We start from the raw sequence: 56,003 nt of genomic DNA on the forward strand, positions 1-56,003 counted from the left end.
TGCTGTTCCACTGCGATCTCTCCACCGCTCCCGGTCGATTATGGACGCCTGCCGAGTGGGCGACCTTTCTACGGGGCTATGCCGGGCATGTCGCTTTCAACAACGCGGAGCTGACGGCGTGGCCGTCGATCCTGGAACTGGCATGGCTCGATCAAGGCGTCTGGATTTTAGGAAACTGGCCGGAAGGCTGGGCGGATGCGAAGGATCGCGCATACCTATTGGACGTAGCTGCCTTTGATCCGGCGGTGTTCCCGCTAACGCCCCCGGATCAAACCCTAAGGGGGTAGCGGCTTTCCCGATATACGATCCCTTGTGACACAGGGAGGGCGCGGTGATCGGCATTTTTCAACAGCCACGACCGTTACAGGATGCCTGTCTCGATTACCGGACCCTTTAGGACAGCGCCTAAATCGCCGTTCTCAATCGGAAGGGTCGCGCATGCCACTATCACCAATCGGTCTATGAAAACGGCCGTGCTATATTGATTACTTTGCCCTCTGACAGGCATATTCAGAAATCACATCACTGATCGAGCCGTCAGTCAGCATACCCATATCGCCCGGGTTTGGGCTGTCAGCCTTAGCTTGTTCGAGGGTGTCGCCTTCGCCGAGATAGCGGAAAGTCATCGCTGCACAGTCGATTTCTCGGCGTGCATAGCTGACACCTGATTTCCCTACCCTTCGCGAAATGGCAATCAGGTTGCCGTTTTTGCCGGGGCTTACATCGAGAAGCCGGTAGCCGACACCGGGGTCGCTGGGCACATCGATGGCGTCGCCGGGTTCGGATGCCGGAGCAGGCTGTGAGGTGGCTTGCTCTAACATGTTAGCCGTTGCGTCAGCCTCCACCTCGTTTTCGGGTGCCTGCGCACAGCCCCCAACAGCGAGTGCAAGGCTAATAAGTAATAGACGCATATGATGTCCCACCGTATTTATTGAGTCGTAGGCTGTCATCGATCTATCGGCCAATCAAGACGACGAAGTCCAATGGCCTTCGGGATTGCGGGGGTGCCCACCGAAAACTTTCATTCCCAAAACTCGATTCTCAATCGGGAAGTGCGACGCTGGTTGGCCGATACGCAACGTGGAGTTCATGCCGCCAGCGCCAGTCCTGCTCCATCCTCATCGTCGTTCGCAGGTGAAACGCAACTGCGGCGCCGATTGCGGCGAACCCGTCTAGCCTTACCCTTTGTAAGTGCAGCAGAGCGAAAAGGAAGGATCGCAAGTACCGCTGAGACGCTCACTCGGCGTATTGCCCCCCATGCTACTGCTAAACCAGTAGTCGCCTCAATGACGGTGCTGATTTCGAAGGTTGTAAGCCAAATGGCTAATTCAGGGACGGCCAGGCCCGCCATGCGGATTCGATCACCGTCTTCGGCAGTTACGTGCAAGACGATCAATAACAGAACGGCGATCGCAATCGCGACGTTGCCCCGTGTAAGGCGGTTTGCCGCAACGGCGGGTAGCTGCACCATCACACTGTGCAGCGACCGTCCGATCTGTGTGTCCCCGGCCACGATCAAGGCTGCCCAGCACATCAAGAACAGAACTATCGGCGTCATATAACCGCACTCCGTTTTGCGCCTTCAAGAATATGAACATCCGACGGGTTCAGATCACTAGGATGCACAGTCCACCCCCGCCAGGTCAGCCCGGTTCTCACTCCGACAAACATTGCAGAGCCAACCAGCGATGCAAATAGTCCGACCCACAGTGCATCGAAGAGCATGAGCATCCACACGATCGGTAGTGGTTGTCCCAAAGCCAGCTTGTGGTTGGCCATGTGGAGCGCCTGCGATGGGGCGAATGCCACAGCGACCAGCACGCTGAGCATGATCGCGGCAGGCAGCAGCGACGTCATAGCGCGCTTTGGCGTCACGGACCCGTCCTCCACTAACGCGCCAATGACGTAGATCAGAAAGCCCCCCTGAATCACGGCAGAAACGATCTGGAGAGGTATATTGATCACGGGTGACAAGCCTTGCTTGCCCAGCCAGGCGAACGGCCACGCAATAGCGAACCCTATGATCAATCCCGCCGCGACGCGCAGCAGAGTTGCTGGCGGGACCAGTAGTGTTTGAGGGATCGACCTCACTGACCAGAACCGCGCGACAGCGAGCATGGCGATCATGAACCCTGCCACCTTTACGTAGCCAAAACCCCAGCGAAGTGGATCGTTAGCAAGCGCGCGGAAACGCCCGGCGGAGTCGAACATACCCAGATGGATCTCTGCGACATGCTGCATGAATTCCGGCAGCACAGCGATCCCCAGGATCAGCGGCGCGGTCACGATCGTCCGCCCGCCATGCTGATAGGTTTCGAGCACGGCGCGCCCTACACCACGTAGCGCGCTGCCGATCCCCCTTCGCGTTCCGGCTTTCTCCGCAAGTTCGATCAATCCGTTTCCCCCATTTGCGTGAAACTCAGGATGTCACCCGGCTGACAGTCGAGCACCTCGCAGATTGCCTCCAGGGTCGAGAAGCGGATCGCCTTCGCTTTGCCAGTCTTCAGGATCGATACGTTCGCCATCGTGATATCGACCGCCTGCGATAGCTCGGTCAACGTCATCCGCCGAGCCGCCAGCATGTCGTCGAATGTGACGACAACGGGCATCAGACGGTCATTGCCAGATCGTCACGCATCGCCGCACCGACGCGGAACACACGGGCAAGCACGAAGAGCATCACCACGCCGATCCAGCCGGTAAAGCCGGGAACCCATGTTGCGTGATCGATACCAAGACGATCAAGCGCGAACACGATCGCACCGAATGCGAGATCAAGCACCTGGATCGCGAACAAAGCCCAGCCAATCCGCTGAAGCCGATCTGCGTTGGCGACGATGAACGGGTCGCCCGCGCGTACCGTGTCCATAATCGACAACAGGCGGCTGAAGAGCTGGTAGACCGCGACGCAGACGACAATGCTGAGCATGCCTGTGGCCCGCAGCAAGGCGATCGTCTCAGTTACATGGCGGCCGTGATATTTTGCAGAAATCTGCGCGGACAAAGCGTCGCCGAACACGAACGAAAGGATGATTGCGATCACAAAACCGAATGCCACCACCCAGTTCAGCCAGTGCGCAAACCGTACCAATCCGTTTGCGACGACAAGAATACGATCTTGCACACAGCCCTCCGTTTATCGAAAAACGATATATATTGTTTTTCGATAAACCGTCAACTATCTTGGGAGGCAGGACAATGCCCGATCGGGCATTATCGGTTTGGGCGAGCGCTGAACCCAGAGAGCGTCTGCATTCCGCATCGGGCTACAAGAATTACTGTGGTTCAGGCTCAAAACAGCAGCAATTCCGAGACTCCGGCCAAGCCGTGATGCGGACATTTACCACTGACAGACCGGGCCAATTAGCCCTGATATCTGCGCGTTTCGGGAAGCCCAACGCCTTCTCAGAATTCGATCCTTTTTCAGAATCTGAACAATCCAGCTTGGGTTCGATCAAGCTGAGCCCCCCTGGTGCCGCGAACAATGCCTGCTGAGGTGCCGTTTGAACGGGTGCCGTTTGGTCCTTCTTGGTTCAGGCTTAAGCCGGACCAACTGGGCAAATTGACCAGATTCTTATGCGCAAATTCTTGACACAAAACGGACCAGATTAGAGAAGTACGCTGCGGGTATACCTAAAAAAGATCGGCTCTAAATCGATCGTTGTCCCAATCTGTAGCGGAGCGGGCAGGGCGGGGCTGCCGAACGTGGATGCCCCGACGTGGACCTGTCGCAGCCACTTAGGCTTTCCCGAAACTCCATCTCCGCGAAGCTATTTCGGGAAAATGATTTCGGGAACAGATTTCGGGAAAAGCGCCTTAGATGAGGGCGGGGCCGACTGAGCGACGCCAGCTATCCCACTGGCCCTTCCTTTTCGAGAAAGCTCCGGCCGCCTCAAGCACCGTTCGATATTAGAAATTTGACAGCGGAAGGAGGTAGTCGCGGAGGACCCACACGATCCAGCATACGTAACTTGACACGTAACCTGTTACCGAACACCCTTTGACGATGGTCGACTTCATCGAGTCACATGGAAGCGCATTCCTAGCGCATCGGCTGCGTCGCTCGTCGGACCGTATCGTCGATCAGATAAGTGGCGTTCTTCTCCAGCTAGGCCTCGACGTTCCACCGCGCGGCGCTTCGATGTTGTTGCTGATCGTTGAGCACCAACAGATCGGGGTGGTAGAAATCTCGCGACGCCTGCGATTGTCTCACCCTCTTATCGTTCGCATGGCACGGGAATTTCAAGAGCGCGGCTTGGTCGAGGTCAACGCTGATCCGTCCGATGGCCGACGACGGGTCTTAAGCCCGACAGACAAGGCGCGTCACGAGGCTGCCGCGCTCAGCGCTTTCAACACGGACCTCAACGCCCTGTTTGATGACCTGTTTGCGGACATCGACGCTTCTCTGATCTCAGTTCTCGATCGCTTCGACGCCCAGCTTGATGCGTCATCGATCCCAATGCGCCTCGCCGCTCTCAAATCGACCATGGAGTAATCGATGTCCCGCCGTCACCATGCCCTCATGATGCTCCTCCCTTTTTTAGCTTTATCCGTGCCACCGTCTGCCGGTGCTCAAACGGCTACGGCCACGGCTACGCCTGCACTGGCTTCGAACCTCGACGCAGCCGCACGTCGTGAGATTGTGGCGCACTTGTCGACCGAGTTGCGCAGAAAATACATATATCCGGTTGTCGGTGAGAAGGGGGCCGCCGCGATCACCGGCGCCGCAACCTCAGGCGCCTACGATCGGATTGTGGACCTGCCCGCGTTCACCACACGACTGACCGACGACCTACGCGGCGTCATGACCGACAAGCATCTGATGGTGTTCGACACAACCAGCCGACCAGAGCTGAGCGTCGCGTTGCTGCCAGACGGCGAGGCCGGGATCGTCCGCGCTGATCGGCTGCCCGGCGGGATCGGCTACCTCCAAATCGACGGGTTCGCCAATCCCTGGGCGTTCAAACCCGCGCTCGACCGCGCCATGGCGGGGTTGAAGGGCAGTCGCGCCTTGATCCTCGACGTGCGCAGCAACGGTGGCGGCGATCCGGCGTCGGTAAGCTACCTGGTCAGCTATCTCGTGCCAGCGGGCAAGCGGATCGGGATCAGCAGCATCATCTGGCGTAAGGCGGGTACGACCAACCTCACGCGCAAGCCCTTCTTCAGCGAGCCGACCCCTGTCAGCTTCGCCGGTGTGCCCGCCTATGTCCTTACGAGCGGCAACACCTTTTCGGGCGGCGAGGAGCTCGCCTACGACATGCAGACGCTAAAGCTCGGCACCGTGGTCGGCGAGGTGACCGGTGGCGGCGCGAACCCTGGGGAGCGTGTTTCGATCGGGCGCGGTGTCACGGCGTTTATCCCTGCTGGTCGTGCCGAAAGCCCCGTTACCGGATCGAATTGGGAAGGACGTGGCGTGCAGCCCGATCTCAAGGTCCCCGCCGCCGATGCGCTCGCGACTACGCTGCGCCGCCTCGGTCAAGCGCCCGCTGCCGCTACGATCGAAGCGGCATCACCCGTCTCAGTCTTCACGCCCCGGACCGTGCCGCTCAAGGGCGGGGAGGCGATGCTGCGCCGTCTTCTGGCCGGCCGTGCCGCGCCCGAGCCTGATTACACGTTGCTGCCACCGGACATCTTGGATGCAGGCCGCGCAGCGTTTGTGGACGCACATCGCCGCCTACAGCCGCTCGGCGTTCCACAGGCCATCCGCTTTCGACGGCCTGATGGGTTTGGGTACGACGAGTTCAGCCTCGTCTACCCCGATCACACCTTGCTCGTCGCGATCGGGCTCGACCCGGCCGGTAAGTTTAAGGACCTCATTGGCCCTGATCCTAGCAAGTAAGGATCACGCTGCGCCTCTAGCGAAACTGGAACGGGATGGAGGCGCGGCGACTGCGAACGGAGACAAACCAATGCTTTTCCGCAAGCCAGCCATGTTATTGCCCCGAATGATGCCGAAGATGGATGCGACATGGCCGCCCTCAATCAACCCGGAAGTTGACGCCATGTTGGGAGGTGAGGCCGTGCTAGTATGGAATGCTTCATGGTAATTGACGTGATCGCTGCGGTCGTGACTGCCTCTTTTGCAGCATCAAGTGGTCAGACTGTCATTACACCGAAGATGACTGATTTCGATCTTGAAAAAGTTCACCATAAAGACGCAACATGCGTGGAACGCAGCTCGTCAGAGGAAGTAATCGTTTGCGCTCCTAAGAACATGAACATCTGGATATCTCAAGCCGATAAGGCCAGATACGCACCAAAGCCGCTTCGCGGAGAGTTCGCTGGACCGCTCAATGCGGAAACAAAGGTCCATGTTATTCAAGGCTCAAGCCCAATAGCCGTGGCACCTGCCGCAGCAGTAACTTTCAAGTGGCGGTTCTGATTAAATAATTCAGGCGACTTAGGTAATAATAAAATTCACTGGATTAGAACGAGCAAATTCAAAGTCTAATGTAAACAGGTGTTCTTGAAAGTTACTTAGCACATGGTTCTCTGGATACTTGTTGCTCTGCAAACAGCGCCGGCTCTATCCGATGCTCAAAATTTCGACCTTGCAAATATACCGCGCCGTCGCAGCGCCGCGATGTCGGCCCTCACTGTCGAACGATGCAACGATGACGTGTCGGGTGACGAAATTGTCGTCTGTGGAAGAAAAAAAGGAAATTATAGATCGCCGCTTCCAGAGGAACGGGTAAGCGACCGAGGTCGATCCGTTGGTGAAGCAATGACAGGTTCAGATGCTTTAAGACCTGCTGGCCGATGTGGCATCTTCGAAGGCGAAAGGCGCTGCAACAGGCAGGAGGCGGCTCAGTACGGATATGGTAACGGTCGTGATCCAATTACGGTACTAAGCCGCATCGCCGGAAAGATATTTAATCCAGACGCTAACTAGGCCTTGATCCACGGATACCATGGCGCTTCTTTGCAAGCTCTCCTATTAAAACTACCCGCTTTTCGGCAACGCAGATAGAAAGATCGTGCTTGACGCTTTCCTTCATCGAAAGGCGGACTTCTTTTGAAAGAGTCTTTTCGTCGGTCGCGGCAATTCGATATGCCAACTGATCGGCACAGGCATCAAACGCTCCGCAACCAAGAGCGTCTATTTCCCGATCGCCGCTTGAGGTCTTGGTAATGCAGCGTAGCTTGCTTCCCCGGATTGCATACTTACCTGTCCAATGGGACAACCGCTGCCCGACGACCACGATTTCCTTTTGCTCGGATTCGACAGTGACTTGTTGAGCCACGAGCAAAGCAGTCATTAGAATCAGCATGTACTCTCCGGCTTACCCGCCTGTTGGCTACAAGCGACGATGCAGCGAACGATATCAGGTGCGGCATTGAACGCCAGCTTTCTCGAAATTTGCTCCCTTGTGAGACGGCCTGAGCTGTCCCGTTCGCCGTTCGTTTGTAGGAAAGCCGGCTCGGTCGCTATCGTCCATTAGCAGATGTGACGATCGTGGCCGGGGCCGACCCTAATTGCGTCAAAGGAGCGTGGGCACTGTCGTGTATCGGACGATGCGGCTAGCGCCTTCGCCCCTTCACGGCAGCTAACGCTACCGTCGCCTCGAACGCCGGGCTGTGGCTCCGTCGCGGTCGCTTGCTTATCTTGCCTCCTGCTCGCGGCCAGCATGGCCGCTGTCAGATCAGCAATCCACCTATCCCTGCTGTTCAGATTCCCTGAGTCACCTCTCTCCGGCGCGACCTCACGGAGTCCTGCTCTTAGCTTCGTGCATAGTGTAGTCCTGTCGATACTTCTCCTGCTCCGCCAATGGCGGGACACGAAGCGCCTTGCGCATGGCATCGGATATAAGGTTGCGGTCGTAAGGCTCTTGAGTTGCCGGGCTGCCCTTGGGTGCCGTGAATTGGGTACCCAGCACTTGCGGTCTGCCAATGGCCCGAAGATATCTGTCGAGCGTCGCTGCAGATATCCAGATCGCTCCCGCATTCCCTCTAGCTGCAGCTACCATTGATAATAGGTGGGCCTTTAAATAATCATCAGCTTTGCTGCCATGCTGAAATATAAAGGCCGCGTGGTAAAAGTCTTCGCCACTTTGAAGCGCCCCGGAGTCTAGCAGTTCTTGCGTGCGTCGCCTGCGTTTTTCGTCCGCTGGCCCGACAACGGACCGATTGATATGCTCAGCTTGGCGATCGGCTTGATCAGCATCAAATATGTGAGTCATTTCTACGTTTGTCTTGCGTAAGATCTCCCGCGTGTAGGCTGTCTTGGCGTCCCATGGTCCTAGTTGCGCTTCGTTACTCGACGTTTTTTCAAAGTCAAAAGGATCGAAGTCCGGCCCCATAAAGGTAACGGAAATATGTCCTACCTGCGCGCAACGAACGCGGAGTATGTCAGGCGTTGAATTGGGCTCAGGATCCTCAAAGCTGAGGATAAGGTCACCATCATTGACGTGCGCTTCGCTAGCCACACGTCGAACCACGTGGCCATCTATGTTTGAGAAGGTGTCGCCATCAAACTCAAAATGATCGGGCCGGGTCCATATTGCTGTTGTGCCAGTCGAGTTGTTTTCAATTTCCAGTTTGAAAATCGTCTGTCCGCTAGCCTTTGTGGTCCATGCTCCTGTCGCACAGGGCGGTGTAGACACTGAAGCGGCAGCTAGTAGGATAGGAAGCATCATAAGTATTCGTTTATCCCTCAAGAGCTAAAGATGCGATCGGGCGCGACGCTGAGCTTCGCAAGTGCGTCCTGCTGGGCGGTTAAGTCCTGCTTGTCAGTGGAGCAGCAGGCATATCCGATCAGCGTGTGGGTCATGTTCGATTGTGTAACGTAAAAGGGCCCCTCAACGCAAAGATAGTATCATCTATGTCAGGTTCGGCTTTTGGCGGCTTCCCGCGCTGTAAACGCGTACGGTACGTGGCGGCCTTCTGATCGCGCTAATAGTCATCGTTACCAGCCCCGCCATTTTTACTTTGGATCGATTACGATAACACCGACGCCTTCTCCACCGCCCTTCATTTTTGAAAGCCGATCTTGCCGTCCACCTGGTGCCCTGCCACGCTAAGGACATCGGCGTTTTGGGCTCTGGTCAAGCAGCGGCAGCGACGGCGAAGTCCCGAATGTCGCAGGAGGATCGACGTGAGATTAGAAAAGGTGCTTGGCGGCGTTCTCATGACGCTGCTGCTTGGCATGGCGCCAGCGCGCCGCGCGCTCACGATCGACGACGTTCTCGATACCGTTGCGCTCGACCGAGTGACACCATCCCCGGATGGGGAGTGGGTGGCCGCCGTAGTCCCACGGCCTGCACGTGCGGGGGAGACGGCGGGGCGCAATGCCTACGAAACCGATCCCTCGCGGTCCGACGTCTGGCTGGTTTCACGTCGAACTGGCGAGCGGCGCAATCTGTCCAACGGCGCGGCAAACGCTGCGGGCTTTTGGTGCGCAACCTGGTCGCCTGATGGACGGATGCTTGCGATGCTTTCGACCAGTCCAGAGGGCGTCGAGCCTCGCGGTGGCGACAACGTCAGGCTCTACGTGTGGGACCGCGCTGGCGGACATCTCCGCCGATTGTCTTCAGCTGCTGTCATGACTCAGGGCCGCTACGGGTCGGGCCTTTACCCGCTCGACGTGCGTGGCGGCGCTGACGGCGGGTCTATCGCGCACACGTGCCGCTCGGACGACGAAAATGCCGGTTTCGCTTGGCTTGACGATCATCGATTGGTCGCACTGATGTTGCCGTCAGGTCAGGTTTCCGCACTGTTGGACCAGTATGGCCGCCCGTTCGATGAGGTGGTGCGGACGCGTGCGGCCCTACGAGACGGGCGTACGCCGACCGTCACGGCGGTTGGCAGCGGGGAGGCGCGTGTCCCCCGCGATGAGGCGCAGTGGCGCGCGACACTAACGATCGTAGATGCGCGGAGCGGTATTACGGCTCCAGTAGCTGACGTGCCGATCTATCCCTTCTCGGGCGAACTGACGGTATCGATTGCACCAGATCTGCGGCGAATTTCAATTTTAGCGCCGGTACGAAAGCTGCCCTTCACGAACGGCGTCGCCCCACCATTCAATAATGGCGATTGGCATGTCGAAAAGCGGCTAGGCGTGGTCGATCTCACATCGAACGCGCCAGTACGGTGGGTTGCCCTGCCTTCTGCGGCGAGGTTGCCGCTGGAAATGCTCGATTGGTCGCCTGATAGTCGACATGCCGCATTCCGCGCGCGCAGTGCGGTTTCGGACCGAACTAGTACGGCGTTCGTGCTGGACGCCGCTTCGGTAGCCGTCGACGGGATCGGCAAAGGCCTCGTGACAACGACCTCGTCGCTCGGTCAGAAAGCCGGGCGGCCGATCGCGCTTTGGAGCGACGCAAAACACCTACTTCTTCGCGCACGCCAAAAAGATGGGAAACGGGATGATTGGTGGCTTGCGACCCGTGAACGCGCCCCGGTAAATGTTACTGCGGCGCTGACGGCAAGCCCTGCCACTTTCCGTCGGCGTACTGATGGCGTGTTAACGGCTGCGGCCGATGGTCGCCTTGCCAAACTAGACCCTAAATCTGCCTCGCTTATCCCGATCGGCAATGCATTGCGAAAGGACGCCGCGATCCTGTTCCCTGAAGATCCGGCGCAGCGGACGTCTACGGTCTTGCTCACCACGAACGGAATCTTCGACGAAATCGATGCGACAAATGGGCGTCTCGTTGCCACGGCGCGCCTTGCGCCGAGTGAAATTCATGGGTTCAACAATCGCGGTTTGATTTGGAGCGAACAGACGGCAGCGGGTCTATTCCTACGGGACACTCGTCTGGAAAGTGGTGCCCAGCGGGACCTGTTGACGCTCGACCGTCATCTCGATGCGGTAGCGTGGGGCGAACGACGGATTATCGACTATAGCTCTACGGTTGGAACCCCGCTTAAAGCAGCGGTGATACTTCCCCCTGATTACAGGCCCGGCCGGCGCTATCCTGTGCTTACCTGGGTCTATGGCGGGTATCAGGTGAGCGGATTGGATGATTTCTGGCTAAACCGCTATGCCCCCGGGATCTACAATCTCCAGCTCTACGCAGCGCACGGTTATGTCGTACTGGTTCCATCGATTCCAACTGCGCGCGACGGTAAGGAGGATGTGTACGCCTCGTTTCCCAGCGGTGTAATGCCTGCGATCGACAAACTTGTTGCCCTTGGCATCGCAGATCCAGATCGGGTTGCTGTGATGGGGCAGAGTTTTGGCGGCTACACCGTTTATGCGCTCGTCTCACAAAGCGACCGTTTTCGCGCCGCAATCGCGGTAGCGGGGATTACTGACCCGGCCCAAGCATGGGGTCAGTTTGACCCCGCCGCACGCGGCTATCCCGGTTTCGAAGACGAAAAGTCGGCGAACTGGTCAATCTACGAAAACGCTTACGGGGATATGCCGCCTTATGCTGCGTCCGAACGATGGGCGCGCGGGTCTGCTCTGGCCCATGTTGATCGCGTTAATACTCCGCTGCTTATGATCCACGGCGAACTCGACCTGCGCGATCCGCTCGCGCAGGTGGAACCATTCTTTTTCGCCTTGAGCCGTCAGGGAAAAACCGCCCGATTGCTACGCTACTGGGGCGAAAACCATAGTTTGGCCGCCTCGCCTGCCAACGTTCGTGACGTGTATGGCGAGACGCTAGCGTGGCTGGACCGCTACACCGCGCCGAATCCGGCGCCGCATTAACGGGCTCTAGAGCGGTTGGTTTCAATCTGGAGATTAAAGGGTCGCCGCTCGTTGTGTTTGAATTACAGATCGTCGGATTGTTCAAATGTTACTCGTCTGCTTTTCCAAACCAGACATTCCCAAAATTCCATCCCAATTGAGATGGCGGGTGCCGATTAGACAAAGTCATTCATGTGACGCGCCGGGGATGGCCATTATCGCCTTAAGCCGCCGTTTGATGATGAATGATTTCCGTCTCCGGCTTGTAATCAACTTAAGGTTGTAAGCTTGCTGCCGATCCCTCACCGGTGTTCTATGAATCTAACCCTACATTTAACGAGGTGGAGTCTTTTCCTAAAGAGTGACAGGGCGTCAGGCGTTTCCAATCGTTGATCAAATTCCCAATTCGCATAGTAAGCGGCTTGATCGGCGGGATAAATCTTCCATCATAGAGTTGTTGAACGACAGATCGCGGGATGAGAGTTGGATCATGAAGCACGCTTGGACTGTATTTGCAGCAGGAGCAGCGGTCTGTACCGTTCCTTCCTTCTTTTGTGGTGCGCACGCGCAAGCGACGTTAGCTGAATTTGCCAAGCTTGAGCTAAAGACCGGGGCAGCCTCCGATCCAGTACCCCAGATGGCCGAATTCAGAGAGCCTGAAGGATGGAGCGTCGAGCGGCGCGAGCAGGCAACCATCCTCCGCCCTGCCGAGCGGGCCAACTTCATCGCCATTGTTGAGGTCGGCGCGCAGCCAAACGCCGCTACTGCGGCCGCGTCGGCATGGCAGGTGCTTGGTCCTAGCCGACCTTGGCCCGTTCGTCTTGTTTCAAATCGCGCTGGGCGAGATGGATGGGATGCAAGTGCCATTGTCGACTATCAGGTCCCGCCATCGCTGCACACGGTGGTTGTGGCTGCCCCACACTTGAGCAAGGGCCGGTGGACTGTGCTGATCCAAAGCTCTGCGGAGGACGTCGCCGAGCGACGCGGTGCAGCATTCGGCTTAGTATGGGACACGCTGCAGCCCGCTGGCTACGTCAGGGAGAGCTTCGCAGGCAGGCATGCCCATAAGCTGGACGCTGAGCGCGTGCAAAGCATTGAGGCGTTCGTGACCGACGCCATGAAGCGGCTTGAAATCCCGGGTGCTGCCCTGGCTCTGATCCAAGATCGCCAGATCGTTTATGAAGGTGGTCTCGGCATCCGTGAGGTGAGGCGACCAGAGCAGATCGATATGCATACCCGGTTCCTAGTGGCATCAAACACGAAGGGGATGACGACATTGCTCCTCGCCAAGCTGGTTGATGAGAGGCGTCTGTCGTGGGATCAGCCGGTTGTCAGGGCATATCCGGCCTTCAAGCTGGGTGACCGCGACCTCACATCCCGGGTGCTCGTCAGACACCTGATCTGCGCATGCACTGGCCTTCCTCGGCGAGATTTTGAATGGACCTTCGGGAGATCACGCGAAACGCCAGCCTCGATCGTATTCAGCGAACTGGCGACGACTAACCCCACCAGCGGCTTCGGCTCGACTTTTCAATACAGCAATACACTGGCAGCGGCAGCAGGCTACGTCGCAGGGCATGTGCTGTATCCCGACGAGGAGATCGGGGCTGCCTACGATCGTGCGATGCGGGACAAGGTGTTCAGGCCGTTGGGCATGGCAGATACCACATTCTCGACTGATATCGCTTTGTCCGGTGATCATGCATCGCCACACGGGGAAGACCTTGATGGTGCAAACGTACCGGCCAACCCGGCATTTGAGTATCTGATTGCTCCCTACCGGCCGGCCGGCGGTGCCTGGTCGTCTGTGCATGACATGGCCTTGTATGTCAGGAACGAGCTTCTCTCTGGCACCTCCCCCGAGGGGCGCCAGCTCTTTTCGCGGGCAAACGTGGACGAACGACGAAAGCCGGGCGTGTCGATCGGCAAGAATAGCCGTTACGGACTAGGGCTGGTCGAAGATACCACATGGGGGGTGCCTGTATTCCACCATGGCGGTGGCATGCCGGGCTACCAGTCAGATGTGATCTTCATTCCTCAAGCTGGAATCGGGGCCGTGCTTCTTACCAACGCAGACAGCGGCAGCCAGTTGCTGGCACCGTTCATGCGAAGGTTGCTGGAGGTTCTGTATGACGGCGTTCCCCAGGCGCAAAGTGATGTGGAGAGTGCTGCCGCCATGCGGCTTGGCAAGTTGCGGCAACGCAGGGCCGAGTTGACTACGCCGCCAGACGCACTTCATCTGAAGCGGGAATATAGGAGCCCCGAGCTAGGTCGGTTGATCGTGCGGGCCGCGGGGGGGCGGCGCATTTTTCATTTTACTGGATGGGAGAGTGAGGTCGCATCCAAGCGCAACTCAGATGGCACCACGTCCTACGTTACGGTCGCACCTGCAAGCGGTGGTTATGAATTCGCGACAGACTCCGGGCCGGGGAACCAGTCGCTAGTGATCCAGGATGGCCAGCACGAGTACCCTTATGAAGCGGTGAATGATTGAGCCGGTTTGGATCATCATCTTCATCTCGTGAGATTGGGGCATATCCAGCTTTGGTTGATGTTTGAGTGAGGGACATTGCCACGCATAACTAACCGACCGGCAGATCATACGCGGGAAGCGGTCATCTTGGTGAGGCTCAGCGAAGGGCCGCTTTGTCCCATATCACGCCATTTGGAACGGCTGAGGCCGTCCCGTTATTTGATCCTTTTTGAGAATCTGAACAATTCAGCTTGGGTTCGATCAAGCTGAGACCCCCCTGGTGCCGCGAACAATGCCTCCTGAGGTGCCGTTTGAACGGGTGCCGTTTGGTCCTTTTTGGTTCAGGCTTAAGCCGGACCAACTGGGCAAATTGACCAGATTCTTATGCGTAAATTTTTGCCGCAAAACAGACCAGATTAGAGAAGTACGCTGCGGGTATACCTAAGATGCACTGGTATCGCGTCAATCAACAACGCCATCTGCTGATGGTAGGGCAGGGGGCTAACTGCTGCTGGGCCGGCGAGAGTTATCTGTGCGAACGATTGCCCGCCCGACGCGGTGCGAGGTTGCATGCTGGTGTCCGTCATAGCCCCGGCTCTTTTTCGCGGTAGGCATCCGACTTGATCGTGCTTGCCGTGCCCCCAAAGATCTCCAGAGGGCTGGCGTGTCCTGTCGAGCGGCTCTCACCATCCCCGGAGTATGGGGGGCAAGAGAACCGCCTCTCAAAAAGTCCCCGGACGTTCCGAATCTTCCGCCTCCGTTTCGAACAACTGCTTAAGCTTCGCGGTTGGGAACTCCACGCTTACGCCGCGGAATTTCATTTCGTCGAACATCAGGTTGGCGACCACGAACATCTTGGGTGCGCGTTCCTCGAGGATGCCGATCGTCCGTTCCCATAAACTGGCGGTTATGGCGGTCAGCGCTCTGTTAAGTTCGGCCGCATCCTGCCCAATGGGAGGACAATCCATGAGAAGCAGAACCCGTAGGAGTTCCTCTCCCTTCTTCCGGTCGGACCGAGACGAGTCCGATCGTTCATACGCCACGGAGGCATATCGAGCCCAGGCCGCGACGTCGTTGATCTTCAACGTAATAGGGTCGAACGTCATCTGCTCCGCAAGGGTACCCGCCATCAGAATGCAGACACGATCCCCGAGGTACGAGCGGATGTCCGCAGTATGTGCGAGCGGACGCACGATGTTCATCGCACAGTGCCCGAGAAAGTTTTCCCGATCGGTGAAGCGGATCGTGATGCCCTGCACGTCGGCACCGAACTGCTGGGCTAGCAGGAAGTGGCCAAGCTCATGAAGGCAGAGCTTGAAGACGTCCGTACGATCGTTGGGATGCATCGGAATCTCGAAGTCGTCTTCGTTCGGCAAGGGTACTCTCCAGCGGGTCGCAGCAGAACGATCACCATCTCTTGGCGACCGAATGAAGCCTCGGACTGTGCGGCTCTCAGCCGCCCGTCAAGGCGGTCCAATCCTTGAAGGCCAGCTCGCCGTCCGCACATCAAGAGCTCTCCTGCTCGCCGAGACAGTGTTGGGCAGAAGAAACAGCACGCTAACGACGCGACGGCGCCATCCAAAAGCTGCGTTCTCCGACGTGTATGCGAACGCCACGTTCTGGCAACGGGCTTCTTGGTACGAGGCGAAAGCAGGTCGGTTCTGCGGTGGCTTCCAGCCACAGGAATCGATGCGGACACGGGCAAATACCCCTACATGGCCCAATGCGGCATCGCCCGATCGCGGCGGTGCAACCTACCCTCGTAGGTCTTCGCGCGCGGGGCGAGATCGCAGCCAAGCGCGACGACCTTACCCGGCCCTCGTTCGACAACGCTGGATGAATTCGTCTGGGAAGGAGATGCGCGGCTTTCTTCCACTGTCGTCGATGCTGTAGGTGAAGATAGCGATCCCCGCATCGCCGACCGCCGCAGTCATGATCGGCTTCAACGGTCGTTCATCGGGAATGAGCAGCACCTGCTGCGGAGCCCCGGCTATGTTTACCAGGCGAGGATAGAGTCTGAGCTGCCCGACGGCTTCGTAGATACACTGCGCCGATGTGCCGGTCTTAATCTCAATGAGGAGATTGGCCGGTTCGATCATCGCGTCAACGCAGTAGCCGTTGGCCTTGGGCTTCTTGAGCTCGGGGCCGACTAGCTTCTTAAGAGCATGGTACACGTAGCCCTGAAGCGCTCGGACCTCGGTCGTGCCCCCGGGCTGCGTCCGCGTCGTCAGGCGTCCCTTCTCGTCTGCACCGTACGTCGGCCTGTTCTCGTTTGCCGCCTCCGCATCCGCATCCGCAACCATCCGGCCTCCGCCCGCCATGCTGCGAGCCAGCGCACAGGCGTTGGTGAAGGCGGATGCCTGAGCCATGATCCTCTCGGGGGCAGCATCGAGATCCGCTACGACGTACCAGCGTCTTTCAGATCTCTCGTCACCCAGGAACAGGGGAACGTCGGGTAGGCCGCTGAGCTCGGCGAACCGCTCGATCACGAAGCCAGAGATCTTGTTCGCAGTGAGCCTGCCCTCCCGGAGGAGATGTCGTCGTCCTTCTTCGTCCGTGGCGAGTACCGTCGCAGGACCCTTGTCTCGCTTGGACGCATTGGGAACGACGATCTTCACCGTCGAGGAGTCCGTCTCCGGATCGTACCCCAGCATCACCTCCCTGGTTATCTCTCCAGGTCTGCCATGTCCGTAGTTGGTGAACACGACGCCGCTGCCCTCGATGATCCAGCCGTAATCCGCGAGCCTGGCGTTCCCGATCAGCGTGTCCGCCCAGAAACGGAAGGCGGCCGTACATTCCGACTGGTTGCTGACGATCTGCATGGGTCGGTTCTCGATAGCTGCTGACGGGAGGGTGCGAAAGCCCGATGGACCAGCGTGTCATCCTACAGATCGAGGTACAAGTACCTCGGACCGATTGCGAGCCGGGTGACGCGACCGGATCGATGACGCGTGGAAGCGGGATGGACGATTAGGACACGCGGGGATACCCGCGACCTCGAACCGTCACGCCTCCATCGATATGGTCGCCGCTTATGTCGCCGATCATGAGCACTTTCGGGAACATGCAGGGGAAGAGTTTCTATGACGGCCGACTATAATGCACCGACGGTCGATCGGGGCGACAGCGCTCCGATCGACATCTATGATGTACCGTCCGAGCTTGTCAGTATCTGCGCTGAGTGCGCGAAGCATCCCGAACTTAACGCGCTTGTCACGGGTGATCTGACCGTTGGTGCATGCGGGGCCTGCGGCTCGACGACCAAGCAGGTGTTCAACCCGAAGCGGTTTCGCGAGGCACGCGACCTCATTCGCGCACTGATCCGGCTGCACATTGATGAGGAATTCTATAATCCGCATTGGGGTGGCTCAGATGTGGATACAGTTCTTCTAGGGGAAGAGAACCCGATCCTGAATCATGGTGGGCCCGACACGCTGAATGACGAATTGATCCATCGGATCGTCTGGGATAACGATGACGGCACCGAAGGCCCGGGCATCTCGCTCCACGCGGGGCACGACGATCATTATGGGCGCGGGTTGCTGTTTGCGATCCGCAACACGGCCGACGCCCAGCTCGACGAGATTATCCGGCGCCTAAAAACAGAAAACTTCCATGCTCTGGAGGGAGCGATGGGCGATCTCATCGACGCCGTGTCGGGCGAGATCGAAGATGTCGTAGAGCCAGACCGATCATGGTTCAGATCGAGGATCGGCGTTGCAGAGGAGGCGGTCCATATCGGCGATCACCGGGTCCACCGTATCGCCGTGCCATACAAGGGTGAAGCCCTCGGAGCGTTGGCCCCGGCGAAAGCCAATGCCAACCGCATGAACCGTCAAGGCGTATCGGTGCTGTACGTCGCCTCCGAAATCGACACCGCACTGGCCGAGATCCGGCCCCATCCAGCTCAACTGCTCTCGATCGGCGGTTTCAAACCTTCGCACCAGCTGCGCGTCGCCAATTTCGATGTGCCGATCGCGGGCTTTGCCGCCAACGATGAGCGTTTGGCGACGTTTGCGGCCATCTACCATATCGACACTCTGCTAAGCACGCCGATCGTGCCGGAGGAACGTCATCGCTACGCCGTTACCCAGTTGCTTACCGACATTCTGATCCGGCGCGGCTTCGAGGGTGTGACGTATCGCAGCTCAGTCGGGCAGGGAAAAAACCTGTGCGCCTTCAACCCTGCGGACTTTGTCTATGACGACAGCACCGCAGCCGTTCGCCAAGTGACCAAGCTTACATATGAATTTGCCGACATTGCAATGGCCATCCAGGAAACGCGTCGGTCGTACATTGCGACAGAGCATTGATGGTGACCTGCGTCACGTCGCCAACGGGCAGGAATGCCAGCTCCTCGTCGGTTGACCGGGTCGCACGACTGTGATGGGTGCAGGCAAAGTGAATATGTAAGTTTACCTGGGGGGACGCTGATGGAAATAAAAGCGCCTGGTGCGGCCCCGACCGCGGGAGAGCTCGGGACGTTCGAGCAGGAAAGCGGAAACCCCGGTTACGTACCTATCAAGTTCAAGGCCGATGCAGCGCTGATCCGTGAGCTGGGCGAGCGTTTGGTTGGAGCCCCCCATATCGCGCTCGCCGAGTTGGTGAAGAACGCATACGACGCCGACGCGACAAAATGCATAATCGGACTTGGACCCACCCGAATCACCGTTTCCGACAACGGCCACGGTATGACCGAGGACGAGTTTTCATCACTGTGGATGACCATTGGGAGCACCCATAAGCGAACGCGCGGAGCAAGCCCGACATTCAGAAGGCCGGTGACCGGGTCGAAAGGTGTAGGGCGGTTAGCAGCTCAGTTCCTGGCTCATAAAATGCAACTTTTCACGGCTAGCGCCGCTGCCGTGCAGGCAGTGCATGCACTCGTGGATTGGGACGAGACAGCCACCGCGGCCGGCCTTACGGAGGCCATGGCGAGATACCGCAAGGAATCATCAGATCGCATTGTTTTTCCTGACAATAGCTTGACAGGAACCAAGGTTATTCTGGAGCGGCTAAATCAAACTTGGGACAAGGAGCAAGTTGCGGAACTCGGTCGCGAACTGTGGAAACTTAACTCGCCATTCCCTCGATTTGGAAATGTCTCGACTGGCCGCAGAGCCGACTCTTTTGAGATCATCTTTCAATCGACGCTTCCGGGATACGACAACGAGTTCGCAACGCAAATGCGCGCTGCACTCGACAACTGGGAGGCGGCTGTAGAAGGCGAGCTTTTCAGGGACGGAGATACATGTAAATCGATCGTCAAAATTCGGTTTTCCGACGGCGATACCTATCATGAGACATTCGATCATCCGCCTTTGATCGAGAACGCGTCCTGGCAGATACGTGTTTACCGGCTGGTTGGTCGGCAGGCCGGGGGAGTTTCTGTTTATGACGCCCGGGAATATTTCAAGAAGTTTGGGGTGATGCTCTTCGATAGCGGCTTCCGGTTGCCTTACTACGGCACCGAAAGCGACTGGCTGGAAATTGATCGAGACCACGCTCTCCGCAAGTCGCGGTCCAGCTTACTCCCGGCACGATTACAAGAAGATCGTGGTCTCAACGACTTACCCAATCAGCAGCGATTGATCGGTGTCGTCAACGTCGATACCGGACGGGAGCGACAGTCGACGGACCCGAAAGGCGCAGGCGGAGGTGACTACCTCCAAATTTTGGTTACCCGCGATCGCCTTGTAGCGAATGCGGCGTACGAGACATTGCAAGCAGCGGTTCGGCAATCCCTCGATTATTATGCCACTCGCAACCGTGCTCGTGAAGCGAAACGCGAACTATTCGACCGCCCGTCAGAGCCTGTCAGCGCGACTTTTCGCAGAGTCGAGCATCTTGTCGAGGAGATCGCCAATCGATTCCCCTTTGATGAAAGTGTCGGCGAGCTTCGACACGAATTCAAGTCATTGGATGTGGTCGTCGAGCAGCAGAAGCGATCCGACGACGCGGCTCGTGCTTTGCTGGGTCCTTTGGCAGCCGCAGGAATGGCGGCATTGGCGATGGAACACGAGAATAGAAGAGAAATCGGCGCAGCCCGCGAGCTGATCGAGAAACTTCGAACGGAGCTGACGGGCTACGGATTGCCAGATATTACGAATGCTATTGCTGAGCTGGAAGCTTGGATTGACCGACTAGAGGCATCACGAAAGGTTTTTTCGCCATTGTTGGAGCACGATGATCGCGAACGTGCTGCGCCCATGCGGTTGAAGGGTGTGGTGGCTGAAGTCAAAAGAAGCATACGTACGCTTCTGCCGAATGTCGCTATCGACATTGATATATCTGCAGACATCTACCTGCCGCCCGCCACACACGCCGAATGGCACGCCCTACTACAGAACGTCCTTACGAATGCCAGCAACGCGATGCTCGACGTAGCAAGCCCCCGGATCGGTATTACCGGCTCACGCCAAGGACGAAGGTGCCGACTGCATGTCAACGATATCGGTGTAGGCATTGAGTTAAAACGCCAGCAGGCGATGTTCGAACCGTTCGGGCGGCAGCGGCAGGTATCAGAAGAACGAGCGGCGTTGGGTCTCGGTGGAATGGGGCTGGGCTTAACGATTGTTCGTATGATTGCCGACCAACGCGGCAGTACCGCAAGGTTCGTAACGCCTGATACTGGCTGGAACACAACTTTCGAACTCGAATGGACAATGGACAATGACAACCATCCTGATCTGTGAGGACGAACAGGCGAATTCGGACCGATGGGTTCGAGGAATATCTGCGGCCGTCCCTACTACATTCCCGGCTCCCAGCCCACTCGTGGATCATCCTGGAGCATTCAAAGAGCTTTTCGCCCGTTTGCGTGCACTCCGAGAGGGCCGCAATCGTGAGGAGGAACACTGCGGATTCGACGGAAATGACGTTTTAGTTGTCGATTACGATCTCGTGATGTTCGGTGATGACAATGCGCGCCACACGGGCGAAGAACTAGCGCGCTTATGCCGAATCTTGGCCGATGTCGGTTATGTCGTTGTTATGAACCAGTACAATCGTAGCGCACATTTCGATCTTCGCCTGTCTGGCCATCCGAACAGCTACGCAGATATAAACGTAGCTGCTATAGCCGTCGATAAACCCGGCTTATGGAGAAGCGTCACCGTAGGAGAATTTAAACCCTGGTACTGGGATAGCATTTCCGATCTTATAAAAAGCAGGAAGACGCTATCTTTGAAATTAGGGGACAAGGGACTCGATTCCTCCGTTATAGAATTCATTGGAATGCCTGACGAGGTTTTGAACGCATTACCCGACGAAGTTTATGAGCATCTGAATCGAGACGGCAAAACATCTGACGATCTGGTCGCGACTACATTTCATCAGTTCCTGGGTCAGCAGATCGAGAGCAAGGATATCGCTCGACTGATTATGACGAAACCGGGACGTGCTGCCGCGCTCGCCGTGGCAAGAACGGCTAAATGGCTTTCGCGCATGGTATTGGGTCCACAGGATCTATTAGTCGATATACCACATTTACTTGAGCGCCTCCCCTTCTTGATGGACCCCGAATTCGGTGACCCAGCTGACCCTGCCGTGTGGCAGCGTGTCCCACTTGCCGGGTTAGAAGCTATCGTCGAACCGCTACGAAATGAATGCGCGTTCCTCGAATCTGAGCTTTGGCTTGGAAAGGCCAGTTTATGGTGGCCAAAATTGGACCGTCATGAGAGTATCCGCGAGCTACGATCCAAGGCGACGGTCAGATCGGTACCGAATATTGCCTTTGCCGAGGACCGTTCAATCTTTGTTCCGATACCGGAAGCGGAGGAATTTCGATCAGATTATCAAGGTCGCTATGGACGGCGGTGGGTGAAGCCTTTTGACGGTTTAGAATACGAGCCTCGACGCCGGCTACTTGAGATCTGACATGACGTGGCAGGGAAAACGAGCGGCACTTGGGGTCATTTATCATTGGCTGCATATCTACTTTCGCGAATGGGAGAAGGATAAGACGCGCAAAACCGAACGTGATCTAGACGCCGCCTTGGACGCCGCAGGCACGTTGCTGAGCCAGGCCGAAATAGAACAGCTTAGATCGCCACGGCCGCCCGATCGATTGGAGCATCCTCCCCACATGATGCGGATACGCCCTCCCAATGGGGAGGGTGGGGCAATCGCTGCGACGACGCTACTCTGGTACAGAGAAGCAAACAGGGAACATTGCCGAATAAATTACGGCGTATGGACGATGGTCGATCCCCCCGCAGGAACAAAACGTTCCGACGGCGGACGCTCGCGAATACCGATCTTCTGCGGTTACCGGTTTGAAACACCCGAAAGGGGGGCAAACCACGCCTATCACCATTCGCAACCCTGCCGTTCGTTCGGTGACAAAGATGCAGAGGATATACCAGAGGCATTTCAAACGTCGGTAAGATATCCCACTTGGCCACTTGCCGCAAAGGATGAGGTGCAGATGGCAATTTGCCTCGTTTTAGCGCTTTACGGCTTTATCGGATTTGAGGATTTACGCGAACATGCAGAGCGGGGTGCAAAAGAGCCCGCGGCATCGGTACTAAAGTCGGCGTTTGAGACCATCGAAGAGTTTCAGATCATCCGATAGTCCGGGATCGCCCAACTGAACCTAGCTGCTACCGACACAGCTCCGACGCTTGAAATTCGGGCTCGGGGCAGCCGTTTCGGCCTGTCCACAAGCGGAGCACGCTGTACATTTGGCAAATGTGTTGACATTTTTTGCATATTTTAAGAATGTCGAGCCTTCTAAGGGATCCGAAGTGAGAGACAAACGCTCCAAGTTCGTTCAGTTGGCTAATCGGCGCGTTGCCAAGGCGATCGACCAGATGCGTCTGATAGGTAATTTGTCGAACACGGCAGCCTACGAATTCACCGAAGAAGACGCTCAAAAAATAGTAACGGCACTTCAGAAGGCCACGGACGCGACCAAAGCGCGATTTTCCAAGACTGCTAGCATGTCGGAGCAGACGTTCAGTCTCGACTGAGCGCTACAGCATGGCCGACACTCTTTCACCGGAGCGCCGAAGCGCATTGATGGCGCGCGTCGGTCAGCGCAACACGAAACCAGAACTGGTGGTCCGCCGCCTCCTTCACGCCCGCGGATGGCGCTATCGCCTGCATCGGAAGGGACTCCCCGGAACGCCCGACATCGTATTTCCCGGCAGACAGGCGGTGCTCTTTGTCCATGGATGTTTCTGGCATGGCCACAATTGCAAACTATGCCGCCTGCCCAAGACCCGGACCGAGTTTTGGGCAGCGAAGCTGTCAGCGAACCGAGAGCGGGACGCAAGGAAAGTCCGCGAGTTGAATGAAGCCGGATGGCGTGTGATGACCATCTGGCAGTGCAGCCTTAAAGATCCGCAAAGTGTCCTCGACGCAACAGAGACATTTTTACAGGGTCAAGAGCGCGTTCTAGAGACGCGTCCAATCGACGATAAGCAGGGGATATAATGGCGAAGGGCGTGATCAAGCTGGAGGCGGTACCGTCGTCGAGCGAGTGGGTGTTCGAAAACAACCCTCCTATGGGCGGTGCCACAGGCGAAGCTTTCACAAATACCCTTGCTTCGTCCGGCATGGCACCGGCTTCGGTGCTGGCGCGTGAGGCCATTCAAAATAGCGTCGATGCACACGCGGACGGCGAACAGAAGGTTCGTGTCGAGTTTGTTGCCAAGGCGATCAAGGGCAAAGAGAAGGCTGCCTTTGTAGCTGCAGCCGGATTGAACGCTATCGGGTCACGGTCCGACAAGCTCGGCTTCAAGGAGCCGAACTGCATCTCCACCTTGGGTGATGGTAAGAAGGCTTTGAACCTTCTTTTCGTCAACGATCATAATACAACAGGCCTTGCCGGGGACCCGGAAGACTCGGATTCCAAATTCAGCCGCTTTTTGCTGTCCCTTGGTGATGGCGGCAAGGAACATAGCGAGCATGGTACTGGCGGCTCGTACGGCTTCGGTAAGTCGGTTTACAGCTCCAACTCCGCTATACTCACTATCTACGCCTACAGCAGGACGGTCGATGGAAGCGGCAAGGCGATGTCCCTGCTTTTTGGGTGCGGTTATTATCGCAAACACAAGCACGGCGATGGCGGATATACCGGTCGAGCTTGGTTCGGGCGAGATGTCACAGAAACTCACGCGCATGCTCACCAAATTGTGGCGCCTCTTCGTGACGGTGAGGCTGACGCCCTTGCGGAGAAGCTTGGTTTTGAAGCACGTGGTGACGACGATCTGGGGACATCCGTACTGATCGTCGACGCAGTCGTCGATACAGCGGGAATCTTGCTCGGTATCGAAGATTGGTGGTGGCCTCGGCTTCTCAGCAATCTTTTGGACATTCGGGTAGTGGACGCCGCGGGCGACATTTCATTTCCGCGACCACGGAAGCGTGAGGATCTGAAACCGTTCCTCGAGGCATTCGAGACGGCCACCGGCAAATCGCCGGCAGACGGCAAGCGTACGTTCAAAAAGCCGTTCAACAAATTCGAAGGTCTGAGCATCGGCAATCTGGGCTTCGTCGTCTTGGACCGAGACGAGAAGGATCAAGCCTTGGTTCCGGAGGAGCGGATCGACGCCGTGGCGCTCATTCGGAGCCCCTTGATGGTTGTCGCCTACCACCGCCAATGGACGGTAGGTACGCCTGCGATGGCCGGCGCCTTCTTCGGCGCAGACGACATCGACGACATCCTTCGTGCGGCTGAACCTCCAGCTCATGATCGATGGGATCGCGATGCCCGCCGCCTGCAAGACCAGTCCGGTCGAAAGCGCGAAATCGTTGTCAAAGTGCTGAACGGCATTCGCCGATCGTTGAAACAGTGTCAGGGGTCGGCGTCCCCACCTCCGCCGCCACGGCCGAAGAGACTTTCTGTTCTCGAAAGAACCTTGGCGAATTTTTTGACGCCATCGAAGAAGGGGCCGCAGCCAAACCCTGAGCCTTCGACCGCGCCGATCCATTTGACTTACGATCAAGAGCCTCGCGCAGAAGCGAGCGGCACGGAACTGCGCCTGAAAGCGTCTTTCAACGTCAAACTGAAAGCCGACGAGAACGCAGACAGCCTGATGGCTCGAGTTCGGGTAACATGCCCTGTGATTGAAGACGGGACCACGGGCGATCCGATCGTCGTCAACCTGACATCCGATGTCTCGATGACGGACGATACTGACCGGCCAGGTTGGAAGGTATTCGAGCTGACCCAATCGAAACCTGCGCGGTTCGACTGCGAGACGGACCTTTACGATGCCCTTTGGACGGTACGCTTTGTGCCGGAAGTCGAACCAGTGGAGGCCAGCCAATGACTATCGCATGGCACCGTACCGAGCCTAGAGATGTTCGTCCGTTTTTCGAGACAGCCAAGGCAGAGAATGCGTTGGACGATTCAGGCATCCGCCTTTTCGCGAACGACGACACACTTTTCGATACGTCGTTCGATCTGGACGAGATCGATTTTCAGAAGCTCGAACCGATCGTGTACATCAACATGGTCGCCCCAGAAATCTGGATGCCGGAAGGTTTGGCCAGCGGAGATCTGGAGCTCGTACTAATTGCGAGGCACGCTTTTTTGAAGCGTTCCGAGGTCGTGGCTCGTCATAGCCTTTCTGCCACGATACCGGCAGAAATCGTACTTGAACCCGACCTTTTGGAAAGGCTTGGCGGAGGGCGTAACCTTCAAATCACGCTTGCTCTATGCCTGGCGACAGATCGTGATCCTGTTCCCGGTACCCCCTTCGTTCCGGGTCATTGGCTTGCTCGTAAGGCGTTTCTACTTCGCTCGCGAACGATGCCCGCGCTTTTCGACCTTCAAACCCGGACAGACGAAGCCTGGAAAGCAGCCGGCTTTCCCGCAAAGACATTTTTTGCAGTCGATTATGCCGGCGGGATCGCTGGCGAAATGGAAGATGGAAGCTCTGTCGCGACCGTTTACGTGCATATCGACGCGCACAATAAGATGATCAATTCTCCTGTCGGTGATGCACTACAGCCAATGCTGGCGGCGGAGATAATATTGACTATCATGTTGATGAGCTTCGCTGATTGGAAAGATCTGGATAGCATCGACCCCGCTAGTCCACTTGCGACGTTGGCAAAACAGCTCGGAAACGACTCCCCACTAGGGCTAGAAGATTTGAAAAAACTCGGGAACGACACGGCTAAGCTGCGCGCGCTGCTTCAAGACCGGCTGTCGGTGGTCCGAGCGATATAACAGGACAACGCAAATGCCCTACCCGATTTTGAGCAAGGCAGAAGCTCGGCCATACCTTGTCGCGGTCGATGCGACCGGCAAATCATCGCTGCCGACTGCACGTTCTGCGGACGATGGTCCCGATGAAGATTGGGACACTATCGGCGAGGAAGTGGCTGCCAAACTGCTCGCACTTCTCGACCAATATCCAGTCAAATCAAAGCCCGACGGAGGCGTCTACGAAGCGGTAGCAGCGCCAGAAATCCATAAATTGCTTCCGCTCCACCCGGCGTTGGCGAACGCAGAATTCTGGATCTGGCTAGCGGTCACTCACTGCGAGGAAGTAATCGACCGCCGCTATCAGGGGAAGAGAAACCCTCAGAATTTCGGGATCGGGGGAGCGGGGGAGAACCTACTTTATCGACTTTGGCTTCGTGCGGAGATCGCGTTCGACAGTACCGCGAAGGACAAATATGCCTTGGCACGGTTCGGAGATATCGACTTTTGGCGAAGCCACGTGTTCCGTCAGGGATATGGAGACGTTCGAATTTTTGCGCGCGCGCTGCTGGAATTCCAGTTTCCTGCAAAAACGAAACGCAAACCAAGGTTGAAGATCGACGAAATTCGAGATCTGGCGAAACAGCTCAAGAGGGCTCGATCCAACCTGATGTTTGAGGTAATGACCGAAGCCCGAGCCGGGCAGTTCATCGAATCCGAGTGGGATCGGCTCGCCCAAAGCAGTCAGTGAGATTTGAATTTGCAACAGTCGTTCCAACGGGTCGGACACAGGATCACACGCAAGGTTCGCCTCGACGAAGTGATACATGAAACCGCGGTCGCAGACGTCGCCGACCCGGAGCTGACCGATGAAGCAGCGTTTTGGCAATCCGTATTGAGGGGTAGCAAAGCCGAAGAACGGCAAGATTCACGTCCCCTGAAGGTAGTCGACGCATTTTGTGGGTCCGGCGGTCTTGGGCTAGGCGTGGTTCTCGCCGCGGAGGCGGTAGGTCGAAGGGTCGATTTTGCTGCCATTGTCGATACCGACGCCACGGCTGTCCACATTCATCGGCACAATCTGGGTGCTCGGAAACACCTCGCGACGAGCGTAGCGTCGCTCGTCGACTTTCACGTTGTAGACACTGGGGGCGCCGCCACTTTCGGTTACGACCCTGAGATTGTGCATACCGATCTGCGCAGGCTCGGGACTGTCGACATGTTCATCGCTGGCCCCCCATGCCAAGGTCATTCCAATCTCAACAACCATACGAGGCGGCAGGATCCGCGAAACGATCTATACGTAACCGCCGTAGCGCTCGGAGTAGCGCTCGGCTCGGAGATGATTCTGCTTGAGAACGTTCCGACCGTTCAGAACTCCCACTCGGACGTCGTCGCGACTGCGGTTGGCCTGCTGAAATCGTCTGGGTACGGCGTATCGATGGCGATTTTGAAAGCCGACGAACTTGGAGCTGCACAGCGGCGTTCACGACACTTCCTACTGGCGGTGAAGGGACGGCAACTGGATCCGGATTACCTATCCAAATCGAGCAAACGGCTGTTTGCGCCCGCGATGCCGCTGTCATGGGCTATCGGCGATTTGTTGGATCGCGATGCGCCGGGTTTGCTGGATACGTCACCGTCGCTGACGCCCGTAAATCTAGCACGCATCGATTATCTGTTCGATCACGATCTATACGATCTGCCGGACGATCAGCGTCCCGACTGTCATAAGAACGGTACGACTTATACAGCTGTGTATGGTCGACTTCACTGGAACAGGCCGTCTCCGACCATTACTACCGGCTTCGGAACACCAGGTCAGGGCCGATACGTACATTCGTTGAAGCGCCGGGTAATCACGCCCAGAGAAGCATCACGGATCCAAGGCTTCCCGGACTGGTTCGATTTTGCGCCGGATGACCTCCCTTTAAAGCGTAAAAATCTCGCGAAGTGGATCGGAGATGCGGTCCATCCGATCTTGGGATACACTGCGGCTTTATCCGCGCTGGCAGCAGTTCAAGAAGTCAGCCGAATTCAGCTCAAGAATGCGGCGTAACTGCTTGAAATTGGTTCGTACGCGCTCGTGATCTTACCCGGCCGGCAATCATCTCTGGTCTAGATGTCGGCCGGCTGCCAAGAGTTCAGCCGGCAGCGTGAGCAGAGCCTTCCTTTTTCAGCATGACGTCCTTGAGCGTATTGCCTGCGATCCCCCCGGCTGTGGATCGGCGTCCAAAGCGGGACCCCGGTAGATCTTTGCCAAGCTATTGATCGTGCGTCGAATCCTTACCGAGGCAGGGGGTTCCAATCGGCGCCGATCGGGACCCCTTCATAGCGATATTTCTCAAAGCTTTATAGATGGTTGTCTCCCTCAGAGCGGGGTCTCGATTTGGGCGCCGATCCACAGACCGGAATAAAAGTTGAGTCTTCTTAGAAGGCAGTCATAGTGAGCGCGTTAAACTGTCAAACTAGCGGACAATCTGCAGAGTTGGCGGTGGCAGTGAAGGTGAATGAGCGTCCGAAGCTGGGGAGGGGGCAAAGCGCGGCAAGCGGCCGAATGTGGGTCTGACATGATGTCCGTAGCCATCGGGCGGTAGTGTCGTCGAAAGCACAAAGTGCGAGGGCGATGGACGTTTAATTTCGGTCACCGGCAGTTGCGTCAGTCGCGATCCACTGGACGGCCGATGCCAGCGGCCACAATCGCATCGCGGACGCGCCGAAAGAAGCTCGCCGGTAGGTAGCCATAACTGATGGCGGGTTCGCGCGCCGGGATCGTTCGGATGTCGTAGCCCGGCCAAGCAAACCGGTTCCACTCAGTAATCATGACCCACGACCGATCGCCCGACAGGCCGAGATCACGCCGCACCGCTTCGGGCACTTCGATCGCCAACTGATCGCGGGTAGGGGCCTGGGTAGTCAGCGGCACGACGTGCACCTGATCAATCCCATCCCTGAGACGGGTAACGAGAACGACGGCGACGGGCCGGTCCTTTATACCTTCATCGCGACCTTTAACGTACTCATATTCCCACAGGTAGCTGTAGTTGAGGACTTCACCCGGTTGCGGCAGCGTTGAGCCTTTTTTCGGCGGCTTCGGACCCGCGCCCTGGCTCGACGGCACGGATGGCTTCGAGGGTTTCGTCATCAATATCCTCCACACGCCCGGCGACCCGTTCGCGACGGCGCAGGCGTTCATATTCATCGACAGGAACCATGACGAAGCGCACACGCCCGTTGCGGCTGACCCCGACCGGGCGGATCATCGCCTCATCGGAGTAGCGGCCGAACTGCTTTTGTAGCTCGCCCGATGGGACGACTTCCATGCTCTTCGCCATATGCGGCGCTCCTTCCTCGGGTGCTTGACCTGTTACCATCGCCTGTCCGGGAACAGCCTATCGTCCGCCACATCATCCAGCCCTTGCTCGGGCCGTTCGTATCCGTGGGGTGGTTCTCAATCCTGCCGGGGCTCTCTTTTTGAATCCGTTACTTCCCGAAAGCTCACTTGGAACGATCCCAGCTTAAAAGGCTGGAATACCTTGCAGGTAGCCAAAATAGGCATAACCGTCAAGATACGGAAAACGGGGAGAAGTGGTAGAAATCTATGATTACGGTAAATCATGAAATTGTGGAAACAATAGACAAGCCGGCAAATCATTCTAGCGATAAAATGCATTCCCGCTATAAACAGGCTGGCCTCAAATCGAACGTTCGCGTACCCGTCAGGTGCCGCAAAACGTGGCAACCGACGTATTTTGATGATCGAGCGCACCGACGTGTCACACGATGCCGAAAATGACATGAGCCTGGTCGGCGACCTCGTCGTGGCCGATCAAGTCAGCGCGCTCGCCGCATACCTACCCGATCTCGCACCGGATGATCGCGAGCGGGTCGATGGCTATGTCGCTCGTGCGTCGGCGGAAGCGACGTTGCGTGCCTACCAATCCGACTGGCGGCTCTTTTGCGCCTGGTGTGAGGAGAGCGGCTATTGCTCGTTGCCCGCGACGCCGGCGATCGTTGCTGCATTCCTGACCTTGCTCGCCGAGCGCGGGTTCGCCCCACGGACGCCGCATCGGGCGCGGGGAGGGCGCGAGGCGTTGGCCAAGCCGTTAGGGCGTTCGACGATCGGTCGACGGCTCTCGGCAATCGTCTTTGCGCACCGCGCCGCAGGGTTCGACCCGCCGACGCAACAGCCAGACGGCGCGCGGCTGGAAAAAGCCATGCGTGCCATCCGGCGCGACAAGCGCGATGATCCGTCAGGTAAGAAGCGCCCTGCGGATGGTGACGTGTTGCGTGACATGCTGCGGACGATCGATGGCGAGGGTCTCCGGTCGTATCGTGATCGGGCCCTGTTGGCGATCGGGATGGCGGGCGCGTTTCGTCGCTCCGAGCTAGTAGCGATTACCGTCGGTCGGGTGTCGGACGATACGCGCGGGTTGCTGGTCCGCGTTCCAACGTCGAAGACCGACCAGGAGGGCAGGGGGCATAGTGTCGCCATCCCCGATGGTCGGCGCCTCGAGCCCGTCCGGCATTATCGCGCCTGGCTTGAGAAAGCCGCGATCGACAGCGGTCCGGTGTTTCGCAAGCTGACGCCGCAAGGGCGACTCACCGAGCAGCCGATGAGCGCGCAGGGTGTGGCGCTTGTCGTGAAAGCCGCTGCCCGATCCGCGGGCTATCCGGAGGCCTTATTCTCCGGCCACTCGCTGCGGGCTGGGTTCCTGACCGAGGCGGGGCGGCAAAATGCCAATCTGTTCAAGATGCGTGAGCATAGCCGGCATGCCTCGATCGACATGGTCGCCGATTACGTGCGCGATCATGAGCGCTTCCGCGAACATGCCGGCGAGGGGTTTTTGTGAGTGCCTCAGCCCTGTGAGCGGCGCGCGGGGGCGATGACCGACGGCGTCTTCGTGCTTTCCACGACGTCACCAAAGACCCTTGGTGTCGCATATTGTTTAGGGTCGCCCCCCGAGTACGACGTCTTCACGTATAGACTTCAGGTGACGCTGAAGTTCGTTCATCACCTCTATGGCAGTTTCGTCAAGTGATGATGATAATCGAGGCGACGTAAGGGCTGCGCTAAGTCTATCAGAGAGAAGGTAGATATCAGCTGGTAAACCCGAGAACGATTGTAGTCGCGCGATACGCCGTTCCGACCCGCGGATCACCGTTTGAAACCGCATATAGTGTTTGTAATAGATATGATCGGCTTGCTCGATGTTAAACGCGCTCAGCACCTCGGCCGTCGCGTCACCAGCATCATCCAGAATTTCAAGGACATGGTTTGTTATGGACCGGCGCCGCTCGACCTCGGCCGTCGCCAGACTCAACTCCGATTTCCGAGCACGAGCATGTGCGCCGCGCAGCAGCGTAAGCGCCATTACAAGCACACCCAAGTTTGCAAAGGCCGAAATCCACTCCGGGAGGCTCCCCAAATTCATCGCTACGCTCTCTTTTTACCGAGCCGCTTCATAGCGGGCATCGGCAACTAGCATAGCGCCACGCCCCGGAAGGTCGTGTCGTCGACTATAATCTTGGCTACCCCAGGACCGACGATGGTATTGACCTTGCCGAGCGCCGTTTCGATGGCATCGCCAGGAAAATGAATATCGACGACATGTGAATTCGGCACTGGCTGGTCGTCTGCGTCGATAACCATCGGCAAGGGCGTAAGCTTTACCCGATAGATGGCCGACTCCGTCTGATTACGTGCGGTCACAAGCTGATGTTCCGTTTCGCCATCTCGGCAGACGCCATTTCCTTCAACGGCGTTACCGTATCGCTTGAGAATATATCCGCCAGATCGAGGAGGTCCTCGTCCTTAAGTGCAGCAACCGCCGCCTCGATCTCAGCGAGACGATCGACAGCGCGGCAACCTACGGCAGCACGCCGCTTGATCCGTGATTTGAGCATCCACAATCGATAGCAGGGTCGACGCAGGATTGGCAGGGAGATCAGCCGTCTCGATCAAGCGGCTTGGGATCGGACCTCCAGACGCAGCCGACCCGACTATGGCTGTGGGATGGCATCCTTCTGTGCAGGCGCTTCGGTCGCTGGCGGCCTATTCATGCTCTCGACCTGCGCTGTCGTTTTAAAGTCCAGGAGCTCGACCTGAAACACAAGATCGGAATTGGCGGGGATCGGGCCTGACGCTTGCGACCCATAGCCCATCGCCGCAGGAATACAGAACCGCGCGACGCCAGTCTTGGCTAACATCTGCAATCCTTGAGAAAAGCCTGGGATCACTCCGTTGACCGGCAATGGCGACCGCATCCCCTGATCGAACACTGCCCCAGTCGTTGCCAGATAGCCAATGTAGTTCACCAGCGAGACATCGCCTTGGGTGGGCTTCGCTCCAGATCCAGGTCGCAGCATCGTATATCCGAGCCCGGTAGGCGTGCGTGCCGAACACAGACGCTGCCCCTTTGGTACTATGGGGGTCAGAGGTAGTGCGATGATGGCACTGCTTGCCTTAACCGGCGCAGGTACTGAAGCGCGCGACTTCACTTTGTGAAGCGTCGCCCCGCTGACTGGTAACGGTGCCGCCAGCAACGGCAGGACAACGGCGTTAACGAGACGGTGCAAGGCACGTGGGGATAAGCTCATTTCCGGGGCTATATCCAGGCCACGGACGACGCGCCACCGGTTCGATCCCGGCGTTGTCGCCGGAAAATTGGCGGGCGATAAAGCCGGGAACGGGTTAACAGGACCGAGACCCCTCTTGAGGTGCACTCAATCCAATTCGTCAGAGCCGGTAACGGGAGAGATCGCCGAAGGGCACCGGGTGATGTCCGCCGGTCCGCAACCGAGCGGTTTCCTGGATCGTTTCGTATGATGAAGGAGAGCGACGATGGTGACTACCCCGCAAGACGAAGAACCCGGTCTTGAAACCGACGTCAACGAACTTTCGGACAGCAACAACGCGCTGGAAGATACCCTTGAAGATAAGCCAATCGCTGACAAACAAAAGCCAGACGATCTTGAGCAAGCACAGAAGGAAGGAGCGGAGGAGCGAGAAGAGGGCGGCTTGTACTGAAGCGGCATGTGGTCGAAGTGAGCCCGGAGCGTAATCCGCTCTGGGCCAATGACCCACTTAAATTGTAAACGTGCTTTGGCGCTAAAGCGCTACATCTGAAGTCGTCAGCAGGATCGGTGGCTCACCACCTAGGCGTTTCACAAATTCGCGCTGGGCGATGCGATGAATGTCGCTTTCAAACTCGATGAAAACCTCGACCGCGGTTTCCGGGTCAATCCCTTCCAACTCCGGGTTCAGCATTTCAGCCAACGCTTCGCTCGTTATCAGAAACTCAACGGGGCCAAAGTCGGTTGTGCCGGTGAAGCCGATGCTATCACGCTCGGCCACCCAATATCCGTCACCGCGCTCGAACCGGACGCTGGATTTCGCCATAGTAATTACTCCTCTTCGGTTGGAGTCGGTGGCAGGTGCTCAGCGAGCGCTGCGATGGCTTCGCCCGTGAACGTCGTACTGGAAGCCCCTTCGATCTGAACGGCATGATCCGTGGTCAAGGTTGCCGCTTCTTTGTGGTCAGGAACCAGCCTGACCCAATCCCGCACGGCTCGCTCGAGGTTCGTCACTTCGGCGATATCGGTGTCACCGCGGGGCACGTTTTCCAATGACGCGCTCATGCGCCAGTTAATGTCCGGGGTCTTGGCGCTTTCGCCCCATGTCGCTTCTGTCATTGTCAGTCACCTTACAGGGTTCAACGGCTAGAATAGCACAGGCGATCGGGCATGGTCCGCGTCCGCCCATGCCGTGCCCTCAACGCGCATCAGCTGCGATGGGTAGGGCGCGACCAAGTCCTTCAGTTCGTCCCAGGGCGCTGTCAGCCAACGATCGTAATCGTCGTCGTGCAGGATGACCGGCATGGCCTTGGGGTGGATGGGCGCCACAACAGCGTTCGGTTCAGTCGTGAGAAAGCCATAGGCATTGCCGCGCTCGGTCGGGCGCCAGATGCCTGCAAACGCAAAGACTGGGCGGCTGGGCACGTCAAACCAGTGCAGCGGCTTCTTGCCGTCTTCGCCGGGCGCCAACCCATATTCCGAGAAGGCGGTGACCGGAACGAGACAGCGTCGCGCCGGGGTCGTCAGCATCGATCGCCAGAAGCTGGAATTCAGGTTTCGCACGTTCGTCACGTACTTCGTAAGCTTAACCGAAGGGTCGCGGGCACTGGGCACCTGCGTCGGCACGCCCCATTCCATCCGCTCGAGCTTCCGCTCCACGCCGTCCTGCACGATCACCTTGCCGTAGAATGGGGTCTTCTTGCCCGTCGGGAAGATGTCACCGACGGGGTATTCCTCGTCCTTTTCATAAGGAGGCCGGATACCGAAGGTGACCGCGAGGTCGACCTCTTTTGCCGTCATACGATACCGGTTGCACACGAAGCCTATCTTTCAGGTTGGCGCCGACAAGATTACTCGTCGGCGCACACGTCTTACATCTTGTCCTTCAGCCCCTTGGCGGCCGTGAACGCAACTTTCTTCGAGGCCGCGATCTTGATTGCTTCACCGGTCGCGGGGTTGCGACCGTCGCGCTCTGGACGGTCCTTGACGGTGAACTTGCCGAAACCCGGAATCGAAACCTCCTCGCCCTTCACGGCTGCTGCCGCGATCTGGTCGAATACGGCGGTGATCGCCTTCTTTGCATCGGCTTCGTTCGATCCGGTCGCTTCCGCGACGCCCTTGGCCAGGTCACTTACGTTCATTTTATTCGTTCTCCGTTGGAAACACCGGCGGGACCTTAGCCATGGCGAATGACGAGACAAAGACCGTACTAGACGACTCGAGCGTCGCGGCTGTGCGGCTGATGCTCGATAAGCTTGCCGATCACGATGTCGCCGAAGTCTATGAGGCCACCTCAGGGCAGGGGCCGATCGCCGACCTTACAGCCGAAGCGATGCGGGCCCGCAACATCGATCTCTAGCGGCTGGCGATGCGTTCGCGCGTGACGCGAGGATCCTCGTAGAGGTCGCGGATGGCTCGGAGCCGAAAGACATTCCACCAGCGCTGCCAGCGATGCTCGGCTGCATCGTGGATCATGTGGCAGCGCTGACATAACGCCTTGAGGTTCGAAGACGCGCTGTTGCCTGGATCGTGATCGAGGTGCGCGCAGGCCAGGACGACATAGGTCACCCGGATCGACGCCAGCACGAACCCCGCTTTCATGGAAATACGCTTGCCGTGGTCCGACCGCCAGCACCGGACATCCGCATCCCACCAACGTCCGTCGCCGAGATGGACCACACGGCGCAGATGTGGTCGGCCGCATCCCTCGCATTTGGCACCGGCGCGGTCGAACCGAACCGTCTGCGACAGCTGCCGCCAGTCGATCGGGTAGAGCCAGCGGTTCTCAGGGCGGATCGGCATGACGATTTTATGAGTCACCTAACGGGCAAACGAAAGCGAATAATTCGCCGTTTGTTGCCGCTTCGTATTTTTTCGTTCCCCTCCGTACGCCGAGGGGAAAGGCCGGTCATCAGCCCGGATCGGGACGATCAAAGCGCTTGCAATGTAGGACTTGGTAACGGAACATAGAGGGAACGAATAGAGTCTTAGACCATGATGTCCCCCGCCCCCGAGTCCCTTGCGACCAGCCTTGCCCACCTGCGGACGATCGCCACGCCGGTCACCGACTACCGTGTGCTGCCGTTCGGCGTAGCTGCGATCGACAGCAGACTTGGGGCTGGGGGCTTGCGTGCCGGCGCGCTTCACGAGGCGACGGCGCGTAGCGGATCATTGGTGGATGATGCCGCAACCACACTGTTCCTTGCTGGCATTGCGGCGCGCGAAGCGGCCAATGCCAGCGGTCCTGTCTTGTGGGCCACGTGCCGCACCGACCTCTACGCGCCGGCTTTGGCTCAGGCAGGCCTTTCCTCGTCAGATGTCATCTATGCTCAGCCCTATGATGACGCGGCGTTGCTCGCCGTAATCGAGGACGCGGTTCGCGACGGGACGCCATCGGCGATCATCGCAGAAGCGAGCAAGGTGTCGATGGTTGCAACCCGCCGCCTGCAGCTGGTGGCGGCGGAAGCCGACATTCCGGTGTTGTTGCTGCGTCGCCGACGTGGCCGTGACCAGGATCCTTTCTGCGAACCATCCGCTGCGTGGACGCGCTGGCGGATCGGCTCCGCGCCTTCGGCGCGGCTGGAGGTCGCGGGTGTAGGGCGAGCGAGATGGTTGGTCGAGCTGGCGCGGCAACGCGGCGGTGAGGGGTTTTCCCTGATAGTGGAGGGCAGCGATGAGACGGGTCGTCTCGCTGTTCCTGCCGAACTTAGCCATCGAGCGGCTGAGACGGTTGGAACGGCCCGCTACGTGGCCGCCTGAGCGGCCCGCCCTGCAACTGCCGGTCGACGACGACCCGGGTGCCTGTTCGGTACCGCGGGGCGGCGGTTGGCGCCCCGGTGCCCGCTGGGCGCGAACCAGTGCCCAGTCGCGCGAAGAGGTCGAGGCGCAGATCGCGTCGCTCCCCGTCCACGCGCAACCGCCAATGCGGGAGCTCGGCAGGCGATCGGAAGCGGCAAGCCAACCGTACAAGGGGCAGGCGCCTGCATTGCGGCTCGCCACGCCAGTTATGACCCCTGTCCAGCACGCGCCGCTCGCTCTCGTTGGCAAGGTCGGCCGGCGCGAAGAGGTAGTCGCTGCCTGCACCGGCGCGCAGGCGCTCGGCATCCATCCCGGTATGGCCGCCACCCACGCCCGCGCGCTGGTGTCCGGTCTAGACTTCCGTCCGGTCGAGCCGGAAGCCGATGCTGCGCTACTCGATCGCCTTGCGCTGCTCGCAGTAAGGCGCTGGTCGCCGATCGCGGCTGTCACACCGGCTGATGGTCTTTGGATTGATCTTGCTGGCTGTGACCACCTCCACGGCGGAGAAGAGCGGTTCTGCCGTCGTCTGCTCGCCTTCTGCCGTCGTGCAGGCTTCACCGCGCGCGTCGCGGTCGCCGATACGCCGGGGGCCGCCCATGCGCTGGCCCGTTTTGGCAAAGCCGATCTTACTCGCATAGAGCCGCACGGTACGGTCGAGGCGCTCAGCCCATTGCCGATCGCCGCGTTGCGCCTGACGCCAACGGCGTTGACCGCCGCGCGCAAATTCGGTTTCGAGCGGATCGCGGATCTCCTGCCGGTCGCGCGAGGACCCCTTGCGCGCCGTCTCGGACTGCCGACGATCACACGCCTCGATCAGGCCCTCGGCGGTGTCGCAGAGCCAATCACCCCACGAGAGGACATCGAGGTCCCGGCGGTCGAACGCCGGCTACTGGAGCCGATCAGCACGGCTGAGGCGATCGAACAGGTCATGGGTGACCTCTTGGGCGATCTTGTCGTGCTGCTGCAGGCAAAAGGGGTTGGCGCACGCTCGCTCCGCCTGACGGGAATGCGCGTCGATGGCACCGAGCAAATTGTCGCGGTCGGTACATCCCGACCGACACGGGAGGTGTCTCACCTCCTGCGGCTGCTGAAGCTGCGGATCGAGCGCATCGATCCCGGCATGGGGCTCGAGCAGTTTCAAATGGTGGCGCCGCACACAGAGCCGCTCGACGCGGTTGATCTCGGCGCCGTCCTCGCCGGCGAGACGCTGGTGCGCGACCCCGCACGCCTGGTCGACCTGATCGCAGGCAGAATCGGGATGCACTCGGTCTTCCGCATCGCTCCCGTCGAAAGCCATGTCCCGGAGCGCGCCGCGGTCAAATCCGATCCCAACGAGCTGCCGGGAACATGGCCGGAGTGGAAGCGGCCGATCCGCCTCTTCGCGCATCCAGAGCCACTGCATCGCGTGATCGCCCTGATGCCCGACCAACCTCCGCGTCGCTTCGAGTGGCGCGGCACGACGTACAGGGTGGTTGGCGGCGACGGTCCCGAACGCGTTCATGGCGAATGGTGGCGGCGTGATGCGGAGGTGTGGGCGGTCCGCGACTATTACCGCGTCGAGGACGAGACTGGCGGTCGCTACTGGGTATTCCGTCGTGGCGACGGTTTTGAGGACGACACCGGCGACCTGTCCTGGTGGATGCACGGGGTCTTCGGATGACCCACTATGTCGAGCTTCAGGTGCTGACGCACTTCTCGCTCCTGCGCGGGGCGTCCAGTCCGGACGAGCTGTTCGCGGCCGCTGCCGTGCTTGGCTACCCGGCGATCGGGGTCAGCGACATCGGCACGGTCGCTGGCGTCGTGCGCGCATGGGAGGCGCAGAAAGCCACTGGCGTCCGCTCGATTGCGGGCACGCGCATCGATCTATCGTGTGGCCGTCGCCTGCTGCTTTACCCAACGGATCGCCCGGCCTGGTCGCGGATCACCCGATTGCTGACCGTCGGAAAGAAGCGGGCGGGCAAGGGCGGTTGCCTGCTGCACTGGCACGATCTGGAACCATGGTCTGAAGGCGTCGTCGCAATTCTGCTTCCGCATGAGGCGGACGAAGAGAACCTTGCTGCGCTGAAGGATCTGAAGGCCATCTATGGGCGTCGGGGCTACATGGCGCTGTTCCAACGGCGCCGGCCAGGGGACGCGGTCCGCATCGATGCGCTGGCGCGACAGGCTGGCGGAGCGGCAGTGCGCGCGGTTGTGACTGGCGACGTGCTCTACCATGCTCCTGAAGCGCGGCTGCTGCAGGACGTGGTGACCGCGGTGCGCGAGAAATGCACCGTCGACGAGCTTGGCTATCGCCGCGAGGTGAACGCCGATCGCGCGCTGAAATCTCCCGATGAGATGGTCAGGCGCTTCCGCGCTTATCCCGACGCACTGCAGGCGAGTGTCGACATTGCGCGGATCTGCACCTTCAATCTTGGCGAGCTTCAGTATCAATACCCGCATGAGAAGCTGATCGATGGTTTGACGGCCCAGGAAGCGCTCCAGAAGCTGGCCACAGAAGCGGTCGAGCGCATGTTCGATGACGACGTGCCGCAGGCCTATACCGACCAGATAACGCACGAAATGCGGCTGATTGGCGAGCTCGGCTACGCGCCATACTTTCTGACCGTCTACGCGATCGTGCGGGAAGCACGCCGGCGCGGGATCCTGTGTCAGGGGCGAGGCTCCGCCGCCAACTCGTGCGTCTGTTTCGTGCTTGGCGTGACCTCGATCGATCCGATCAAGCATGAGCTGCTGTTCGAAAGGTTTGTGTCAGGGGAGCGCCGCGAGCCACCCGACATCGACGTCGACTTCGAGCATGAGCGCCGCGAAGAGATCATTCAGTGGATCTACGAAACCTACGGTCGCAACCACTCCGCGCTGACGGCCGTCGTGACGCGCTACCGCGCGCGGGGTGCGGTGCGGGACGTTGGCAAGGTGCTTGGTCTGCCGGAGGATCTTACCTCGTCATTGGCGGGGCTTGTCTGGGGCTGGTCGGCCGACGGCGTAGGCGAGAAGCAAGTCGAGGAGCTCAACCTCGACATTGGCGATCGCCGGCTCCGCCTTACGCTTGAGCTTGCCCGAAAATTGATCGGTGTGCCGCGGCACATGTCCCAGCACCCGGGCGGGTTTGTTCTGACCCATGATCGTCTTGATGACCTGGTGCCGATCGAGCCAGCCGCGATGGAAGACCGGCAGATTATCGAATGGGACAAGGACGACATCGATGCGCTGAAATTCATGAAGGTCGACGTTCTCGGCCTGGGCATGCTCGGCTGCATGAACCGCGCCTTCAACATGCTCGAGGCGGACAAGGGGCTACGCGTCGGGCTGGCGGACCTGCAGGACGACGACCCGGACGTCTACGCCATGATTTCGAAGGCGGACACGCTTGGGACCTTCCAAATCGAAAGCCGCGCGCAGATGTCGATGCTGCCACGGATGAAACCACGGCGCTTCTACGACCTCGTGATCCAGGTAGCGATCGTCCGGCCAGGACCGATCCAAGGCGACATGGTCCATCCGTACCTTCGCCGACGCGAGGGACTCGAGAAGCCGGAATATCCCCGGCCAGAGCTGCGCGCGGTGCTCGAGAAGACGCTTGGTGTTCCTCTTTTCCAGGAACAAGCGATGAAGGTCGCCATCGTCGGTGCGGGCTTTACCGCGGCCGAGGCGGACCAGCTGCGCCGCGCCATGGCGACGTTCAAGTTCACCGGAGGTGTCTCGCACTTCAGCGAGAAGCTGATCGAGGGCATGGTCGAACGCGGCTACCCGCGGGAGTTCGCCGAGCGGACGTTCCGCCAGCTCGAGGGCTTCGGCAGCTACGGCTTCCCCGAAAGCCACGCGGCTTCATTCGCCAAGATCTCCTACGCGTCATCGTGGATGAAGCATCATCACCCCGACGTGTTCTGCGCCGCGCTGATGAACGCGCAGCCGATGGGCTTTTACGCGCCGGCGCAAATCGTGCGCGATGCGCGCGACCACGGCGTCGAGGTGCAGCCGCCATGTGTCAACGCCAGCCGCTGGGACTGCACGCTGGAGAAGACAGGCGGGCGCTACCTTGCCGTGCGGCTCGGCCTTCGCCAAATCCGCGGCCTGTCGAACGCTGATGGCGCGAAGATCGTTGGCGCGCGTACGATCACACCCTTCGAGAGCGTCGAGGACGTCTGGCGACGGTCTGGCGTGCAGCGCGCCGCGATCGAAAAGCTGGCTGACGGCGATGCCTTCCACGGCTTCAGCGTCGATCGTCGGCAAGGACTTTGGAAGGTAAGGGGGCTCGGTGAGGCTCCGCTACCGCTTTTCGCGGCAGCTGATCGATCGGCCGAAACCTTCAGCGCGGAAGGCCTCGAGCCAGACGTCGCACTGCGGCCGCTGACCGACGGCCGAGAGGTGATCGAAGATTACCGGGCGCTGCAGCTCTCGCTTCGCGCGCATCCGCTGAAGTTCGTGCGCGACGAGTTGACTAGGCGCGGCGTCACCAAATGCGCCGATCTCGCCAACATTCGGGATGGCCGATACGTCGAGGTCGCCGGCATTGTCCTGGTCCGTCAGAAGCCCGGCTCCGCCAAGGGCGTGCTGTTCATCACGATCGAGGACGAAACGGGCATCGCCAACGGCATCCTCTGGCCCGACCGTTTCGAGGCACAACGCCGGACGATTATGTCGGCGTCGATGGTCGGCATGAAGGGGCAGGTTCAAAAGGAAGGCGAGATCATCCATGTGATCTGCAGCCGGATCGTCGACCATGGCGACCTCCTCCACCGCGTTGGTGACATGTCGTTTCCGCACCGGACCGGGCGTAGCGATGCCGTGCAACATCCGGGCTCGCCCGATCGTGGCGACAAAGGATGGAATCCTGAACCACGCAACCAATACTGGCCACCCCACGCGGACGGTATGGATCCGGAGGAGGTCGTGCGGTTCAAGTCGCATGACTTCCATTGATCGGTGTCGAATTTGCCGAGGCATCAGCGTGTCGTGATCGCGCTGTCCGTGCATATTTTGCGCACCGGCGTCACCCGCTGCTCTGACGTCCGCGTTGATGTGCCGGAGATCCGCCTCGCTCTTCGTTGCCTGCTGCCGCATTGCCCCGAGAAATGGCCGCTTACCTTGTTCTGGGACGCGGCCGCACAGGACAATGAGATTGGTCGTGCCCAAGGCGTCACAGCCGCGTTTAACGGGATCGTTCGCCAGCTCCGTCGGGCCGGCTGCTACGAGGAAATCACGCCGCCGTGACCGGCGCTATGAACCAGGCGAAGCACGAGGGGCGGGCGGTACACAGAACGGCTCCAGTTTTTCGCTAACGATAGGCAATGACGGAAAACCTCCAAAATCGGGTTTCCGACTAGTGAGACAAAGCGACAGGGTTTGTCGCGCACCCTGGCCCTCGATTATTGGCTGCGTCCAGCACTTCAGGGGTGCCATCGAAAATCATGTGTTTTGCGACGCAGATGCTACCGATGACCTAATGTTTGCGCGCTATTAAACCTCCACGAACTCTTTCCCCCTTGCTTGGCACGGTACATGGTTTGATCGGCAGTCAGCAATGTGGCTGTGAAATCGGTCCCTGTTGCCGCCCCCAAGCTACAGGTTGCCGACACGTCGGTTGATTGAAGCGCCGCCATGATAGCGCGGTGGATCTTACCGCTTTTTCTCTCGGCAGAAGCTTGGTCACGAACTGCGAGACAGAAGGCGAATTCGTCTCCCCCCAGACGTGCTGTGATGTCGTAGGGGCGAACTGCGGAGCCAAGCGCTGTCGCTACAACGCGTAAAACCTCATCACCGGCCGCATGGCCGTGTTGGTCGTTTACTGACTTAAAGTCGTCGACGTCGATTACGCCACACAAAAGGATCCGATCATCACGCGCACTGGCTAACTCCAGGCGAGCGCATTCGACCCGAAAGGATCGTCGATTACCGAGGCCGGTGAGGGGATCGATGCTTGCTGTCGCACGTTCCCGATCGAAGGTTCGCCGGAACGCGCTTACGAACAGAATGATGAAGAGTACCGCGACGGATCTCGCACCTGCATTCCAGATAGCGGTTGCAGTCGGAACGGTTGACGCCTGGGCGGAGAGGCCGTCTCCAAAGCCATTGAGATACAGGGTTACAGCCACCCCCATCAGACCCGACAGTAACCCTGCGATCCGGCCGAGACACCATACGGTAAAGCACAGTGGCAGCAGATAGACCGTATTCAGCGAAAAGTGCGGTCCGGTGGATCCGTCCAGGACGAACACGATTACCCAAATTATCGACAGTCCGACGGCAGCTACCGAACGGTTCAAGTCGGCCGACTTGCGGAGCGCGAGCTCCAATGGGGTCAACTGCGATTGAAGACTTCTCGAAGTCGAGGATATTGTTCGGCGCATTTCCCGTCCCCAACTCGCATGGTCACGGACGCCTTTACATGGCCCGTGATCATATATACTAGCACGGTGATGCAGCTCCGGCGATCTCGTTAACTGCGGTGCGGAACGAGGGGGCTAGCCACCGGGCACATGGAAACGAGCAGACGGCCGCTACCCGTTCGCTTTGTGACTCGGGCCAATCCTTCTTGAGCAACGATGCGATCACCGTTCCATGTTGATCGTGAAAGCGCCGCTGAACTAGGCGTTTAGTCCCAGCATCTGGTGGATCGGATCGACGATGAACTTATCTGGGTCTGACGTCCAGACTTTAGCGGTGTATTCGTAAGGCGTAAGGCCACTGAGCGTCTTCGCCGGCGCCCGAAATAAAAGGCCGCCATGAAGTCGGCGAGGTGCACCCGCAACTGCTCGTGGCTCTCGTAGTGAAAGCGTTTGACGGTCGCTTCCTTAATCGTGCGGATCACCCGCGTGACCTGACCGTTGGTCCAAGGATGGTTCGGCTTGGTAAGCCGGTGCTCAATGTCATTGGCTTAGCAGATCACGTGAAAGCGCATTTGGCGCGACCAGGCGGTGTCGCGGTTGCGTGGTTGCTCGGCGAACTAGATGCCCCTTCGACTTCTTTCAGGATAGGATTGTCGGTCAGGATCGTGTGAATGCGGTAGGGCGGCTTTCAGCAGGTGTTCCAGGAACTCTCACGCTGTCCGTTGATCAGGCTTGTCGACGTGTTGAGTGACCGCGAACTTGCTGGTGCGGTCGATGCCGACGAACAGGCAGAGCCCTCTGACGACCGCAGGAGAGCCTTGCCCTCGGCGGTCTGCACCTCAGCGATATCCGCGTGGAAGAAACCGATAGGGTAGCTAAACTGCTCCCCAGAGCCTCCGCAGAATGGCTAAGTTGATCCCAACACGGACTGAGACGGCACCCGCCTGAGGCTTCACGCGCACCCAGTTGTTTCAAAACACGGGCTTGCCCGCTGCCGACCCTGCCTCTCTAACAGAATCGGGCGGGCGTAGCCCGAGCGGAACAGACCCTCAAATGATTTGACTTCACCTGAAGGTCGGCTCGCAAAGGGCTGACCGCCGGCCAATCTGCCCCGGTTATCTTGATGCCCTTCTAACGTCGTTGTTTTTCAATGCGAAAAGCATCATGTTATGGTTAATGTATATATCAACCGGGGGGGGGGATATGAAAAAGTTTCGTAAGAAGCAACTGCAGGCGAAAAAGAGATCGTGGCGCACATGGTGCGCCTTGTTATTAGCGTCTCTAGCTGCCGCGGCCGGATTTTTCGCCATGACCCCCGGTCCTACGCGGGAAGCGATCGCGGCTGTCCTAGCAGACCCCTTGGATTTACTTGCGCTACGCTCTCCTGGCCAAAGAAGTTCCGGCGCTTTAATCCAAACGAAGGCCGCGAGGGGCGTTCCTCGCATCCCGGCTAATCGGATACCGAAAGAACGTGTGCTCTCCAATGTTCGATGGAGACCATTTATTGACTTGCCAACCAACTTTCCAAGCCTCGACGTGACTGTAGCGTTACCGGCTGAGTCTTTTTTCAACCCTTTAGTGCCAGCAAACGGCTTAAACTTCGGCCCGCCGTTATTGATCACGCCTTTATTCGGCCCGTTCCTTGGCGGCGGAAGCGGTAGCTCCGGCGGTGTACCCGTATCCAGCGTACCAGAGCCGTCGCAATGGCTCGTGATGCTGGTTGGGTTTTTTAGTATCGGTTCAGCTTTACGTGCCGCACGGCGCAAAGGGCGACCGCCAGCTCAAGTTCGGTGACGGTGGTGGCAATTTCCAAGTTCGCACTTTTGTCGAGGCCCATGCCATTGGGTCGCATCGCTCTGTGCTTCATTTATATATTGTCGATTGTTGGCGGTTGCTCCGAGCCTAAGGTCCAAGAACCCATTCGGTCGTTTAACGCCGTAACGGAACCGAGTTCGCGTATACTTTACCCTGCAACGAGCTACCGCGAGTTGTTGCTACCGAATGGCGAGAAGCGCGTCGTCCGCAGCGTGCTAAATATCAAAAAGCCGATGATGTTCGGTGACTATGTTTGGGACGAAGTTGGAACTCCAGCGGGATTGACTTGGGTGCGCATCGACCTCGGGCATCAGACTCTATCCGTATTTAGAGTCGGTCATGAGATCGGTACGACGGTCATCCTTTATGGGACTGACGGCAAGCCAACACCAACCGGCATCTTCCCGGTCCTCTTCAAGGCACGAACTCACCGGTCGACGCTTTATGATGCTCAAATGCCCTTTATGTTGCGGCTCACCGAAGATGGCGTCGCCATCCATGCCAGCAACGTCCGCGAAGGCTCTGCGACACACGGTTGCATCGGCGTTCCGCTCGCTTTCGCCAAACTTCTCTACGGGCAAATGCGCCGAGGGGATCAGGTGGTAATCGTTTAACCCGGCCTCAAGATAGGCTGTTATAAGCCAAACCCTCAAGTCCCCGCAGCTGAAGTGAAGCTCGAGGAAGCGATCTTACTTAACGCATTGCTAACCGAACATAGCAACCTTCCCGATAGAATGCCGTGCCAACGTCCGTTACTTAACGGAGCATTCGACATTATGCCGGGCAGACTGTTACTCTCAAAGGCGGCAGTTGCTGTACTATTTCTATCCTCGCCGTTTCTGATCGGCGCAACCAGCTTGGCTTCAATCTTCGACGTCCGTATCCTTACGGTGCACAATCGGGAGAGAGCGGCGCTCGGCATCGCGCCTTTGCGCTGGAATGCCGGGTTGGCGCAGTCGGCGCAGCGTTGGGCCGATCATCTCGCCGCAACGGGAGCATTCGAGCACGCGCCGGAATTGCCGTCCGATCCACAGGGGGAAAACCTCTGGGCGGGAACGAAAGGTTACTATCCTCTCGAGGCTCGTGTAGAGGCTTGGGTGAGAGAAAAGCGGCATTATAAGCCTGGGTTGTTTCCTGATAATAGCGTCACCGGCAGGATCGGGGACGTAGGCCACTACACACAGTTGATGTGGCGTGACACGCACGAGGTCGGATGCGCCGAGGCTACCGGAGTGCGCGAAGACGTTCTCGTCTGTCGATACAACAGCGCTGGAAACTACTTTGGCGAGAAGCCGTTCTGAGGGCAAGCATAGAGGTGTCTCGGTTCATTTGAGCAGCGCGGCGCGAATATTAATTGAAGCGGCCTGAACCACCTTTGGCGCGTCACCTCTTTACAGATCGTGCGCGTGAACTGTTTTCGGCAAAAGGTCTATTATTTGCAACAGCAGAACGCTTACTTGCAGTCATTCGAGGCTTATATATGAAGAGCAAATGCGACGTCGCCTCCTAAACCTCATCGTCATGATCGGCATGCGATACAGCGACATTACTCGATGGTATGGCCATGCTGCCTTGACCCGAACTTGCGCCGAGCGAAAAGGGCGACAACACCGATTGAGGTCATCGGGATGGTAAATGACGACGGCACCTTTGAAATCGAACTCGTCACGGACGGTATTCCGGGCGTAGTTTTGCCAGACGCCCGAATGATCAAAGGGCGATTGTCACCCGCCGCGCTGAAGTGCTTTCGAACGTTGGAACAAAACTCTTCGCCGGTTGGCGCCATAATGCGCTTTAAGCAGGCGGTAAGTCGTCGCTCCCAGAAACTAGGCATAACACCCGGCGACTTATTTGTAACAATTTGCGACTTTCAAGCCCGTAGGTCTAGATAAAACACTCTCCTGTACCTCGTAGTCATATAGCTCAACGTTTGCCGTTTGCCGTTTGCTATTTTTCATTTGTCACGTGCCCGTCTACGCCTCCCCCACGTCGACCACGACGATTATTGCGCCCTCTACGTCTTTCACGATCTGTCCGTCGCGTGTTTACCAATCATAGCGGTCCAGCGGGCAGATGTGTCGAAGCCTCACTTCAATCACGGGTGTTCGACAAACAGGTGTTTTACGCCATCTAAGCTACCTGCTGGCGCAGACTTTCGCTCGATCACAAAGCTGATCGGGAATACCTCGTCACAGTTTGCAAAGATCATCACTGCCGTGTTGGGAGAAGCCGGAAACTACCAAGCACGCGGCTGCCCACCGACCCGCTTAGCTGCGGCTGATTCTATCTCGTTTAAGTCGGCTTGCGTCAGAGCGCCGGCTGCGAGCATCTTTCGCATCAACTCGTCCAATAGGGCCGCAAGGAAGTGTATTTCACGTCGTTCTGAGCCCGTGTCTTCGCCCTCGGTGTTTACTTCCATGCGCCGTTCCCTGGTTCGCCGTGCACTTTAGACACGGCCATTAACGTCCGCTAGGCGAGCATGTTGCACACCCCGCGTCATAAATCCGGGCAACCGTTTTCGTCGCGGAAGGATCTACGTCACTCAAAATGTCGGACATAAATACTTGGGTCAGGAGCGTATCTGAGAAGGTCGACCTGTCGTCACTGACTCGTGCACGACAGAAGGATATCCTCCGACGACAGCCTCTTGATCGTCTCAAGACGCGATCGCCGATCCTGCATGTTACGACTTACGTGTTTCTTCCGACAGGGCGTTCGATCATGTTTGCATCTTCCCGGATCATCAGCCATCCGCTCGCGCCCGCGCAAACAGCCGTTTAAAGTCACTTGTCTCGATCGCTCCCATCGCCAGCATACGTCCGGCAAGATAGCCCGGGGTGCCGGTCAGACCGATCGAATAGGCCTCTTGGCCGTTTGCACGCAAGCGCGCGGCGACGACTTCTGCATGTAAAGCAAGCCACTTCGTCGCGCGCTGCCAGTCCCCTCCAGCACTGGTAACGGCGTCTCGCAGCATGTCGTCGTCGATTATACGACTGTCGGTCATCAGTTGGCGATGAATGGCCGGATAGATTTCCTGTTCGGCACAGGCGAGCGCGATGCTCGCAGCACGTTCGGACGGTGGACCGAAGATCGGCCAGTCCTTATAGATGACCCTAACCTTGCTATCGCGTTCCACCGCCTCTTCCAAAGCGTGGAAGGCATGACGGCAGGCGGGGCAGCGGTAATCGGTGAAAACGGCAAGCCGGAGCGTCGCATCGGCTGGACCTTGCTCGGGTGAATTTCCACTGGTCAGGATCAGGTCGGCGGTCGCTCCAACATCCCGACCGATTGGAGCCGTGCGACGCAGCACCTGCCCGACTGCCCAGCCAGCCACGACGACAGCCCCAAGCCCTACCGCCTGCCTCCGATTAAGTGGCTCTGGCATATTCAGCTCGTCCGAGGCTTGCTGAAAGCCGCTGCGACTAGACGGCGTAAAGTCGGCAGATCGATGGCCCCGGCTACCACTTGCGCGCCGATGAGCAGCGGTCGTGTCCCGTTGCATGAGCCGAATGAGCCTTGGGCCGGCATTCGGCCAGCTAATCGCAAATTGGCTCGGGCGGCAGTGGGAGATGTTTAGCCGCAATATTTTGCCGGGGCCGGCCTTGCTTGTGCGTCGGCGAGTACACGTCGCTCATCTACGGCCTCCTTACATAGCCTGATTCAGATCGAGCCTCTTGCATCAATGGGTCCGGTACAATTCGCGATCGCATCAGTGAAAGGGCGCAAAAATGAGCGATAGGGTTCGGCCACGCCAAGTCCATCCGTATTTATAGGACGACGCACCTGAAGTCCGCTGGCGGTACTGACGCGGCGCTTGGTGAGATGTGGCGTATGCACCGCATCTTCGTCGCCAAGTCCGCAATGCGAAATAATGTTCGACGTCCAGAGTGCCGGTTTCCCCACCATGTCGGCAAAGGGAACGATCAACAGTCGGTCACCAAGCCGTCGCTTCCAGAAGGCCATCAGTTTTGCCTCGAGTTCAAAATGGTGCGCAATGTCGTCGAGATCGAAACTCCACCCGACTCCGTGAATGAAGAAGGTACGGAAGCAGGACCACGCGTTATCCAGTGGATCGCGCTGCATCCAGATGAGCGGGACGTTGGGGAAGATCGTCGCGATTAGGCCTAGGTAGCGACTGGCATCGATGGTTTTGTCAACGATCCGTCCGGCAGATCCGGCGCGCTCCGTCAGCAGATGCAGGTACAGGTCGCCGAGCGCGATAAGCGTGCCGCCCCCGGCGAGATATTGATCAATGGCGTGGCCTGATACGCCACCGGCAGTGACGGCTACATGCTGGATGACGTTAAGTTCTCCGCCGTCGTGCACCTGACTGTGGCTTGCAAGTATATGTTCAACAAGCGTTGTCCCCGACCGAGGCAGGCCCGTGACGAAAATCGGGCGGTCGGTATCGGCGGTCGCATGCGTTTGCATTCGCTTGAAGAATTCCGCATCGAAGCCCGTCATCGCGGAAAGTGCATTGGCGGCGTTGGCGTCACGACTATACGGTGTCTCTGATTTCAGCAACGCGGCACCTCGCAAATAGGCCGAGAACGCGGCTGCCGGATCCTTGCGGTCGGCATGCAGCTTACCACGTGCGTAGCAATATCGGGCCAGGTCGGCGGGACCCTGGCGTTCAGCGGCAGCAGCTTCGGCGAGCATTTGTTCGGCCATCCTATCCCCTGCAAGATTTCCCGTGCTGGCGAGCGAGAGCCAGGCGGGTCCCCACCCGGGGCGATGTTCCAGCGCATTGAGAAGATGCCCGCGCGCGGCGTCGGAATGCCCCAGCGTCAGCGCAATGTTGCCCAGAACATAGGCATGGCCTGCGCGGTCAGGTACATTTTCGGGAAGCTGGATCAATAGATCATGCGCATCCTGCTGCCGGTGGGCCTGTGTCAGAAGCACGACCTTTGAATACCGCGCCATAGCCGGGTTGGCGGCTGAAGCGATAAATGCATCGATTGCGCGAAGTGCCAGCGTATACTCGCCACTGACCTGCATTAGATGCGAAATTGTCTTCCAATGCTCGCCAATTGGGGCTTGCTCATCAAGCAGTGTTACCACGGCGCGATTCGTCGCTACGCGATCACGACGGCTCAGCGCTGCTTTCAATTGCGCCAGCCTCGCCGTCAACTTCAAGTTTATGGTTGCGGGCATTGTCGCTGGTCTATCCTCTCATGGCGCCGAAACCACGCCCTTCTGTGCATGGCCGATGCATTTAAATCACACAACTGACCCAACGGTGCAAACCTGGTTTTGGGCGTTGACAAAGCCACCGCCGGCCAACAGGATTGAGTTAACATGCTGTTAATCATAAGCGCCGCGCACGACGCTTCGGACATATTTTTGGGGTGTAAATATGCGGGCTAAAAGTCTTCTCGGGTACGGCGCGGCGATGATTGCCCTGATCTCTGCTCCTGCAGGCGCTGCCACGATTAACCTCATCGATCTGGGCGGCGTAACTGGTTCCAAATCGGAAATGGGCTTCCAGATTGCGGCTTCCTATTGGGGGTCGATGTTCACCAATACAGCCGTCATCAATCTGGGGGTCGGCTTTTCCGCGCTTGGACCCGGCATCATCGGATCGACCGGCAGCACGCGAGCAGATTATTCGATCGCGAACTGGGAAGCGGGGGTCAATTCGACAAAGAGCGGATCGTATATCGATCAGAACATCGTGCTTCCGACGTTGACCAACGGCGCAGCGAGCTTCATCACTAACGGTACGACGACGGTCGACGGTGTGACCAACGATGACTTGAGCAAACTGGCGTACAACAATGGGGCGACAACAAGCAGCCGGACATTGTATCTGAATACGTCGGTCATCAAGGCGATTGGCGGCGATACCGGTTTGTCATCGACGACCCGCGACGGTAACGTGACGTTCAGCAGCGATTTTGGTTTCGACTTCAATCCAACCGACGGCATATCAGCAAACACCTTCGACTTTATCGGGGTGGCCATTCATGAGATCGGTCATGCGTTGGGCTTTGTCTCGGGGGTTGACTTACTTGACGTCTACGGGATCGGCGACGGCCCAGGGTCGGGTGCTTTGGGTTACAGCCTGAACGATACGTCGATTTACAGCGCTCTGGACATGTTCCGGTACAGCGCCGATCCAACCGACATCCTGTTGGGGTCGGCTCCGTCACTTGATCTCTCGGTCGGGGGGATGAAGTATTTCTCGATCAATGGCGGCAATAGCGCGCTCTTCGACAACACGTTTTCGACGGGTCGTTACAATGGTGACGGGCAACAGGCGTCTCACTGGGAAGACGCAGAAGCCTGTAGCGTGGGCAACGGAATTATGGATCCGACTTTCTGTTATGGCCAAACAGGCGAAGTTACCGGCCTTGATCTGGCGGCGTACGACGCAATGGGCTGGAATCTGAGCAAGGACGCCTTGGCCTACGGGTCGGTGTCGACGGCGGCGATCTACAGCCAGTTTGCGCCTAGTGTCCCCGAGCCGTCGACGTGGTCGATGATGATCTTTGGGTTCGGGTTTGCCGGCGGGGCAATGCGGCGACGAGCGCGCAAAATCGCGGTGCGTACTCAATTCAAAACTGCATCGTAATCGCAACCGAGCGACGCACATCGACATGCCGTTGTGCGCCGCTCAAATTCGGCCGTCGTGTCCTCGATGGCATGTATTGGCTATCTGACCTGCAAAAAGAACAGGGGCGCAGGCCGAGCTTCGTGATCGGACATAAAGAACGATCCGCCAAAGTTTTCCCGGCAGGCTAACGAGGCTAACGATCAGCCCCCGGGCGAGTTCGCACTATAACAGCGGGGTGGGCCGTTAAGCGGGACGACGCGGTCCCGCCAGGTTTTAACAGGTCATTTCGCAAGCGACCTCAATCGCGCCTCGGCCTTGGTGGCACGAACGGCGCAGGCGTTCATTACAGCCTCTGCTTCTTTGCCCGGGATTCGTCGGTTCTGCCGGACAAGAGCGGCTTTGACTTGGGCTGGCGGACGGAAGTCAAGCCGCCCCATAAAATAGGCACCCACCGACGCCCCGATCTGGCGCCCTCGAGGGTTCTTCGATCCGGCGACCAGGGCATTGCTTACCATCACACAGCGGATTTCGTCGTTAACAGTCTGGGCGCTGGCGCTGGCTGGAAACCCCATCGCAGCGACCGCGACCAGAGCTGGGGAGCCCAAAAGATTGAGGGATTTTAAAGTCATTTCTGGAACTCCATTTCCGGCAGCTGGTTCATCCGGCACGCCAGAAGTGGCAAATGTCCGTTAGCGTAAGCAAATATATATTGGTCGATTGGCTAAAGCTCCAATGGCGAATCCCGAAAAACTTGCCAACCATGCGTCGTACTCGTGTATCGGCCATGGGCATTTCAAGGGTGTTGCCTATACGGATTTTCTTGCCTGCAAGCCCTGCGCATGCGCGAGAGCAATCGGGTGAGAAATTTCAGCCATCAAAGTTATTCAATATTTAACTAATGATTTCAACGAAAAGGTGACCACCATCACGTCCACGTCAGTGTGGCTATCATTGATGTGAAAATCAAACTGGCCGTCTCTCGCCGCCTCAAGGCGCTCAAAGAGCACTTTCGGGCTTATTTGGCTCTCGAACCGCGCGAGATTGGAAATCGCTGACGCCGACCGCGCTGTTCACGATTTTCTACACGCCATTCATTGGTCAAATGTGCGGAAAACCCACTCGTGATCACGACTGTGCGACAAACAGGTGTTTCCAGACGGCAGCCGCTGATCGCCGCAAACCGCCGTTTCTAATCCTGATTGGCAAATATTGTGTGGCGTTTTACAGCGCTCGGCGGGCAGTAGGCCCTGAAAAATGGCCGGGCCGTTCCCGTTCACCCAGCGCTTAACAGGCGATACTCAAGGATGAATCTAGTAAGTTCCGCAAAATGCGAACTTAGCATTCTCTTGCCAGCCGTCGCAGCGTCGCTGAGAATGCAGAAATGACGGGTCTTATCGCTTCCCCCAGGCATTGGTGCCTCTGGAAGGTAAGCGTTGATGTTTCATGTGCTGGTAATCGAGGACGAGCCGTTGATTGCGGACTATGTGGCAGCTCTGGCCGAGATGGCCGGCGCGACCTCGTCCACCATTGTCGATACGATCAAAGGTGCTCTTGACGCGGCACGGAGCCACGCCCCTGACATGATCCTGTCTGACGTCAACCTCATGCACGGCGAGCGCGGACCTGACGCTGTCGCCGCCATTCGCTCAACCATGGGTGAGATCCCGGTGATTTTCATCTCTGCCACAGCGGACGATTGCGTAGACTGTGACTATGCGTCCGCGATCTTTGAAAAACCGGTTCAGCCCGAGCGTGTTGCAGCAATCATCGCAGCCGACCGCTGTTAAGGCTTACAGGCGTCAGTCCTGTTCCAGAGAGATGCGGGGGCAGTGGAAGACTGCCGTAAGTCCCTCGTTGGTGTAGTCCAGCTTGGCTTGCCGAGCACCTGCGATACCCATAGCTATCAACCGTGATCCGAAACCCGTTGCGGTAGAGGCACGCGCGGGTGGCCCGCCCTCCTCTTTCCATCTCAGGCAGAACGTCTCTTCTTCGACCCACCATTCGATCCGGACAAGGCCGTCTGGTACCGACAGCGATCCATACTTTACCGCGTTCGTCGCCAGCTCGTGCAGCAGCAACGATAGCGAAAGCGCTGCCCGCGATCCGACGATCAAGTCAGGGCCAATAAGCAGAGAGCGGCCCCCTTCCGCCTCAAGCCTCAGCACACGCTCCATAAGCTCGCTGAGCGATGTCGAGGACCAGCTGGTCTGGATCAGTACCTCATGCGCACGGCTCAGTGCTGCCAGCCTGTTTTGCAGGGCCGTCGAAACTTTTTGGTCGGTTCCACGCAACGTCTGGAAAGCGACGGATTGCACCATCGCAAAGGTGTTCTTCACTCGGTGCGACAGTTCATGCATCAGCAGCTGACGCTGTTCATCGTGATCCTTACGATCGGTGACGTCGACCGATGTGCCAGAAAAGCGAACCGGTTGACCCTGCTGATTGTAGATCATGCGGCCTTTGCACTCGACCCAGCGTAACCGCTCGCCGGGAATGGCAAGCCGGTACTCGACCAGGAAGTCGCCACCAGTATCGAACACCTGTCGTATCCTGGCGCGCAGAGGCGCTACATCCTCCTCGACTACATAGGTTTGATATTCCTCCATGGTCAGACCAGCTTTGGTCTGCGCTTTGTCCAGGCCATACAGGCGCGCGAAGTGGGCGTCGCCGTGCAGCAGGTCCGTATCGACGACCCAGTCCCACAGGCCGACAACACCGGAGGCGGTAAGCGCCATTTCCAGTCGCTCATCAGCGAGCCTTACTTCCGTGCGATCGCGTAGCATCTTCACATAACCCTGCAGTTCGCCGTCCGGCCCTCGCAGCGGCATCATCTCGCCACTGGCCCAGAAGCGCTCACCGTTCTTGCGAAGGTGCCAACGCTCGTCGATCCCGCGGCCAACGGTTCTGGCTCCTTCCATCTCCTTGTCAGAGATGCCTGCCGCCCGGTCTTCTGGCGTGAAGAAGGCATCGAGGTCTCGGCCGCAAATCTCCTCGGGCGTCCAGCCAAGGATTTGATGTGCCCCCTCGTTCCAATCAGTGATCCTGCCATCCCGATCCATGACAATGACTGCGTAATCGACCGCGCTGTTGAACACGGCTTCGAACCGCGAACGCTCACGCTGCAGGTTGAGCAGTGTGACAACCTGGCGACCCAGCGCTGCCAGCGCTCCTGCTTGATTGTCCGTGAGTCCGCCCGGGCGTGGCTCACGGTCCATGATGCACAACGTGCCTAACGGCTTATCATCGGTACCGGCCAGAAACACGCCGGCATAGAAGCGCAGCGTAGGATCAGCGGTGACTAGAGGATGAGTCGCCGTGCGGAGGTCAGCGCTGAGATCAGGAATGACGAGGAGATCACGCTCGTTGATCGTGTGTTGGCAGATCACTTCGCTCAGCGGTGCGGTGCTGGCAGTGATGCCGATGCTCGCTTTCGGAAGCTGCTGACCCGCCTCAATGACACTTACCAACGCGACGGGGGCGCCACAAATTTGTGCCGCAAGTCGCACTACATCGTCAAATTGCCCTCCCTCTAAATTGAGACCGCTCCAGGACACAGCATCCGTGGGTTTTGTCTGGCTGGCAGATTGAGGCACGGAGGCAATTATCCTAGCGGAAGAGATAGATAGCCCTGCGATAACATGATCCTGAGGATTAGCTCTAGCTCCTGTTCGGCGATCGTCGTTGGCTGGCGCCTCGAGGTTAAACTGAGCGGAGTTCAGGATCGGGGGATGCGCGACGCTGCGATGCTACCGTAGCGGCTGTCTCCACTGCTTTGGAGAGGGTAATCTCCCTGGGCGCAACTCCAGCATCAGCTATTTGGGACGCGGGCTTTGGCGTGATCGAGAACGCGCTCAACCGTGCCGCCTTGCACGATCACCGAGAACAGCACGACTATGTAGGTGGCAGCCAGCGCAATCGATCTTGCCGGGCCGTCTGGCAAGCCTAGGGCCAAAGCAACTGAGATTCCCCCACGTAGGCCGCCCCAGATCAGCGTCAACGGCGCGAGCCGTCCGAGCGACAGGATCGGTCGCAGGACCGCCAGCGGGGCGACGACCGCTATCCCGCGGGCTAGCAGTACGAGCGGCACAGCCGCGACACCGAGCGCGATCAGTCGCGGATCCCATGCAATGGTCACGACCTCAAGCCCGATCAGCAGGAATAGGACCGCGTTGAGGATGTCGTCGATCAACGCCCAGAACTTAAGCAGGTAATCGCGCGTGATGTCGCTCATCGCATCGGCAACGCCCTTGTTGCCGATCAGGAGCCCGGCGACGGCCATGGCGACTGGACCGCTGATGTGGAGCTGCGCGGCAAGCGCATAGCCCCCCATGACCACCGCCAGCGATATCATGACCTCGACATTATATTCGTCAATCGACCGCATCGCCCGGTAGCCGATCCAGCCTGCCGCCAATCCCAGAAGCACGCCTCCGCCTGCCTCCTGAAGGAACAGCGCCGCACCATGGCCAACCGAAAGCGGCTCGGTGCCCAGCGCCGCCTCAAGAAGGATGGCAAAGACAACGACGCCGACACCATCGTTGAATAGGCTCTCGCCAGCCACCGTCGCCTTCAGCGTCGGCGACACCTCCGCACGACCTAGGGTCAGGACTCATTGGTCATAGCCAGAAGATGACGGTGGCCGCGAGCGCGAAGGCAGAGAAGAAGAC

53 protein-coding genes and 1 pseudogene are annotated in these 56,003 nt (G+C 58.4%); 27 read left to right on the forward strand and 27 right to left on the reverse strand.

The genetic code is table 11. The features are described from left to right. Positions 1-287, forward strand: a 287-nt coding sequence (locus IFT71_RS21255) for a hypothetical protein (RefSeq protein WP_206757467.1), incomplete at its 5' end; no start/stop codon positions are given. 198 nt (positions 288-485) lie between these two features. Here IFT71_RS21255 and IFT71_RS19260 read toward each other — a convergent pair. From IFT71_RS19260 to IFT71_RS21645, 5 genes are all read right to left on the reverse strand, one after another. Next, the gene (locus IFT71_RS19260; RefSeq protein ID WP_192099906.1) at positions 486-950 is read right to left on the reverse strand and encodes a hypothetical protein; all 465 of its coding nucleotides are present in this window, start codon (positions 948-950) and stop codon (positions 486-488) included. A gap of 137 nt (positions 951-1,087) precedes the next feature. Then, a complete protein-coding gene (locus IFT71_RS19265; RefSeq protein ID WP_192142982.1) occupies positions 1,088-1,558 on the reverse strand; it encodes a hypothetical protein in 471 nt (156 codons plus the stop codon). Continuing rightward, entirely contained in the window at positions 1,555-2,394 is an 840-nt protein-coding gene (locus IFT71_RS19270) for a hypothetical protein (protein ID WP_192099904.1), read from the reverse strand. Before IFT71_RS19270 ends, IFT71_RS19265 begins: the two co-directional genes overlap by 4 nt. Beyond that, a complete protein-coding gene (locus IFT71_RS19275) occupies positions 2,391-2,609 on the reverse strand; it encodes a helix-turn-helix domain-containing protein (RefSeq protein WP_192142984.1) in 219 nt (72 codons plus the stop codon). The genes IFT71_RS19270 and IFT71_RS19275 overlap by 4 nt, the downstream gene beginning before the upstream one ends. Beyond that, on the reverse strand, positions 2,609-3,124 hold the full coding sequence (locus tag IFT71_RS21645; RefSeq protein ID WP_192099902.1) for a DUF2975 domain-containing protein: 516 nt from the start codon (positions 3,122-3,124) through the stop codon (positions 2,609-2,611). The genes IFT71_RS19275 and IFT71_RS21645 overlap by 1 nt, the downstream gene beginning before the upstream one ends. Positions 3,125-4,006: 882 nt before the next feature. Between IFT71_RS21645 and IFT71_RS19285 the strand changes: the two genes are divergently transcribed. The 3 genes from IFT71_RS19285 (at position 4,007) to IFT71_RS19295 (ending at position 6,382) form a co-directional block, all read left to right on the forward strand. After that, on the forward strand, positions 4,007-4,495 hold the full coding sequence (locus tag IFT71_RS19285; protein WP_244655068.1) for a MarR family winged helix-turn-helix transcriptional regulator: 489 nt from the start codon (positions 4,007-4,009) through the stop codon (positions 4,493-4,495). Positions 4,496-4,525: 30 nt separating this feature from the next. Continuing rightward, positions 4,526-5,839, forward strand: coding sequence for a S41 family peptidase (locus IFT71_RS19290; RefSeq protein WP_274602355.1), 1,314 nt, complete (start codon positions 4,526-4,528; stop codon positions 5,837-5,839). 201 nt (positions 5,840-6,040) lie between these two features. Continuing rightward, positions 6,041-6,382 carry a hypothetical protein gene (locus IFT71_RS19295; RefSeq protein WP_192142992.1) on the forward strand — a complete coding sequence of 114 codons (342 nt, stop codon included), beginning with the start codon at positions 6,041-6,043 and terminating at the stop codon, positions 6,380-6,382. Positions 6,383-6,884: 502 nt separating this feature from the next. On the opposite strand, the gene IFT71_RS19300 is transcribed toward IFT71_RS19295, so the two are convergent. Continuing rightward, the gene (locus IFT71_RS19300) at positions 6,885-7,271 is read right to left on the reverse strand and encodes a hypothetical protein (protein ID WP_192142994.1); all 387 of its coding nucleotides are present in this window, start codon (positions 7,269-7,271) and stop codon (positions 6,885-6,887) included. Between the two features lie 432 nt (positions 7,272-7,703). Beyond that, a complete protein-coding gene (locus IFT71_RS21185; protein WP_197976238.1) occupies positions 7,704-8,636 on the reverse strand; it encodes a hypothetical protein in 933 nt (310 codons plus the stop codon). Positions 8,637-9,127: 491 nt separating this feature from the next. Between IFT71_RS21185 and IFT71_RS19310 the strand changes: the two genes are divergently transcribed. Further along, the gene (locus IFT71_RS19310; protein ID WP_192142996.1) at positions 9,128-11,656 is read left to right on the forward strand and encodes a prolyl oligopeptidase family serine peptidase; all 2,529 of its coding nucleotides are present in this window, start codon (positions 9,128-9,130) and stop codon (positions 11,654-11,656) included. Positions 11,657-12,125: 469 nt separating this feature from the next. Next, positions 12,126-14,129 carry a serine hydrolase domain-containing protein gene (locus tag IFT71_RS19315; protein WP_192142998.1) on the forward strand — a complete coding sequence of 668 codons (2,004 nt, stop codon included), beginning with the start codon at positions 12,126-12,128 and terminating at the stop codon, positions 14,127-14,129. A 701-nt stretch (positions 14,130-14,830) separates the two neighbouring features. On the opposite strand, the gene IFT71_RS19320 is transcribed toward IFT71_RS19315, so the two are convergent. Together IFT71_RS19320 and IFT71_RS19325 are read right to left on the reverse strand one after the other, a co-directional pair. Then, positions 14,831-15,484: a hypothetical protein gene (locus IFT71_RS19320; protein ID WP_192143000.1), complete on the reverse strand. Its 654-nt coding sequence runs from the start codon at positions 15,482-15,484 to the stop codon at positions 14,831-14,833. A 432-nt stretch (positions 15,485-15,916) separates the two neighbouring features. Further along, positions 15,917-16,930, reverse strand: a complete 1,014-nt coding sequence (locus tag IFT71_RS19325) for a hypothetical protein (RefSeq protein ID WP_192143002.1) — start codon at positions 16,928-16,930, stop codon at positions 15,917-15,919. A 261-nt stretch (positions 16,931-17,191) separates the two neighbouring features. On the opposite strand from IFT71_RS19325, the gene IFT71_RS19330 reads away from it, so the two are divergent. From IFT71_RS19330 to IFT71_RS19375, 10 genes are all read left to right on the forward strand, one after another. Beyond that, positions 17,192-18,421, forward strand: a complete 1,230-nt coding sequence (locus IFT71_RS19330) for an RES domain-containing protein (protein WP_192143004.1) — start codon at positions 17,192-17,194, stop codon at positions 18,419-18,421. A 120-nt stretch (positions 18,422-18,541) separates the two neighbouring features. Then, positions 18,542-20,803, forward strand: a complete 2,262-nt coding sequence (locus IFT71_RS19335; RefSeq protein WP_192143006.1) for an ATP-binding protein — start codon at positions 18,542-18,544, stop codon at positions 20,801-20,803. After that, positions 20,781-21,986, forward strand: a complete 1,206-nt coding sequence (locus IFT71_RS19340; RefSeq protein ID WP_192143008.1) for a hypothetical protein — start codon at positions 20,781-20,783, stop codon at positions 21,984-21,986. The genes IFT71_RS19335 and IFT71_RS19340 overlap by 23 nt, the downstream gene beginning before the upstream one ends. A gap of 1 nt (position 21,987) precedes the next feature. Continuing rightward, on the forward strand, positions 21,988-22,683 hold the full coding sequence (locus IFT71_RS19345) for a hypothetical protein (RefSeq protein WP_192143010.1): 696 nt from the start codon (positions 21,988-21,990) through the stop codon (positions 22,681-22,683). 172 nt (positions 22,684-22,855) lie between these two features. Then, complete coding sequence (locus IFT71_RS19350; protein WP_192143012.1) at positions 22,856-23,080, forward strand: hypothetical protein; 225 nt, start codon at positions 22,856-22,858, stop codon at positions 23,078-23,080. Between the two features lie 10 nt (positions 23,081-23,090). Then, the gene (locus IFT71_RS19355) at positions 23,091-23,546 is read left to right on the forward strand and encodes a very short patch repair endonuclease (protein WP_192143014.1); all 456 of its coding nucleotides are present in this window, start codon (positions 23,091-23,093) and stop codon (positions 23,544-23,546) included. A gap of 11 nt (positions 23,547-23,557) precedes the next feature. Next, on the forward strand, positions 23,558-25,387 hold the full coding sequence (locus IFT71_RS19360) for a hypothetical protein (RefSeq protein ID WP_206757468.1): 1,830 nt from the start codon (positions 23,558-23,560) through the stop codon (positions 25,385-25,387). Further along, complete coding sequence (locus tag IFT71_RS19365) at positions 25,384-26,292, forward strand: hypothetical protein (RefSeq protein WP_192143018.1); 909 nt, start codon at positions 25,384-25,386, stop codon at positions 26,290-26,292. Before IFT71_RS19360 ends, IFT71_RS19365 begins: the two co-directional genes overlap by 4 nt. Before the next feature lie 13 nt (positions 26,293-26,305). After that, positions 26,306-27,019 (forward strand): DUF6339 family protein, encoded by a 714-nt coding sequence (locus tag IFT71_RS19370; protein ID WP_192143020.1) that lies wholly within the window; start codon positions 26,306-26,308, stop codon positions 27,017-27,019. Positions 27,020-27,028: 9 nt separating this feature from the next. Then, on the forward strand, positions 27,029-28,324 hold the full coding sequence (locus IFT71_RS19375; RefSeq protein WP_192143022.1) for a DNA cytosine methyltransferase: 1,296 nt from the start codon (positions 27,029-27,031) through the stop codon (positions 28,322-28,324). 600 nt (positions 28,325-28,924) lie between these two features. Here the strand turns inward: IFT71_RS19375 and IFT71_RS19380 are convergent. Further along, a complete protein-coding gene (locus IFT71_RS19380) occupies positions 28,925-29,410 on the reverse strand; it encodes a type II toxin-antitoxin system PemK/MazF family toxin (protein WP_244655065.1) in 486 nt (161 codons plus the stop codon). Continuing rightward, positions 29,319-29,600, reverse strand: coding sequence for a type II toxin-antitoxin system Phd/YefM family antitoxin (locus IFT71_RS19385; RefSeq protein ID WP_192143024.1), 282 nt, complete (start codon positions 29,598-29,600; stop codon positions 29,319-29,321). Before IFT71_RS19385 ends, IFT71_RS19380 begins: the two co-directional genes overlap by 92 nt. 420 nt (positions 29,601-30,020) lie before the next feature. On the opposite strand from IFT71_RS19385, the gene IFT71_RS19390 reads away from it, so the two are divergent. Continuing rightward, positions 30,021-31,118: a site-specific integrase gene (locus tag IFT71_RS19390; RefSeq protein ID WP_192143026.1), complete on the forward strand. Its 1,098-nt coding sequence runs from the start codon at positions 30,021-30,023 to the stop codon at positions 31,116-31,118. 96 nt (positions 31,119-31,214) lie between these two features. Here IFT71_RS19390 and IFT71_RS19395 read toward each other — a convergent pair whose 3' ends face one another. The 4 genes from IFT71_RS19395 to IFT71_RS19410 form a co-directional block, all read right to left on the reverse strand. Further along, entirely contained in the window at positions 31,215-31,700 is a 486-nt protein-coding gene (locus IFT71_RS19395) for a hypothetical protein (RefSeq protein ID WP_192143028.1), read from the reverse strand. A gap of 47 nt (positions 31,701-31,747) precedes the next feature. After that, positions 31,748-31,978 carry a hypothetical protein gene (locus IFT71_RS19400; RefSeq protein ID WP_152555351.1) on the reverse strand — a complete coding sequence of 77 codons (231 nt, stop codon included), beginning with the start codon at positions 31,976-31,978 and terminating at the stop codon, positions 31,748-31,750. Then, positions 31,975-32,172, reverse strand: a complete 198-nt coding sequence (locus IFT71_RS19405; protein WP_192143030.1) for a hypothetical protein — start codon at positions 32,170-32,172, stop codon at positions 31,975-31,977. The genes IFT71_RS19400 and IFT71_RS19405 overlap by 4 nt, the downstream gene beginning before the upstream one ends. A gap of 96 nt (positions 32,173-32,268) precedes the next feature. Beyond that, entirely contained in the window at positions 32,269-32,634 is a 366-nt protein-coding gene (locus IFT71_RS19410; protein WP_192143032.1) for an FKBP-type peptidyl-prolyl cis-trans isomerase, read from the reverse strand. A 475-nt stretch (positions 32,635-33,109) separates the two neighbouring features. Here IFT71_RS19410 and IFT71_RS19415 point away from each other — a divergent pair, with 475 nt between their 5' ends. Beyond that, positions 33,110-33,295 (forward strand): hypothetical protein, encoded by a 186-nt coding sequence (locus IFT71_RS19415; protein WP_192143034.1) that lies wholly within the window; start codon positions 33,110-33,112, stop codon positions 33,293-33,295. 81 nt (positions 33,296-33,376) lie between these two features. Here the strand turns inward: IFT71_RS19415 and IFT71_RS19420 are convergent, their stop codons facing one another. From IFT71_RS19420 to IFT71_RS19435, 4 genes are read right to left on the reverse strand one after another with little or no spacing between them, the layout of a single operon-like run. Further along, complete coding sequence (locus tag IFT71_RS19420) at positions 33,377-33,667, reverse strand: DUF1488 family protein (RefSeq protein WP_031439177.1); 291 nt, start codon at positions 33,665-33,667, stop codon at positions 33,377-33,379. A 5-nt stretch (positions 33,668-33,672) separates the two neighbouring features. Next, entirely contained in the window at positions 33,673-33,960 is a 288-nt protein-coding gene (locus IFT71_RS19425) for a hypothetical protein (protein ID WP_192143036.1), read from the reverse strand. 27 nt (positions 33,961-33,987) lie between these two features. Then, a complete protein-coding gene (locus IFT71_RS19430; RefSeq protein ID WP_320466669.1) occupies positions 33,988-34,659 on the reverse strand; it encodes an SOS response-associated peptidase in 672 nt (223 codons plus the stop codon). 53 nt (positions 34,660-34,712) lie between these two features. After that, positions 34,713-34,982 carry an HU family DNA-binding protein gene (locus IFT71_RS19435; protein WP_192143038.1) on the reverse strand — a complete coding sequence of 90 codons (270 nt, stop codon included), beginning with the start codon at positions 34,980-34,982 and terminating at the stop codon, positions 34,713-34,715. Positions 34,983-35,023: 41 nt separating this feature from the next. Between IFT71_RS19435 and IFT71_RS19440 the strand changes: the two genes are divergently transcribed. Continuing rightward, positions 35,024-35,200, forward strand: coding sequence for a hypothetical protein (locus tag IFT71_RS19440; protein ID WP_160172587.1), 177 nt, complete (start codon positions 35,024-35,026; stop codon positions 35,198-35,200). Here the strand turns inward: IFT71_RS19440 and IFT71_RS19445 are convergent. Continuing rightward, the gene (locus tag IFT71_RS19445; RefSeq protein WP_031439173.1) at positions 35,197-35,643 is read right to left on the reverse strand and encodes a hypothetical protein; all 447 of its coding nucleotides are present in this window, start codon (positions 35,641-35,643) and stop codon (positions 35,197-35,199) included. The genes IFT71_RS19440 and IFT71_RS19445 overlap by 4 nt on opposite strands. Before the next feature lie 195 nt (positions 35,644-35,838). Here IFT71_RS19445 and IFT71_RS19450 point away from each other — a divergent pair, with 195 nt between their 5' ends. From IFT71_RS19450 to IFT71_RS19465, 4 genes are read left to right on the forward strand one after another with little or no spacing between them, the layout of a single operon-like run. After that, the gene (locus IFT71_RS19450) at positions 35,839-36,600 is read left to right on the forward strand and encodes an ImuA family protein (protein WP_192143070.1); all 762 of its coding nucleotides are present in this window, start codon (positions 35,839-35,841) and stop codon (positions 36,598-36,600) included. Next, on the forward strand, positions 36,515-38,299 hold the full coding sequence (locus IFT71_RS19455; RefSeq protein WP_244655066.1) for a DNA polymerase Y family protein: 1,785 nt from the start codon (positions 36,515-36,517) through the stop codon (positions 38,297-38,299). The genes IFT71_RS19450 and IFT71_RS19455 overlap by 86 nt, the downstream gene beginning before the upstream one ends. Then, positions 38,296-41,559, forward strand: a complete 3,264-nt coding sequence (locus IFT71_RS19460; protein ID WP_192143042.1) for an error-prone DNA polymerase — start codon at positions 38,296-38,298, stop codon at positions 41,557-41,559. Before IFT71_RS19455 ends, IFT71_RS19460 begins: the two co-directional genes overlap by 4 nt. Before the next feature lie 33 nt (positions 41,560-41,592). Continuing rightward, the gene (locus tag IFT71_RS19465) at positions 41,593-41,850 is read left to right on the forward strand and encodes a hypothetical protein (RefSeq protein WP_342212702.1); all 258 of its coding nucleotides are present in this window, start codon (positions 41,593-41,595) and stop codon (positions 41,848-41,850) included. A gap of 218 nt (positions 41,851-42,068) precedes the next feature. Here the strand turns inward: IFT71_RS19465 and IFT71_RS19470 are convergent, their stop codons facing one another. Next, the gene (locus tag IFT71_RS19470; RefSeq protein WP_206757469.1) at positions 42,069-42,902 is read right to left on the reverse strand and encodes a GGDEF domain-containing protein; all 834 of its coding nucleotides are present in this window, start codon (positions 42,900-42,902) and stop codon (positions 42,069-42,071) included. A 321-nt stretch (positions 42,903-43,223) separates the two neighbouring features. Beyond that, a pseudogene (locus tag IFT71_RS19475) lies at positions 43,224-43,839 on the reverse strand (integrase core domain-containing protein); the annotation flags it as partial. 1,114 nt (positions 43,840-44,953) lie between these two features. Between IFT71_RS19475 and IFT71_RS19480 the strand changes: the two are divergent. Beyond that, positions 44,954-45,394 (forward strand): L,D-transpeptidase family protein, encoded by a 441-nt coding sequence (locus IFT71_RS19480; RefSeq protein ID WP_244655067.1) that lies wholly within the window; start codon positions 44,954-44,956, stop codon positions 45,392-45,394. A 162-nt stretch (positions 45,395-45,556) separates the two neighbouring features. Next, complete coding sequence (locus IFT71_RS19485) at positions 45,557-46,081, forward strand: CAP domain-containing protein (protein ID WP_192143048.1); 525 nt, start codon at positions 45,557-45,559, stop codon at positions 46,079-46,081. 1,442 nt (positions 46,082-47,523) lie between these two features. On the opposite strand, the gene IFT71_RS19490 is transcribed toward IFT71_RS19485, so the two are convergent. After that, complete coding sequence (locus IFT71_RS19490) at positions 47,524-48,114, reverse strand: DsbA family protein (protein ID WP_334010961.1); 591 nt, start codon at positions 48,112-48,114, stop codon at positions 47,524-47,526. A gap of 326 nt (positions 48,115-48,440) precedes the next feature. Next, positions 48,441-49,934 (reverse strand): tetratricopeptide repeat-containing sulfotransferase family protein, encoded by a 1,494-nt coding sequence (locus IFT71_RS19495; RefSeq protein ID WP_192143056.1) that lies wholly within the window; start codon positions 49,932-49,934, stop codon positions 48,441-48,443. 238 nt (positions 49,935-50,172) lie between these two features. Between IFT71_RS19495 and IFT71_RS19500 the strand changes: the two genes are divergently transcribed. Continuing rightward, a complete protein-coding gene (locus IFT71_RS19500; protein ID WP_192143058.1) occupies positions 50,173-51,354 on the forward strand; it encodes an NF038122 family metalloprotease in 1,182 nt (393 codons plus the stop codon). A gap of 263 nt (positions 51,355-51,617) precedes the next feature. On the opposite strand, the gene IFT71_RS21260 is transcribed toward IFT71_RS19500, so the two are convergent. Further along, a complete protein-coding gene (locus tag IFT71_RS21260; RefSeq protein WP_206757470.1) occupies positions 51,618-51,965 on the reverse strand; it encodes a hypothetical protein in 348 nt (115 codons plus the stop codon). A gap of 807 nt (positions 51,966-52,772) precedes the next feature. Here IFT71_RS21260 and IFT71_RS19505 point away from each other — a divergent pair. Then, entirely contained in the window at positions 52,773-53,123 is a 351-nt protein-coding gene (locus IFT71_RS19505) for a response regulator (RefSeq protein WP_192143060.1), read from the forward strand. A 12-nt stretch (positions 53,124-53,135) separates the two neighbouring features. Here the strand turns inward: IFT71_RS19505 and IFT71_RS19510 are convergent, their stop codons facing one another. Beyond that, positions 53,136-54,929 (reverse strand): PAS domain S-box protein, encoded by a 1,794-nt coding sequence (locus IFT71_RS19510; RefSeq protein ID WP_192143062.1) that lies wholly within the window; start codon positions 54,927-54,929, stop codon positions 53,136-53,138. 215 nt (positions 54,930-55,144) lie between these two features. After that, the gene (locus tag IFT71_RS19515) at positions 55,145-55,921 is read right to left on the reverse strand and encodes a cation:proton antiporter (RefSeq protein ID WP_342212703.1); all 777 of its coding nucleotides are present in this window, start codon (positions 55,919-55,921) and stop codon (positions 55,145-55,147) included. Between the last annotated feature and the right edge of the window lie 82 nt (positions 55,922-56,003).

This window comes from Sphingomonas sp. CFBP 13733 (assembly GCF_014841795.1).
Lineage (GTDB): Bacteria > Pseudomonadota > Alphaproteobacteria > Sphingomonadales > Sphingomonadaceae > Sphingomonas > Sphingomonas aerolata.

Bases quoted from the DNA above. Each gene is read 5' to 3' on its own strand.
- IFT71_RS21260 (WP_206757470.1), bottom strand. From the start codon at position 51,965: ATGACTTTAAAATCCCTCAATCTTTTGGGCTCCCCAGCTCTGGTCGCG.
- IFT71_RS19485 (WP_192143048.1), top strand. From the start codon at position 45,557: ATGCCGGGCAGACTGTTACTCTCAAAGGCGGCAGTTGCTGTACTATTT.
- IFT71_RS21185 (WP_197976238.1), bottom strand. From the start codon at position 8,636: ATGATGCTTCCTATCCTACTAGCTGCCGCTTCAGTGTCTACACCGCCC.
- IFT71_RS19460 (WP_192143042.1), top strand. From the start codon at position 38,296: ATGACCCACTATGTCGAGCTTCAGGTGCTGACGCACTTCTCGCTCCTG.
- IFT71_RS19285 (WP_244655068.1), top strand. From the start codon at position 4,007: ATGGTCGACTTCATCGAGTCACATGGAAGCGCATTCCTAGCGCATCGG.
- IFT71_RS19395 (WP_192143028.1), bottom strand. From the start codon at position 31,700: ATGAATTTGGGGAGCCTCCCGGAGTGGATTTCGGCCTTTGCAAACTTG.
- IFT71_RS19445 (WP_031439173.1), bottom strand. From the start codon at position 35,643: ATGCCGATCCGCCCTGAGAACCGCTGGCTCTACCCGATCGACTGGCGG.
- IFT71_RS19345 (WP_192143010.1), top strand. From the start codon at position 21,988: ATGACGTGGCAGGGAAAACGAGCGGCACTTGGGGTCATTTATCATTGG.
- IFT71_RS19450 (WP_192143070.1), top strand. From the start codon at position 35,839: ATGTCCCCCGCCCCCGAGTCCCTTGCGACCAGCCTTGCCCACCTGCGG.
- IFT71_RS19410 (WP_192143032.1), bottom strand. From the start codon at position 32,634: ATGCTGCGACCTGGATCTGGAGCGAAGCCCACCCAAGGCGATGTCTCG.
- IFT71_RS19340 (WP_192143008.1), top strand. From the start codon at position 20,781: ATGACAACCATCCTGATCTGTGAGGACGAACAGGCGAATTCGGACCGA.
- IFT71_RS19420 (WP_031439177.1), bottom strand. From the start codon at position 33,667: ATGGCGAAATCCAGCGTCCGGTTCGAGCGCGGTGACGGATATTGGGTG.
- IFT71_RS19325 (WP_192143002.1), bottom strand. From the start codon at position 16,930: ATGCAGATCGTCAGCAACCAGTCGGAATGTACGGCCGCCTTCCGTTTC.
- IFT71_RS19275 (WP_192142984.1), bottom strand. From the start codon at position 2,609: ATGCCCGTTGTCGTCACATTCGACGACATGCTGGCGGCTCGGCGGATG.
- IFT71_RS19385 (WP_192143024.1), bottom strand. From the start codon at position 29,600: ATGGCGAAGAGCATGGAAGTCGTCCCATCGGGCGAGCTACAAAAGCAG.
- IFT71_RS19260 (WP_192099906.1), bottom strand. From the start codon at position 950: ATGACAGCCTACGACTCAATAAATACGGTGGGACATCATATGCGTCTA.
- IFT71_RS19370 (WP_192143020.1), top strand. From the start codon at position 26,306: ATGCCCTACCCGATTTTGAGCAAGGCAGAAGCTCGGCCATACCTTGTC.
- IFT71_RS19380 (WP_244655065.1), bottom strand. From the start codon at position 29,410: ATGACGAAACCCTCGAAGCCATCCGTGCCGTCGAGCCAGGGCGCGGGT.
- IFT71_RS19295 (WP_192142992.1), top strand. From the start codon at position 6,041: ATGGTAATTGACGTGATCGCTGCGGTCGTGACTGCCTCTTTTGCAGCA.
- IFT71_RS19425 (WP_192143036.1), bottom strand. From the start codon at position 33,960: ATGACAGAAGCGACATGGGGCGAAAGCGCCAAGACCCCGGACATTAAC.
- IFT71_RS19290 (WP_274602355.1), top strand. From the start codon at position 4,526: ATGCTCCTCCCTTTTTTAGCTTTATCCGTGCCACCGTCTGCCGGTGCT.
- IFT71_RS19495 (WP_192143056.1), bottom strand. From the start codon at position 49,934: ATGCCCGCAACCATAAACTTGAAGTTGACGGCGAGGCTGGCGCAATTG.
- IFT71_RS19300 (WP_192142994.1), bottom strand. From the start codon at position 7,271: ATGCTGATTCTAATGACTGCTTTGCTCGTGGCTCAACAAGTCACTGTC.
- IFT71_RS19335 (WP_192143006.1), top strand. From the start codon at position 18,542: ATGGAAATAAAAGCGCCTGGTGCGGCCCCGACCGCGGGAGAGCTCGGG.
- IFT71_RS19390 (WP_192143026.1), top strand. From the start codon at position 30,021: ATGATCGAGCGCACCGACGTGTCACACGATGCCGAAAATGACATGAGC.
- IFT71_RS19330 (WP_192143004.1), top strand. From the start codon at position 17,192: ATGACGGCCGACTATAATGCACCGACGGTCGATCGGGGCGACAGCGCT.
- IFT71_RS19500 (WP_192143058.1), top strand. From the start codon at position 50,173: ATGATTGCCCTGATCTCTGCTCCTGCAGGCGCTGCCACGATTAACCTC.
- IFT71_RS19440 (WP_160172587.1), top strand. From the start codon at position 35,024: ATGGCGAATGACGAGACAAAGACCGTACTAGACGACTCGAGCGTCGCG.
- IFT71_RS19355 (WP_192143014.1), top strand. From the start codon at position 23,091: ATGGCCGACACTCTTTCACCGGAGCGCCGAAGCGCATTGATGGCGCGC.
- IFT71_RS19265 (WP_192142982.1), bottom strand. From the start codon at position 1,558: ATGACGCCGATAGTTCTGTTCTTGATGTGCTGGGCAGCCTTGATCGTG.
- IFT71_RS19315 (WP_192142998.1), top strand. From the start codon at position 12,126: ATGAAGCACGCTTGGACTGTATTTGCAGCAGGAGCAGCGGTCTGTACC.
- IFT71_RS19405 (WP_192143030.1), bottom strand. From the start codon at position 32,172: ATGCTCAAATCACGGATCAAGCGGCGTGCTGCCGTAGGTTGCCGCGCT.
- IFT71_RS19310 (WP_192142996.1), top strand. From the start codon at position 9,128: ATGACGCTGCTGCTTGGCATGGCGCCAGCGCGCCGCGCGCTCACGATC.
- IFT71_RS19365 (WP_192143018.1), top strand. From the start codon at position 25,384: ATGACTATCGCATGGCACCGTACCGAGCCTAGAGATGTTCGTCCGTTT.
- IFT71_RS19435 (WP_192143038.1), bottom strand. From the start codon at position 34,982: ATGAACGTAAGTGACCTGGCCAAGGGCGTCGCGGAAGCGACCGGATCG.
- IFT71_RS19455 (WP_244655066.1), top strand. From the start codon at position 36,515: ATGAGACGGGTCGTCTCGCTGTTCCTGCCGAACTTAGCCATCGAGCGG.
- IFT71_RS19415 (WP_192143034.1), top strand. From the start codon at position 33,110: ATGGTGACTACCCCGCAAGACGAAGAACCCGGTCTTGAAACCGACGTC.
- IFT71_RS19505 (WP_192143060.1), top strand. From the start codon at position 52,773: ATGTTTCATGTGCTGGTAATCGAGGACGAGCCGTTGATTGCGGACTAT.